Here is a 57671-nt window from a genome sequence, read left to right on the forward strand (position 1 = left end):
CTAAGTGACCATACACATAAACTTTTTTTTCATCAACAATATATGAAAGATATCCAACCGCTTCACCGTCTCGATTCACGATATTTAATACTTGTGCATCTTGTTTATTTAATTCAGGCGAAAAATAAATATCCACGACTTTCCCTCCAATCCGATGTACTTTTTAAAGTCCTATATGAAAATTAAATATTGTTAACTCAAAATAAACTTCATTGCAGTAATGTTAATAATAAAGTAATTGTTACTATACTAATTAATGTCGTCATTAATGTAATACTCGAAACAAGTTTCGGTTCAGAATCAAATTGTACGGCATACATAACGATCGTTGCCGCTGATGGCATCGCTGCTGATACGATGAGAACTTTTGTAAGTAAGGGGTCTATTGGTAAAGCTACTGTAATTCCATAAGCAATAATTGGCGAGAGGATTAAACGAACAACTGTACCATATGCTATTTTTCCCCATTCAAAGTTTCTTAATTCAATTAACGCCAACTGCATTCCTAGTATAATCATGACTGTCGGCACCGTTGCTTCTGCAATAATGTCAACTGTTGCCATCAAATTATTAGGCATCGCTACATTAAATCCCTTAGCCAGTAGAGCAATTATGACCGCATATGTTGCAGGCATTAAAAAAACCGCTTTCATTGCGATCTTTATCCCCGCATTCCCTCTTGCTGCATAATATACACCAAAGAAATTCATGATAATTGCCTGTAACACGAGAAAAGATACTGAATAATCAAACCCTGCCTCACCATAAGCAAATAAAATGATCGGTGCGCCGTAATTTCCAGTGTTCATAAACGCAGTAGCTAGAATCATTCCTCCTTCTGTTGATTGAGGGTACTGCCTAATAAATGAATAGATTTTATTAATAATAATAAGAGCAAAAAGAAGTACAATCGAAAAAATAACCATATAAAAATACTGAAGATTTAACTCTGCTGTATAAAACGTTCTGAAAACTAAACAAGGTGTCATAATATAAATTGCCACTTCAGAAACAGCAGGTATTTTTATTTTTCTCCATTTCTGTACTAGAAAGCCAATGAGAAATACGAGAAGGACAGGTAAAACAACTTCAAAAAATATTACCAACTACCATCCCTCCTTTTTTACTCAGACATTTCTCGTTTTAAAAAAGAGACGGGTTACAACCGCCTCTCTACCTATTAACTAGAATTCGTTAAATATTCAACAACTGCATTTACAGCATCCTCACTGTCCACACCAACAGCTTTTACTGTAATCGTATCACCATTTTGCAAATTCAACGTAATTAACCCTAAAAAACTCTTTAAGTTTACTTCGATAGGATTTCCACGAAAAACTTTACGCAAAAATATTTCCGACTGAAAGGGCTGTATGATTTTACTTAATTCAATAATTGTCTTATCTTCACCAATATTAATCGAAATGTCTTTTGAACTACTTTTTTTCACCAATAGTCTCCCCCATAATTACCTGAAATTTAATAACATTAATGAAAGTTGCGGAATGAAGATAATAAGCAAAAGTGCAAATAACATGACCAAGAAAAATGGAACGATCGCTTTCGAGATGGCCTCAATCGATAAACCTGATATTCCTGAACCGACAAATAAATTGACACCTAGAGGTGGGGTAATAAACCCGATAGCTAGATTAACGATCATTAAAATTCCAAAATGAATGGGATCATAACCAATATTAATTGCGATCGGTAATAAGATTGGCGTTAAAATAATGATTGCCGCTAACGTATCCATAAAACAACCAACAATTAAAAGTAAGAATGTGATTAGTAAAATAAGTACAGTTGGGTTTTCTGAAATATTTAACATCGCTTCGGCCACTTGATTTGGAATTTGTTGGACTGTTAACAATCGTCCAAATGCAGTTGCCGACCCAACAATGATTAAGACTGTTGCCGTTGTAAGTGCAGCATCAATAAAAACTTTTGGCATATCTTTAACTTTAAGCTCACGATATAAAATCATCCCTGCTACTAAACCATATACGACCGCAATAACCGCAGCCTCTGTTGGTGTAAAAATACCACCGTAAATACCACCAAGGATAATGAACGGAACGAGTAATGCCCATTTTGCTTCCCAACTCGCTTTAAGAAAAGTCGAAAAAGAGAACTTTTCTTCTGTACCTCTGTACCCTTTTTTCCTTGAATAGAAGTAAGCATAAACAATCAGTGATAACCCAACGAATAAGCCTGGTATTATCCCTGCGATAAATAGACTTCCAATTGAGACTCCACCAACTACACCATAAATAACCATTGGGATACTCGGTGGAATAATAACACCTAATGAACCTGCAGCAGCAACTACTGCTGTTGAAAACCGTTTATCATAACCTTGACGAACCATTGCTGGAATCATAATTCCACCTATTGCTGCAACAGTCGCTGGCGCAGACCCTGAAATCGCGGCAAAAAACATACACGTTATAATGGTCGCAATTGCAAATCCACCTGTTTTACTACCAACAATCGTATTAGCTACTCGGAATAAACGGTCCGATATTCCACCTTTGCCCATAATTTCTCCGGCTAAAATAAAAAATGGGACAGCCATTAAAGGAAATGAGTCGACCGAAGTGACTAATCCTTGGGCTAAAAACTCAACGGGTAGTGATCCTGTATATACAATGGTTACTAATGTAGCAAGTCCTAATGCAATTCCTATAGGAACACTCAAAAGTAAAAAAAGGGCAAAGCTTCCAAAAAGTACTCCTGCTGCCATATCAATACCCCTTTATAATTTATTCTTCCCTCTTTCAACATCTTCTTCAATATCTTGGATATCGAGGAGACGTTCTTGTTCTGTTTTTACATCAAACTCTTCTTTTCCTAATAATGCTTTCACTTGCTTAATTAGTTGTTGAATTAATCGTATGATTGTTAAGCCCATTCCAATTGGAGTCGCCATGTATACGAGCCCCATCGGTAATTGCAGGGCAGGAGAACGTTGTCCCCAAGCTAATAACCTCGAAGCAATATCATATCCATAATAAACAACAAAAATAGCAAAACCTAAAAATAATAAGTTAGAAACAATACTTAATACGATTTTTCCTTTATCTTTTAATAAAAGAAGCATAACATCGACTTTAATATGCCGTTGCTTTTTCACTCCATAACTAATGCCAAGATACACGAGCCAGATAAAGCAGTACCTAGCTAATTCTTCGGACCAAGCAAGGGAAGCTTCCATGACATATCTCATAAAAACTTGCATTGCAATGACCACAACCATAATTACAGAAAATATAACGAGAAATATTTCCTCAATATGTTCATTTAGCCACCTAACAACAAACACTCGCACCCCTCCCTTTTACAAATCATTTTTTACTACTAAGAAGATCCTCAAAACTATATACCTTGTAGTTAAGATCAACTATTATGTACATCCATTACAACATTAACTAAGATATATACTTTTATGTTTCTTCAAACAATAAATTAGAAAGAAGGGACTTGAAGTTCGAGCACCTTTCAAGCCCCCTATAAATTCTAGTCCTCTTGAGCTTCCTCAATAGCCTCATATACTTGATCTACTATGTCTTGACCGATGCGTTCAGCATACTTATCTAATATTGGTTGAACCGTATCTACCATCTCTTGTCTTGCTTCTTCTGAAATCTCTGTATAAGTCATACCAGCTTCTTGTAAATCTTCTAAATATTGTGCATTCGCTTCACGATTAATCTCACGTTGATATTGTCCCGCTTCTTGAGCTGCTGTTCTCACAATATCTTGTTCTTCCTCTGTTAAAGTATCAAAGAAAGGTCTACCCATCAAAAAGACAAACGGACTATAGATATGGTGCGTGTTAGAAATGTGATCCTGAACTTCGTAAAAACCTTGTAAATAGACCGTTGCTACTGGATTTTCTTGACCGTCAACAGCACCTTGTTGCAACGCTGTAAATAATTCAGTAAATGCCATAGGTGTTGGGTTTGCACCTAAAGCACGAAATGCTTCAAGATGAAGGTCATTTTCCATCGTACGAATCGATAACCCTTTCATATCTTCCATTGAAGCAACAGCACGTCTGTCATTTGTTAAGTCACGGAAACCATTTTCCCAATACGCTAATCCAACTAAATTTTGATCATCTAATTTTTCTAACATCATTTGTCCTACTTCACCATCTAAAACCTCGTCAGCGACCTCTTCACTTGGAAATAGAAACGGGAAATCGAAAACAGTAAACTCTTGAACAAAGCCTGCAATTGGTGCCGTTGAAGGAATCGTTACTTCCTGTGTACCTAATTGAAGAGCTTCCATCATTGAACGGTCATCACCTAACTGACCACTATGGTACGTTTCAACAACGATAGAACCGTTTGTTCTTTCTTCTACTAACTCTTTAAATCGTAGTAAACCAAGATATTGAGGATGTTGATCATTTAACCCAATCCCTGCTCGAATTGTTTTGACTTGCCCTGGTACCGCTTCACCACCAGCTCCTTCTTCTGCATCAGGTTCAGCTGGCGCTGTCCCACACGCAGCAACTACAAAAAATAAAGAAACAATGAAAAATGTTGTAAAAATGGTTTTAAAATATTTCACCGTAAGACCTCCTAATTTTTTTCTTCTATGATGAACTTAATATTCCATCCATTGTTATTTACTGACACTGAAATATTCCTAACCAAACTGCTATCTTCTTACCACTTCACTTTTCTTATTTTGAATTACAAAAGGAATATTATGCATTTTTATTAAAAGAAACTAGAAACTTGAGCGTTTCAAGAGTTTATGGATACAATGATTGATATCGTCAATATTATAAATAGAATAGCTTCTTTAAATGACAAAGCTTCTTAACTGAAAGGAAGAACGTATTGTGAATTATGCGATTGGTTTAGATATTGGCACAACTAGCGCCAAAGCAGTTCTTTTTACAAAAGAAGGACACGTTATATCCGAAAGTGAAGAAACATATCCTGTATATCACCCAGAACCTTCCTGGGTCGAACAAAATCCAATAAAAATCGAATCCTCCGCGATTAATGCATTAAAAAATATCGTAGAAAAAGCTGGAGTTTCTAGGACCGACATTCGGGTTGTTGGCATTTCTTCAGCAATGCACTCTCTCATATGCATGGATGAAGACGGTCACGCCATTTCTCCTTCCATTACGTGGGCAGATGGTAGAAGTGTACATCAAGCAGAAAAAGTTAAATCAACAAACAACGGAGTGGATATTTACTTAAAAACAGGTACACCTATTCATCCGATGTCACCGTTGATTAAATTAATTTGGATGAAAGAAACGAATTACCCGCCTTATTCTAAAACTTCTAAATTTATTTCAATAAAAGAATACTTAATTAAAAAATGGTTTAATGAATATATAGTCGACTATTCCGTAGCCTCAGCTACAGGAATGTTTAACATTCATACCTTTGAATGGGATGAACATGCGTTAGCCATTACTGGAATTCAAAAAGAACAGTTATCTACTCCTGTCGCACCGACTCACGTCTGTGAGGGCTTAGCCAAATATGTAGTAGAAGTAACAGGACTTCGGGCAGATATTCCGTTTGTGATCGGTGCAAGTGATGGCCCTCTTGCGAACCTTGGAATTGGGGCAATTTCACCTGGAGATGTGGCGATTACAGTTGGTACAAGCGGGGCTATTCGTCAAATGGCTGAAAAACCTCAAACTGATGAACTACAAGAAATTTTTTGCTATGGAGTGACAAAAAATTCTTGGATCATGGGTGGACCTACGAATAACGGTGGAATCGTCCTTCATTGGTTAAAAGAAATCGTTGGGGAGCACCATATGTATCTCGCAGAACAAGGCGGACTAAGTGCCTATGAAAGACTTACTCAACTTGCTCAAACGGTAGATCCAGGGGCAAATGGTTTACTCTTTTTACCGTACTTAAATGGCGAACGAGCTCCGTATTGGAATGCGAATGCACGAGGGAGTTTCATTGGATTAACATTAGCCCATCAAAAAGAACACTTGATCCGTGCTGGAATGGAAGGCGTCATTTTTAGTTTATTAACAGTGAGTGAAGCTTTAGAAAGATTAGCTGGTCCATCTAAGAATATCCTTGCAAGCGGTGGATTTGCACGATCAACTCTATGGCTTCAAATTCTGGCAGATATTTTTGGACAAGAAGTACAAGTCCCGAAAAGCCATCAAAGTTCTGCTTGGGGAGCAGCATGGATCGGTTTAGTCGGTATAGGAGAAGCAAAATCACTAACTGAAATTAAACATTACATCCCGATGGAAAAGTCATATATTCCAAACGATTCAAATCATCAAGTCTATCAAACCCTGTACCCTACATTTAAAAACCTTTATGTATCTCTACAACCACACTATAAAAATTTAAGTGATTTCCAAAGAAGACATTAAGCTTTTAGCTAAATGCTGATTTATGATCCTAACTCAAATTATGAGACTTACCCCAGCCACAGCTAACTTAAAAGACAATTAAACCACTAGAAAAACACTCTAGTGGTTTAATCAACCTCTTTTATACCGTTGTTCTAGCGACCTTTACTTCCTCAACAAATGCAGCTGACTTTTTCGTTAACTCCTGTAAATACTCGTCATTGATTTCTTTTTTCGTATTTACTAAAGCACTGCCAAGACCTACCGCAACAGCACCCTTTTGAATATAGTCTGCAACATTATGTAGATCTACACCCCCAGTAGGCATAAGTGGAATATGAGGTAATGGACCATGAACATCTCTTAAATAGCCTGGCCCAAAAATATTAGCTGGAAAAACCTTAATCATATCGGCGCCATTTTCATAGGCGGTCAAGATTTCAGTTGGTGTAAGTGCTCCAGGTATACTGATTACACCGTATCTTTTCGTTAAGCGGATCGTTTCCTCATTCACCGTTGGAGAGAAAATAAATTGAGAACCTGACAATATCGCTGCCCTAGCCGTTTCAGGATCAAGCACCGTACCTGCACCGACAATCAACTCTGGAAAATCATTACGAACAGCTTCAATTAACGACATAACTTTCGGTGTTTCTACTGTAATTTCTAACGTTTTAACGCCTCCTTCCTGAAGAGCATTTGCAATTTGTAAAATATTTTTAGGGTCGGCCCCACGAATAATAGCTACTACGCCATTTTCTTTTATCATTTCTAAATAACTCATTTGCGTTAACCTCCATCATCGGTATATCGATTTAATTAATTCATTCATTTAGTCAGACAGTTTGTTACCCTATTATTGAAACCCTCAGTTTATTTTTAACTTTCTTCGTATTTCCTATTAATATTTCTTGAACAAAAGCAGAAAACAATTGATTTGTGCATTCAAACAAATGTTTTGGCATATGACTATCGCTTTTTGGTATGATTGTAATTTGACCATGATAGGCTAACGTCTAATGCTCACAATAAAGTGGACAATAGCACCTCGTTTGCCAAGACAAAAAAACATAACCCTTTTGGATTATGTTTGAAAAATACTGCTATAAAATTGCTGTATTATTACCATTACATACTCTAAAACTTTGTTGAAACGAAATGATAAACGTTGTACCTTCCGAACTAGTTTCAATCTCGATGTTAGCCTGATTTCTTGCAGCAATACTATAACATATGGCTAACCCTAATCCCGTTCCCTTTTCTTTTGTTGTAAAGAAAGGAGTCCCTATATTTTCCAAAATATCTGGAGTAATACCTGGTCCATCATCACTAATTTTTAAAACCGCTTTATCACCTTCCACGTAAGTGCGTATAATAAGTTGTCCACCTAACGGCATCGCTTCAAGCCCATTTAATGCAATGTTTAATATGAGTTGTCTAATTTCTTTTTCATCAATATAGACTAGCGGACAGTCTTCTAAATCGAGATTGACATTTTTATTCCCTAACATTCCTTCTGCTTGAAGTAATGGATGTAACGCATGAATGATTTCATTTAAATTCTCAAGCCGAGGGTCTGTTGCTTTATCTTTCGCTAATGCTAGAAATTCAGTGATGATGCCATTAGCCCTCTCTAATTCACCAATCATTAAATCAATATATTCCATTGGTGTAGGAAATTCTTGCTGCCTTTTTGATAACTGTAAAAAGCCAAGTACTGTTGTCATTGGATTTCGTATTTCATGTGCGATTCCTGCAGCCATTTCTCCTACTAAATTTAATCGGTCCAACCGAGTAATTTCTTTTTGGAGTTTTAATGACTCTGTGATGTCTGTAATGACACTAATAATACACGGTTCACCGTTAATATAGACATGTTCGGTGGAGAGCAAACCATCCCGCTTAACCTTTTCTTTTGTTACATACGTTATTTGTTGATTATAGAGCCTATCGATTAAATCTAGAGGCTTATTTTCAAACTTCAGTTCTCTATCTGGTGAATTGGGTTTTATCTGTAATAAATTATCATTTGTTTCGTTCAAGTCTTCGAGCATATATCCTGTAAACTGAGACCAAATTTTATTTATTTTTAAATAATGCTTATTATGAACGGATCGAATGGCCATCAAGTTCGGACTACTCTGAAAGATTTTGCGGAAACTTTCTTGTGACACCCTTAGATCTTCATTTGCTTTAAGTAATTCTTTCGTCTTGTCTTCAATAACCGCTTCTAAATTCATCGATTGTTGTTTTAATTCACTCGTTTGTTCCTCTAATTTACGATGTTGCCTTTGAATATCTTTACGATTTTTATAAATTTCTACAAAAGCATCCACTTTGCTTCGTAAAAGACTAGGATTAAATGGTTTGAATATATAATCAACAGCCCCTGCCGAATATCCTTTTGATACATGTTCCTTCGCTTTACTTAAGGCAGTTATAAAAATAATTGGGATATGCATACTCGTTTTTCGTTGTTTAATTAATTCAGCCGTTTCAAATCCATTTAAACCTGGCATCTGTACATCTAATAAAATGACGGCAAAGTCATATTGGAGAACATATTTTAGCGCTTCTTCGCCACAGCTAGCTTTGACTAAATGATATTTAGGTGACGCAAGAACCGCTTCTAACGCAATAAAATTTTCATGACGATCATCCACTAATAATATATCTACTTTCTCCCCATGCACCATATCTTTATCCCTCTCAGTTTCCTTTAGTAGTTTTCCGCTTTAAGTATTTAAATTGTAGGTTTAGAAAAGGAAAGAGGTTACCTTAGCCTAGTTGCACCTTTAATATAAATCTTCTCCTCCCTATCAACTTCTTGATAAAAATGTGAAGTATCACCACTTGTTAGCGCTTCCTTATTTCCTAAACCTAAATATCCACCATCACTTAAACTCTGATAAAAAAGATCATAAACTCTATTCTTTAATGTAGTATTAAAATAGATTAATACATTTCTACAGATAATGACATGAAATTCGTTAAAGGAATGATCAGTGACTAAGTTATGGTGTGCAAACACAATGTTTTTCTTGAGAATCGGTCGTAATAGTACATAATCACGATGTGCTGTATAATATTCGGAAAATTCCTTGAGTCCCCCTGCTTGTTGATAATTCTTTGTATAAAGTTGCATATAACTTAAAGAAATTTTTCCTTCTCTTGCTTTATCCAAAATATCTTCATTCATATCAGTCGCATAAATTTTCGTTTTGTCGTATAGTCCTTCTTCAAGTAATAAGATTGCCATTGAATACACCTCTTCACCTGAAGAACATCCCGCATGCCAAATGCGAATAAATGGGAGATCACGTAATGTGGGTAAAACTTTTTCCCGAAACGCTTTAAAAAAACTAGGATCACGAAACATCTCTGTTACATTAATGGATAGGTCATTCAATAAACTCTTTAACACATTTGGATCATGTAGCACCTTGGATTGTAATTCAGAAATCGTGTTCAATTGCTCAGTACGGACTCGATGCAATACTCTTCGCTTAACCGAAGAGTATGCATAATTCCGAAAGTCGAATCCATAATGACGATAAATACCTTCAAGTAATAGTTCTATTTCAATTCTTACAACATCTGTTTCAACTTCATCCGAAGAAATTATCATTTTTATTTTTTCCTCACTTGTATAACCAAACTTTAATTAACGAAAGTAATTGCTCCATATTCACTGGCTTACTAATATAATCTGACGCACCTGCATTAATACATTTTTCTTTGTCGCTTTTCATCGCTTTTGCCGTTAACGCAATAATCGGAAGATCTTGGAAGTCTTTGTTTTCTCTAATATGTTGCATCGCTTCATACCCATCCATTTCTGGCATCATAATGTCCATGAGGATGATATCTATCGTCCTGTCATTATTAACAATTTCTACCGCCTCTTTACCATTTTCAGCAAACAAAACTTTCATATTTTGCATTTCAAGTGCTGTAGTTATGGCAAAGATATTTCGCATATCGTCATCGACCACTAGGACAACTTTGTTATCAAAAGGCTCTTTATTACCAATATCTTCGTTCACTTTTGACTCTTTTCGGTTTACTTCATCGTGAGTTTCCGAGTCAATGATCAGTACATTACTTTCTTGTGTTGCAGCCACTTCCGCTATTGAAGGTTGATGTACTAATGACAGTTCATAATAATCAGGTAAATGAAGACTAAAAATACTTCCTTTTCCTTCAGTACTATCGATCGTTACGTAACCTCCTAGTAATTGGGAAAGTTCGCGAGTAATCGATAATCCTAATCCTGTTCCGCCAAACTGTCTACTCGTCGTCCCGTCTCCTTGGAAAAAGGCTTCAAAAATCGTTTGCTGTTTCTCTTTTGGTATTCCTATTCCTGTATCAAAAACTGAAAAGACAATCTTAGAACGTACATCATCTCGCCCTTTACTGAAACGAAGTTCAACTGATCCGCTTTTTGTAAATTTAAATGCATTTGACAACAGATTTTTTAAAATTTGTTTAAGTCTTTGGTCATCCGTAAAAATCACTTTCGGCACATCTTCGTCCATTATTATATGAAAACTCAACCCTTTATGCCGAGCGACAGGATTAAATTGCCGCCCTACAAATGCCTTTACATCGTCCAGTAAAATTTGTTCTGGATAAATATCGATTTTTCCAGATTCGATTTTAGATAAATCAAGAATATCATTGATTAAATCGAGTAAATCACTACCAGAAGAATGGATCGTTAGCGCGTATTCAATTTGTTTTTCCGTTAAATTACCTTCGTTATTTTCCGAAAGAATTTGCGATAAGATCAACATACTATTAAGAGGTGTTCGAAGTTCATGTGACATGTTTGCTAGAAACTCTGACTTGTATTTTGAACTCAATTCGATTCCACGATTTTTTTCTTCTAAGTCAAGTTTAATTTTTTCTAACTCTTTTGTTTTTTCATCTGAATGTTTATATTGTAAATGTAGCTGTTCATTGGTCAATCTTAACTCTTCTTGTTGTTGTTGCAGTTCTTCTGACTGTGTTTGTAATTCTTCAGTCAACGTCTGAGACTCTGAAAGAAGTTTTTCAATTTGCATATGGTTAATAATTCGATTAATAATCGCCCCTGAGTATACACTTACTTGCTTAAGCAGTTTCATTTGTAAACTCGAAAACTCTTCAAACTTCGCTAATTCGATCACACCAAGTACTTCACCATCTAGTTCTATTGGAATAATGACTAACGCAGTCGGTGATGCTTCTCCTAATCCTGATGATGTAGCGATATAACCTTCAGGTAAAGCGTTGACATGGATCAACTTTTTGTCTAATACACATTGCCCAACTAAACCTTGTCCAAGATTTATTGCACTATCTCCTACGGTTTCATTTTGCCTTGGTGCATATGCAGCAAGGCGATTTAAGACATCTTCATCTTTAATATAAAAGGCACCGTACGTCGCATCTACTGATGATGCAACTTTTGAAATAAATAACTCACCAAACCGTTGCAAATTTTGCTGCCCTTGAAATTTTGTCATTAATTCTGCAAATTTTGTTTTAACCCAATTTTCATTCTCAAGATACTTTTTAAAGTCTTTTTCTTGTTTAGAATAGACTTCTAACGCATGAGCCATTTCATTATAAGCTTGTCCTATTTCACCAATTTCATCTTTTTCTATCACTTCAATACGGGGTAACTGCTCATCCACATGCCCAGGGACACGTGTAATTACATCACGAACTCTATAAATACTTTTTGTTATACTTCGAACAACTGAAATTGTAATACTAATGACGATAATTGCCGTCACCACAATCAGGCTAACTAAAAAGAGTACCGTTACTTGGAAATCTCTTTGTGCATTTAGAAGAGCTTGGTTCATCGCTTCTTCTTCTATAAAAGTTAATCGATCAAACCCTTCAACAATGTCACCTCTCATATCTCGATAATCATCAATAAATACTTTAACTCCAGCTTCATAATTACCGTCATTACTATATTGGATCACTTGGTTAACTACTTCAAAATAGACTGTGTTAATTTCCTTTAATTTAGAAACGAGTTGTTGACTTTCTTCATTTATATGTGGTACATTTTCTAATTGAGCAAATATACTCGAAGTATTAATGCGAGAGTTTTGAATGATAGTTATATGTTCCTTCATCACTGCATCCTCACTCATTAAAAGGAGTTCTCGAATTTCACGTGCTGTCGTATTAATTTCATTCCTTAGCAATTCTATCAGTTTTACCCGCTCATAGTTTTCATTAACGATCGCATTCATATGCTCCTTTTGTTGATTCATCGTGTAGAATACATTGACACAAAGAATTACGATAATGACTAGGATCGATCCAAATCCAAGATAAAGCTTTGTTTTAAGTTTCATTTCATTCATAACCTCTCATTATTATATAAATGGAACTTACTACTATATGATGGATATTTTACTATATCGGCTCGCATGATTCTACATAAAATCCAAACAATTCTAACATTTCGCTTATTTCTTTATATATCTCCTATAAAAATAGGCTGAACAATGGTGTTCAGCCTATTTTTATTTCCACCTATTTATCCACTTCTACTGTCCAACTGTATGGATCATCATCTTTTCCTGTTTGAATACGTGTTAATGTTTCATACAGTTTTTTCGAAAGATTCCCAGTTTGTTTATCATTAATGGTCATATGGCAGTCGTTCCACGTTAATTCTCCAACTGGAGACACCACTGCAGCTGTCCCCGTCCCAAACACTTCTTCTAACTCTCCTTTTTCATAAGCCTGAAAGATTTCATCCATTGAGATTCTTTTTTCTACGACTGGAATCTGCCAGTCTTTTAAGAGTTCAATGATGGATAATCTCGTTATGCCTTCTAATATACTGCCGTTTAATTGCGGTGTTACAACTTCTCCATTTATTTTAAAGAAGACATTCATACTCCCAACTTCTTCAATATACTTTTTTTCTATTCCATCTAACCACAGAACTTGAGAATAGCCTTTTTCAGTTGCTTTTTCTTGGGCAATATAGGCTGCAGAATAATTACCAGCTGTTTTAGCAGTGCCTGTTCCACCACGAACTGCTCTTGTGTATTCTTCTTCTACAAATATTTTAACTGGATGAATTCCTTCACTATAATAGGATCCAACAGGTGATAAAATAATATAAAATTGGTATGTACTAGACGGTGCTAAAGAAAGATTCGGTTCCGTCGCAATAATAAAGGGACGTATGTATAATGAATATCCTTCTGTTGCTGGTACCCAATCTTGGTCGATACGGAGTAATTCTTTTAAATAATGTAAAACTAACTTCTCATCAACTGAAGGAATGCTTAATCTTTCACTCGATCGGTTCATGCGTTCGAAATTTTTTTCTGGTCGGAATAATAAAATCCGATTGTCTTCTGTGCGATAGGCTTTTAACCCCTCAAACACGGTTTGACCATAATGAAAAATCATCGCTGCAGGGTCTAACGTAATCGTCTCATATGGAGTAATTCGTGGATCGTGCCACCCTTTATCTATAGAGTAGTCCATCACAAACATATGATCTGTAAAATGCTTTCCAAAAACGAGTTGATCGTCTGCTAGTCTGTTTTTTTTATTTGTACTTTCAATAATGGTAAGCTGTTCTTTCATTTTTGCCACTCCTTTTTTCTCATCTACCCTAATTGGCAGTTTTCTCATTTACTACTTCTATTCTATCTAATATATAACAAATATAAGGTGCAAGTCACGTTAATAACTCTTGTTAGATAAATTATGGACTACTTAGGCTTGTCCAATTCGTTGATAATGGGATTAGTTCCTCAAAAAGAAAAGCACTGAACGCAGTGCAATACATTAAATTACTCGTTTTGTTTTAACTTTAATAACTCTTTGTTAAGTTCAGTTAATTTTGATTTAATTATTTCAACCGTTCGTTCGTCACCACTTTTCATAAAATCATTTAATTCAATTAAATATTGGTCAATACGACGATAGATTTCTTGTGATCTTCTTTTTTTGTCTTCTTGTTGTTTTCTTTTTATTTCAGATGAAATAGAAACCCATTGATCTAAAGTTTGAAGCATTTTATCTGTTTTGATATCCACCTCAATGAGTTCTAGAAACTGTTTATGTTTAATCATCGTTAGTTTATGATTGGCTTCAGCAGAATAAATATTTAAGATCATTTTTCCCTTATCAAAACCCCAAAATATGCTGTAATTGACACTTAAGACACCTTTAATTAAGCGATCCAGTTGCTGTTTATCTAATTTAATCGATAAATCACTATGCTGAATTCGGTTCAATGGTTACACCTCACTACAAATATATTCCCTCCATTGTTATATCGCCTTTGTTGAAAACCCTTACATTAAGATTATTTAAGTTAGATCGCAATCATGCTTATTATTGTGAAGCTCTAATCAAAAAAGATGATTGCTCCTTCCTTTCCTATTCAAGCTTACAGTCAGCCGAAGTATCGTATTCTAATCAACAAACTTTTATTGAATATAAAAAGAGACACACTCCCAAATGAATTCCCTAAAACATACACGTGTTAATACTGTAAACACTATAGTATATGAAGGAACTTCCTACTTTGGTGAGTCCGTCTCTTAATTTACTTACTCTTTTATTCCCGCTAACCACTCTTTATAACATTCTTTACAAAGGGGTTGTTCAATATGATCACTTTCCTGAATAAAAGAAGCGTACTGAATGCTGTTCTCTTCTAGTTCACTATTACAATAAAAACATTGATGGTCCAAAGTGAACGACTCCTTTTATAAGTGATGTAAGTGATGTAGAAAAACGTACAAGGAATACTTGTACGCCATTGACTTATTAGTTGTTGTTATTACGATTGTTGTTGCGATTTCTGTTGTTACGGTTGTTTAAATCTTGAGCATCGTTTTCATTTGCAAATTCCGTGTTTGCATTTTCAATGTTTAATTCATTGTTGTTATTGTTGTTATTGTTGTTGCGGTTTTTACGATTGTTTTTCGCCATGACTAGCACCTCATTTTAGTTTTTTTATTGGGATTTGAGTACTGGAAAAGAAAAGAGTGAATCACTACTATTTTCACTTTCACCCTACCTCATTGCCCGTTGTTATTTTCCGCGAAAAATAAAAGATCATACTCCCTGTTTTCTAGTGAAATTTTACCATCTTAATCAATGATATTCTTTCATAAGCGTGTGATTGTGAGGTCTTGTCTTCTAATTGAATACAGGGTTTAACCTCAATTATATATAACAGCCCTAAAATATAAAAAGGACTTCTCAATAGAGAAATCCTCATAATTGTTATTACCTTAAGAATTCTAGAAATACACCTCTTACTTTCGGAACAACATATGAACTACCAACACCTTCAACATTTTCAACCATCATTAATACGAGCAGTTCAGAGTCGTCTGTATCCATCGCAATAAACCATCCGCTTTCTTTACCTTGCTCACCCTGGCTCGATTTATATTCTGTTGTCCCTGTTTTTCCAGCTAATTTAAACCCATTAATTTTAGCATTAGAACCCGTTCCACTTGGACTTTCAATCACTTGAGTTAAATCTGATAAAACTCGATTAGCATGCTCTTCACTTACGATATTTTCTTTCCAAATACCAAGATCTTCTTCTTTTAAAAGAAGCGGTTTCGGAATGTTTCCGCCATTTACAAATGATGTATACATTAATGCAAGATGCAAAGGATTTACTAACAACTCCGCTTGACCGTATGCTGTATCTGCTAATTGGACTTCAGATCGTATTCCATCATTTGCAATCTTGGACGTCGTTAATGGATACTGAAATGGAACACTTTCTTCAAATCCAAAAGTTTGAAATCCTTCTGTAAAAGCCTCTTCCCCTAATTCGATTGCCATTTGAGCAAAATAAATATTATCCGAATAAACGAGCGAATCAGTTAAATCAATATCATGATTCGGATATTTCACTCGCCTTACCTCATAGCTACCCCATGAGGAATCTTTTTGCCAACCTAAGTCCTTAATTTCTCGCTTATCATCTGGGTCCCATCCATTTTCGAGAGCGACTGCAGCAGTTACCGCTTTTATTGTTGAACCTGGTGCATATGCTTGCGTAAAGCGATTTAGTAGCGGTCGGTTTTGATCCTCGTTATAATTTTCCCACGTTTGTGAAGAAACTCCTAAAACAAATTCATTTGGATTATAAGCTGGTGCATTGACTAAAGCTAGAACTTCTCCAGTGATTGGATGGAGCGCAACTCCTGTTCCTGTATCACTGTCTTTTTCAAACTGATTAAAGATAGTAGTTTGTAATTGACTATCAATCGTTAATTGAAGTGTCTTCCCATCGATAGCATCTTTTTGTGCAATCACATCTTTGGGATTTCCTTGTTCATCTACGATGTCTATGACTGCACCGAGTTCACCTCTTAGCTGGTCTTCGTACAAACTTTCAAGACCAGTTCGTCCAATAAATGAATTGGCATTATAGCCTTTATCCTTATGCTCTTCTAGCAATTCAGCTGTAATCGGTGTAATATAACCAATGACATGTGCGGCCGCCGCCCCTAAAGGGTATTCTCGCGCAGGAACGACTAAATAAGTTACCCCTGCAGAAATTTCACGTAGCTCTTCTACAAAGGACATCTGATCGTACGGAACGGTTTTGATCGGTACAAATGTATCTGGTCTAACCCATGACTGGTTAAGCGCACCTTCAATGGCTTGCTCTGAAATGTCGATTGCTTTACTCAATTCAGAAATGGTGTATTCTTCCAAACCTTCCATCCTGTCAAGCACTAATCCTATTTCGATTGCACTTCCATTCTTCGCTAATTCAACACCATTTCGGTCGATAATTTCACCTCGTTCAGGGTTTAATGTTCTTACTCTCACATTATCGCCTTGTTCTAGTTGTGGGAAAATCAAAGCTGGTGTCCACTGAACTTTCCACTCCAGCCCTTCCTCATCTTCTTCTCTAGATAGTTCGACAGTAGAGTTAAAATGAAGTTCCCCAGCAACAGTGTTTATTGATTGCTCATATTCGAGAATTGCTTCGGTCAATTCTTCTTCTATTTCCTCTTCTGGATCTTTAATTGGCGTTGTTATCGATACAGCATCTGCCTGAATATTACTGTATATTTCGTTGTACTTTTCGACAAATTCATCTTTTGAAATGGTTACTTTCGAATTTACCGAAAGTAATCCATACATCATCTCGTAATTACCGTCTTCCCAATATGATGCAAACTGACTTAATGCTTCTTCGGGTGTCTGAAAATCATCTGAACATCCTATTAGCATTATGCTTATGAATAAAAATGAAATGAATATACTCTGTTTTTTTCTCTTTTTATGCATTTGCCTCTCCTCTCATTTCAATTTGTTTTGTATACTTTCTTTATTCTAGCAAATTTTACAATATTTTAGGTAATTTTTGTTGTACTTAACCTCACCCCAAAATGCACAAACTTTACTTTCATACGAAAACAACGTTTTTTATTATGCATAATTAGCATCAATAAAAAACGTTGATTTAGTCTGTATTCATTTAGTTGTTACCCGCAGTTTATCCCCCACTTATCCTTCTTTGATTCCTCAAGTTACGAAAAGGGGTATTACTTCCAGTTGATGCGGGATAGACTCACTCTTGTTTTGGAACGATATCAAAGATACCACCATTTTCAAAAAGTTCAATCACTCGTCCAAGCCATTCATAGTAACTTCTGGCTTTTTCTAATTTTGTACGATCTATTTCAATAGCTTCTTTTAACTTCTCATCCGCAGTCTGTTCATAAAGCTCCTCAAGTGCTCGGCTCATTTGGGCACCTGCCTCAAGATTATCGTCTACAGCTGAACGCCACCGGTTCACAAATAAAGACGAGAAAGATTTATACCAATCCTCTTCGGTTTGGTATAGGTCTTTTCGTACCCCTTTTTGCCAAACTCTCTCCACCATATCAGAATCAAGCAAATTTCTAATACCTGTACTCATACTTGTTTTACTCATGCCAAGCTCTTTACTCATATCATCTAAGGTTAATGGTTCGTTTGCAAAAAACACGGTTCCATATAAACGCCCTATCGAAGGATTAATTCCGTATAAGTACATATTTTTTGAAATTTCCTGTATGAACCGGGTACGATATTTTTCTAATTTATTCCACTCATCTTGTTGACTCATTAGCCTGCTCCTTTTCTTCCTCCATTTCACACTTTAAATATTAACAAAGAAAGAAAAAACATAAAAGTTATGCTTTTGTGTAGTGATAAGTCGGAAAAGAGAGGAAATTGACGAATCTTAATAATATACCTTGTACAGTTTAAACTTTACAAACTTTTTGTACTATACATACAGAATTTAAGGTTTGATTTGGTAAAAAAGGAGGCGTATAGTAATAAAGTCAGCATTCATTAGTTTCTAGAAATGATTAGAGTAAACGTAAGAAAAACAAAACATAGTGAAAAAAATGGCGTGGAAGTTTTGTTTACACTTTAATCCTCTAATAATAAATTTAAACTTTAATTAAGTACAAAGAGGTGAAACAGATGTCAAAAATTAAGGTGGAAGGGCTAACGAAAATTTTCGGCAAAAAGCCAAAACGAGCCTTAGACATGTTAAAACAACAAAAATCAAAAGATGAAATATTAAAAGAAACAAACATGACCGTTGGTGTAAACCGCGCGTCATTTGAAGTGAGTCACGGAGAAATCTTTGTCATCATGGGGCTATCTGGAAGTGGTAAATCAACACTCGTCCGCTTACTCAACCGACTTATCGAACCAACCGATGGAAGTGTTTGGATTGATGGTGAAGACTTAGCGCAAATGGATGAAAGAAAATTACGTGAAGTTCGTCGAAGCAAAATGAGTATGGTGTTCCAAAAATTCGGCCTTTTCCCTTTTCGAACAATTATTGAAAACGTCGAATACGGACTAGAAGTACAAGGTATTTTGAAACAAGAACGAAGAATACAAGCACAAACTTCTTTAGAACTTGTAGGTCTTAAAGGATATGAAGATAAATACCCAAACGAGCTTTCAGGTGGGATGCAGCAACGTGTTGGTTTGGCTCGTGCATTAGCGAATGATCCAGACGTTTTGTTAATGGACGAGGCATTCTCAGCACTAGACCCACTAATTCGTAAAGATATGCAGGATGAACTTCTCGACCTTCAAGAGCAAATGAAAAAGACGATTATTTTCATTACCCATGATTTAGATGAAGCTCTTCGTATTGGCGATCGCATAATGATTATGAAAGATGGGGCAATTATTCAAGTCGGTACACCAGAAGAAATTTTAACAAATCCAGAAAATGAATACGTTGAACGCTTTGTTGAAGATGTCGACCGTTCAAAAGTATTCACGGCCCAACACGTCATGATGCGCCCTGAAACAGTAAATCTTGAAAAAGACGGACCTCGAGTAGCACTTCAGCGTATGAAAGAAGCGGGCATATCTAGTATTTTTGTCACAAAGCGAAATAAGGAACTGCTTGGGATCGTTCATGCTGATAAAGTTTCTAAGCTAGTAAAAGAAAATAACAATAGCTTACTAGATATTATTGAAGAAAATGTCCCACAAGTGAACTCAGATACACCATTAAATGAATTAATGGATATGGCTTCAACAAGCCCTGTTCCTATTGCTGTTGTTGACGAACAAAAACTAAAAGGAATTATCATTAGAGGAGCTGTTCTAGCAGCGTTATCTGGAAGTGAGGTGAATTTCAATGGACCTATTACCGAAGCTTCCATTAGCTGATTGGATTGATTATTTCGTTGATTGGTTAAAAAATGCTGATTGGTTCTTTTCAACTGTTACGGGTGCCATAAGAATTTTAGTCGACGCCAATGAGTTTATACTCGGGTTGTTACCAAGTTGGTTATTCATTTTAGTCTTAACAGCCGTAGCTTTCTTTGTTACGAAACGAAAATGGGGTTTAGCTACCTTTGTCCTATTCGGGTTATTTTTAATTGATAATTTAGGATTTTGGAATGACATGATACTAACGCTATCCCTCGTATTAACGAGTGCAATCATCTCTGTGATCTTTGGGATCCCACTCGGTATTTGGATGGCGAAAAGTAAAGCTGTAGAGAGCATCTTCAAACCAATATTAGATTTCATGCAAACGATGCCTGCTTTCGTCTACTTAATTCCTGCTGTTGTTTTCTTCGGAATTGGAATGGTACCTGGTGTTGTCGCCTCGGTTATTTTTGCAATGCCTCCTACAGTTCGCTTAACAAACTTAGGTATCCGACAAGTATCTACTGAACTAGTAGAAGCAGCTGATGCCTTTGGGTCGACTTCTACACAAAAGTTATTTAAGGTGCAACTTCCGATGGCGAAAACAACCATTATGGCTGGAGTTAACCAAAGTATAATGCTTGCCCTATCGATGGTCGTCATCGCTTCGATGATTGGAGCAATGGGACTTGGTACAAAAGTCTATTATGCTGTTGGCCGAAACGATGCTGGCGGTGGCTTTGAGGCTGGAATTGCCATCGTTATTCTTGCCATTATTCTCGATCGTCTAACCCAAAGCTTTAACCGTCAAAAAGGGACCATCCATTAATTACACTCGTCACTCTTTTACTTAGAGTTGACATAGATAAATAAACAAAAGGAGAGGGTCAAAATGAAGAAATATTTAAAAAGATTAGGAATCACTGCTGGATTATCCCTAACATTAGTAGCTGCAGCATGTGGTTCAGAAGATGCTAACCAAGAAGCAGCGACAGGAGAGAATAACGAGGATTCACAAGCAACTGAAGTTTCTGTAGGTGAACAACTCGACTACACGATTACAGGAATTGATGCTGGAGCTGGCATTATGGCAGCAACTGAAGCTGCAATTGATGCCTACGGTTTAGATGACTATCAGTTACAACCTAGTTCTGGTGCTGCAATGACAAGTGCTTTAGACGCAGCTATTTCTAACGAAGAAGCAATTGTTGTAACTGGTTGGACTCCTCACTGGAAATTTGCTGCATACGATTTGAAATATTTGGAAGATCCTGAAGGGGTTTTCGGTGCAGCAGAAAGCATTCACACGATCGTTCGTGAAGGTTTAGATTCTGACTTACCAGAAGCTTACGAAGTGTTAGACAACTTCTATTGGAGCCCAGATCACATGGGAGAAATTATGGTTGCCGTAAACGAAGGAGCTGACCCTGCTGAAGCAGCAGCTGCTTGGGTTGAAGCTAATCAAGACATCGTGACTGAATGGACAAACGGTGTCAATACAGTGGATGGTGATGCACTTACATTAGCTTTCGTAGCTTGGGACTCTGAAATCGCTTCTACACACATGATTGGTTATGTTCTTGAGTCTATTGGGTATGATGTAACATTAATGTCAATGGAGCCTGGTCCAATGTTCACAGCTGTCGCTACAGGTAGTGCAGATGCAATGGTTGCCGCTTGGCTTCCAGGAACACATGAAGCTTACTATGAGGACTTTAAAGATGATTTTGTTGATCTAGGTGCAAACTTAGACGGGGCTAAAATCGGACTAGTTGTTCCAGCTTATATGGATATTACTTCTATTGAAGATTTAAAGAACTAACAAGTTCTTTAATAACAAATCATTTTGAGAGAAGAAAACCTATCTGGTTTTCTTCTCTCTTTTTCGTATTATATAAAATGTTTTCCATTCTTATATCTACGATTTTCATCACTATTTTCTCGAGTTTTTTCTTTCCGTTAACATAGAATTTCAACTATTACATAAAGTCTATTACATAAAGTGAAACTTCCATCATTGAGGGTTTTCCTCTTCTCCGCACTTATCCTTCTTTAATTCCTCCGAAATCTTGAAGTGGGGGTGTTACTGCCAGTTGATCCGGGATAAACATAGATAGTGTACCTAACTATCCCCCTAAAAGCTTATCTACTTAAGCTTTTAATTATGAATTGCGTTGTGATATTGGACATGCTAATAATCACTACTCACATTATTTTTAGTAACTTCTCTAGGTCATATTAACTATTTCAGCTACATCAAAGCGAATTACCTTCCACTTTTATTGATTCTATATTATTCTTTATTGAGAAATTAATTCTTTATTAAGAACAAGTTGATTTAGGAGGTTTTCTTATATGTTTACTATTCTTCATAAACACCGAAAATCTTATATGATTACAACAAGTCTTTTCCTACTCTCTACAGCTGATGCCATATTTACAGATATCGGATTACGGCAAGCAGTAATAACTGAACTAAACCCAATCATGAACTCCATCTATGACACAAGCATCTTTTTATTTTACTTCATAAAAATTGTCCTCCCACTTGCTTTAATTTTTTGTGCGCCCTACGCGTTTTCAAGTCGGATTGTAAAACGAACCTTAACTTGTGCTATCGTCATTTATTTTGGCGTATTTGTTTATCACATTGGGTGGTCAACCTATGTTTTTTTCTTGTTTTCATGAGTATTCAACTTCCTTTTTAATATCGACAGCTTTTGTTTGCTTCTGTTGACCTGTATTCTCCATTTACTTACATAGATGAAGTCATCAACTCTTTAATCACTTCTATTTAGTTAACTCCATAATGAATTGTGGCTCAGACGACCAATACTCCAATCTTTGGAATAACGTGACCCATTTCTCTCTTTTGACCAAACTCTCCATTCGTTGTAAATAAAGATACAATTATGTATGATATGAAGGTAGTACATAAAGTGAAACTTCGTATAGTTTCAACTGAAGCAAATTCTATCACCTGGAAAGTTTGGAGTTGAGAATGTGGCAAAAGTAGTTTTAAATCGAAAGCGTAAGAAACGACTAGAACAAGGACATCCTTGGGTTTATCAAAGTGAAGTAGCATCTATTGAAGGTGACTTCCAACCAGGAGATATCGTTGATGTATATAATCATCAAAACTTCTTCCTAGCTAAAGGGTTTATTAATCCCAATTCGCAAATGATTGTTCGAATATTATCTTATGAAAAAGACGAAGCGATTGATCAATCCTTCTTCGATCGAAAAGTGACTAAAGCATGGTCACATCGTGAAAGATTTATTCCTAACGTTCAATCCTGTCGCGCAATTTACGGGGAAGCTGACTTTTTACCAGGCTTAATTGTCGATAAATATGAAGATACTTTAGTCGTACAAAATATGGCACTTGGCATGGAAGTCCGAAAAGAGCTAATTTTAGAATCATTACTTAAGGTATTTCAACCAAAAGCTATTTATTTAAGAAACGATGTTTATGTCAGGGAACTTGAAGGTCTACAACAAGAAAAAGGGTTTTGGTACGGTGAAGGGCCAACAGAAATTGAAATTGAAGAGAACGGTGTTAAATACGTCGTTGATATTGAAGGCGGACAAAAAACGGGCTTCTTTTTCGACCAGCGTCAAAATCGTGCTGCAATTAAACCGTTAATTACTCCCGAAACGACTGTACTTGACTGCTTCACCCATACTGGTTCTTTCATGTTAAATGCTTGCAAATATGGCGCTCATCATGTAACAGCTGTCGATATTTCAGACCATGCCATTGCAACCGCAAAACAAAATGCCGAACTTAACGGCTTTTCAAACGTTGACTTTGTAGTTGCTAATGCATTTGATTATTTACGTGAAGAGGTACAAAAAGGGACCGAATTTGATGTTGTCATCATCGACCCACCAGCATTTGCTAAATCACGTCACGCTGTAAAAAAAGCACTCCGAGGCTATAAAGACGTCAATTTAAACGGAATTAAACTTGTTCGGAACGGTGGTTATTTTGTAACGGCTAGTTGTTCCTTCCACGTTCACGGTCATATGTTTGAAGAAATGGTTCAAGATGCTGCATTTGATGCACGTAAAGTCCTTCGCCAAATTCATTGGAGTGGCGCAGGGTACGATCACCCCAAATTGCTCAGTGCCGATGAAGGAGATTACTTAAAATTTGCAATATATGAAGTAACTGATCGAAGTTAAGGAATACCCACTTTTTCATATCCAATCTTATCTTATGCTGATGACAAATTTGTCTATATTCAGTTACTTCAATGAATATCCTTGAAAAAGAATATAAGATGTAATTATTCTGTAATACCTATGCAATGTAAAACCTATAGAATAAAGGAAATAAATACTACCCTCCTTTATTTATATATAAATTTTTTTGACACGGATATTTGTTCGTGTCCTTTTTTTTGCTTGAATTGAAAATGTAGTACGAAATTAGTAACAGTGCTTATTTTAAATAAACGAATCTAATTATATGAACAAATTTAAAAATTCTATTAAAATATCCTATGTACAAACACAAACGAAGTGTGATCTACACATGAAAATCAACTTAAAATCGATCTTTAAACTCAGTAAAAAAACTCCCTTCTGTATAAGTTCATATACAAAAGAGAGCCTTTAATTAGTCACTTATTCCCCTAAATCAACGTTATGATACACTTGCCCGACATCTTCTAAATCTTCTAATGCGTCTATTAATTTTTCAAACTGTTCTTGTGCATCTTCTGGAAGAGAAATATCGTTTTGTGCTAACATCGTTAGCTCTGCAACAGTAAAATCTGTAATCCCATCATTTTTGAATGCTTCCTGCACCTCGTGGAACTGATCAGGCTCTGCATATACGATGACTGTTTCATCTTCTTCTAGGATATCTCTTGCATCCACATCGGCTTCCATTAGTAGTTCAAGAACTTCATCAGCTGTTCGTCCTTCAACACCGATCACTGTCGTAGCATCAAACATATAGGAAACCGAGCCACTTACGCCCATATTCCCACCATTTTTTTTGAATGCAGCTCGCACTTCTGCTGCTGTCCTGTTAACGTTATTGGTCAATGCGTCCACAATAACCATTGACCCATTTGGGCCAAAACCTTCATAGCGAAGTTCATCGTAACTTTCTTCAGAACCACCCTTTGCTTTTTCAATCGCACGATCAATAATCGTTTTCGGTACACTATACGTTTTTGCACGTTCAAGAACGACTTTTAATGTTTGGTTAGACTCTGGATCTGGTTCTCCTTGCTTAGCAGCTACATAAATTTCACGACCAAATTTTGCGTAAACTCGACTTGTGTTTTTATCTTTTGCCGCTTTTTTTTCTTTAATATTATTCCACTTACGCCCCATCATGAACACTCACTTTCAGTTTTAAATCTACAAGTTCTATTATACCTTATATTTATTATTTGTTAACAGATCAGGTATATTGCCTTTACCCAAATACAGTGAAGTAAAACATAATCAATTTCCGCAAAATGGTCATTTCATTGTTATTGGCAGTTTATCCCCCACTTATCCTTCTTTGATTCCTCGAAGTCTTGAATTAGGGGGATTACTGCCAGTTTGTGCGGGATAAACTGTTTCGGGTCCAAAAAGCTTCTACTCTATTAAATTAATTCTGATTTATACTATAATAATCTTTATGGAAGGTGGCTCAAAAATGAATCCTTATAAAATATTATGGTTACTTTCACTCTCACAATTTCTAGCAATGCAAGTATGGTTTAATTTCTCTGCAGTACTTCCTGTTGTTGAATCAGGATGGGGACTCTCTTCCACACAGTCAGGAATCATTATTGCTTTTTTCCACCTTGGGTATGTTATTGCCATTCTTTTCTATAGCTTTATGAGTGATAAATTTGATCCGAAACAAGCTTTTGTTTACGGGTCACTCATTGCTGGGATTGCTGGGATATTATTAAGTTTTTTTGCGGAAGGTTTTTGGTCGACCTTGATTTTAAGAACGATTAGTGGGATTGGAATTGCTGGCATATATGTACCTGGTATGCGAATCCTCTCGCAGTTATTTCCTCCTCACGAAAGAGGAAAAGCACTTGGAGTTTATGTTGGATCTTTAGTCGTCGGTTCAGGATTTTCATTACTCGTTTCGGGACTTTTTATTGAAATTATCGGTTGGCAAGGTGTAGTATTCATTACTTCTGCTTTTTGTCTACTCGCAAGCCTCATTGTATATATTGTTAAAATACCTCCGATGCCAATTGGTAACGGAAACGTTTTTGCCCTTAAAAAATTGAAACGAGTGTTTCGAAAACCCAACTTACTAGTTAATGGAGGCTATGCAGGACATTGCTGGGAGTTATATGCGATGTGGGCTTGGATCGGTCCGTTTCTCGTCTATTACTTTCTCCATCAAGGGTTTGATCAAGAAACAGCAATCCGCTTCGGAAATATTGCAGGTGCCTTAGTCATCATGATCGGTGGTCTAGCTACATATATAGGTGGTAGAGTGTCTGATGCGATAGGTCGAGTGAAAGCAGCTACTTTTTTTCTCGTGATTAGTATCGTCTGTTCGATCACAATCGGTTGGTCTATCCAACTCCCGATCATCGTTATGCTCTTACTAGCGATGATTTATGGGTTTACAATTGTCGCTGATTCACCTATATATAACGTAGCTATTACTGAAGTATCAGACCCAGATGTAATTGCTCTTGCTCTTGGCGTTCAATCAGTTCTCGGTTTCACAGTAACGATCTTTTCTCCCATCGTGTTTGGGTATATGCTAGACAATTTCAATTGGGGAATGGCCTTTATGATTATCGGGCTCGTCACCATCATTGCCCCTGTTTGTATGCTCTTACTCGGAAAAATCCAACACACAACAAAATTACACCAAGGACACTAGAAAAGCGGAAGGCCCCCGCTTAGCACCGACAAGCAAATGTTCCGGTAGCTAAAAGTCCGCTTTTTGACTTTTAACTGCCAGGTTATTTGACCTCGAGGCGCTGGGGACTGGAGCTAGACACTAGAAAAGCGGAAGGCCCCCGCTTAGCTCCGAAAAGCACAAATTAAGCCCTACTCCTAGTAGGGCTTAATTGATGTTGAACTTCATTTGTAACAATCTCCTTTGTTTAAGCAAACTGTGATAGTATTTTTGAAAAGTCGACACGGTCCCCTAAGGTCGGTTGTTGTGAAGGCTTCATATAGGACTTGTCTTTTTCAATTGCTTTGAAAACTTCATATGTTGTCAATGCATCATCTAAAGCACGGTGATGCTTACCAATCCCTTTTCTACCATATTCTTCGAGAACTCTCCACAGTCCGCTTTGATTTTTATGTCCAAAAAATCTTTGATATTCTTTTGATAGATCACGTTCACGGTCTTTTACTGGACATTGAATATTAGAGTAACGACAATTATTCCGTAATACTTTCATATCTTGATTTCCCCAAGTCACAATTTTCGTTGGACCAAACGACAAATACGTACCGAGTAAGTCCACAAGATGAGAAAGGGATATTCCTCGATCCACCTGTTTTTGATGTATTCCTAGAAAATCAATACAACGTTTGGTTAATTGCGGAAATAATACAGGCTTTACATATGAGGAATATGTATCATATATTTCATCTTCAATAACAGATACGATACCCACTTCAATGATTTCAGGACGAAACATATTTGGATTTCCTTTACTTTGATTCATCGTAAATTCAAAATCAATAAATAAATGTTGTTTTGTCACCTTTATCCCTCCTGTTATTTCTTACAATCATTCTATCAATTTAGTTGGACAGCTTTTGTCCTTTTAAAATCAAATTACAATTCGAATTCACTAAAAGTAAAATTTTCGTTCTATCTTTTTATACGTTGCCGTAGTACAATTGGTTTCGTATTTTTAGTGTTTGGAGTGAAAAGAATGATAGAGTATGATAAAACAAATTGTCAAATCTTAAGCGAAGCTTGTTTCAATTGTAATGACCCATACTTTAAACCTGGGCATTCAAATTTACCTTCAGTCGGATGTTGCAGTTACAGTCCAGTTATTAGTTTGTTTGAAATATATAAGATGGTTAAACAAAAAGATTATCGATTTTTTATGAATGAGATATATAACAACCCGAACTGTACAATTTATGATGACTACATTATTATTCATGCCGAAGTTCATCCTAGTTTTCATCAAAAAAAGACCGACCATTTATCAGACATTGAAAAAGACGATCTGAAATTAAGCTTTTCCACTTGCCAATTTTTCCAAATGTATAAAGGCTGTACACTTTATCCTTCCTATAAAAATGCAACTTGTCGTTCATTCATTTGTTCTACCATCGAAAGTCAGCTAGACGACCACACTCAAAAGAAAATGATAGAGTGGACCCGCACCATCCAAGTAGAAGCACAAACATTTAATTCGTATCACCGAAGAGTATTAGTTAAAAATAAATTATCGTTTAAAAAAAATGTAGCTGCAGTTCTGACTTACCTCGAAGGGTTATAGATATTAAAGTATAATGAATTTTCTGCCAATTCATATAAAACTTTATTGACCTTCCGTCACATCTGTTATAGTATAGAGTAAATAACAACATCTGTTATAAAACAGCGTGTTCGAGGAGGCGTTAATCAATGTGTCAAACTGAAAAATATCGTCATGTATGGTTTTTATATTTGGAGAATTGCGAGAAATATGGTGTTGAAAGTAAATTGGACTTTTACCAATTTATTAATTCCATGACACTTGATCAAATGGAACAATGGTTTGAACAATCTCAGCAAGTCGTTTAATGGAGGTAAACAAATGAACGATGATTTAAGTAGTGTAATTATCAAAGTATAAAAACGTCTGTTTCAATCTTATCGAAACAGACGTTTTTTTATGTTCTAGATCAATATTATGATAAGATTGAAATGAAATAAAAAGATGAGGTAATCAAAGATGAAATGGTTATTAATGAGCATCATCCACATTTATCAAAAAGTAATTTCACCTCTTAAACCACCAACATGTCGTTTCCATCCCACTTGCTCTCATTACGGGTTAGAATCCATCAAACGGTTTGGTGCTTTAAAGGGAGGCTTGCTTACGATTATACGTATTCTAAAATGTCATCCATTTCACCCTGGGGGTTTTGATCCTGTACCCGAGAAAGATGACCGAGAAAAAAACAATTAGATTAACCGTAATCCCTTCCTTTTCCAGAGTCACTAATTTCAACAAGTGCTTCTGGATAAGGTTCAAAAAATGTTTGGTCTAGCATATATTCATTTTCAAAACGATACGCCCATGCCTTTAAAATACAAACGACACTACTTAAGGGAATTTTTTTCTCCTGGTATTTTTCTAACATTTCTAAAAAGTACTCTTTTTCTTTTCCCGATAAATGAGGTGAAAAATATCCAAAAATATGGTGACATACATTAATATTCGAAGTAAAGCGAGGAACTCGGCCAAAAAGCTTAAATAATTCCTCTTCATAATAATGAAATAATTCTTCAAGTGGTCGTTTTTCTTTATTACTTAAAATACGACCTAGGATTTTTAATCTTTTTTGATTGTAAGCCATAAATAAATATTTATTCTTTTTATGAAATCGATTGAGCTGGTCTATTTGCTGAGTCGCTTTTATTTTTTTGAATTCAGTAGTTGTAAATAATTTCGTTAGATAGTGTTCACGGATTTTAAAATTTTTAAGTCTACCCTCATCTTCAATAGCTGTATGTGGAAAAGCCAATAATACATTAGAAGTAAAGGCTCCACTTCCTGTCCGAATGGTTGGAGACTTTTCCAAGCCTGAATACACTTTTACATCTGTAATTCCACAACTGGGTGAACGATTTTTTAGGATAAACCCATCAACATCTGGTAATTCTTCTAAAAATGCGTGAGCAAACTCCTCCATCATTTTTGTTAAATCTTGGCCTGTTTTTGGTTGGACAAGACGATTCTTTTCTCCATCAGCAATAAGTCTAATAACCTCCCGCGGCGTCCCCAAACCTATTTCAACTTCTGGACAAATAGGAATAAACTCAACAAACGGTTTTAAATTATGAACGGTTTGATCGGATAGCTTGTCGCCATTATAGCGACAAGGCGAAAATTCAATACATTTACTAACAACCACTATTGGCTTAATAAATTCCCTCATTGCATCCTCCATCCACTTTCATAAAAAATTATTTTGTGTAATCCATTTTTATTGCGCTAAAGTTTGTAAAACGTCGGATTCCTATTCTACAACTACATTTATTAATGAGCTTGAAATCTTCTAGTGCTAAAATCTTTTTTCAGTATGTATAAAATTGTACTGGAATTAGGATAATAATCGAAGAAGAAAATAACAATTAAATGGAAATATTATTCATCTGTTGAGTGATGAACTCATTCACTTTAGAAGGACATGTAACTAACCTTGTAATTGTCTTTAATGTTTTTAACAAAGGAGGGGTGTTATTTATCATGAACAAACATTTTTTTATTTGCGTCTTGCTCATTAGTCTACTTACAGCTGTTGGCTGTCAAGATCGACCTGAAGAGATTACGCAAAGCATTGAAAAACAACAAATGCAAACATCTGATGGTATCGAACCTATCCATCCATCTAACAAAGACCAAAATAAGACGAGACGTGATGTGCAACAAACGACTGTTTCATATGCGGAGGAATTTGGGTTCTATTTAAACCAGCTTTATATTCATTTAGAGAATTTAAATGATTTATTTTACACAGATAATCCAACTGAAAACGATGCTAATGAAGCAAGAGAGCATGTTCGTAAAGCACAGGATTGGAGTGAATACATCCTCAATCTAAACTATCCAGACGAATTTGAGGCTCTTCGTAAAGTACATATAAGTACCCTTATTGAATTAGAGTCGCTTATGACAAGCTTAGAGAATATGGATGTTAATAACGATACTCATTTCAGAAGAGCTCGATTATATTATGAAAACAGTATCATAGCCTTAAAATCAATGGAACGCGAATATAAAGGTGTACTTGAAGAATACGGAATTAAATAATTATGGTGGACAAGGCACCTTCACTATTTATTAGTGAAGGTGCTACACCCATTAATTGTCATAAAAATTATGTCTAATTTCACTTAATTGTCCACCTATTCCTTGAAACGGTTCTCCAGTGTCGCCGCCCTCAACAATTGCCCTAATTCGGTTTACATTTCTACGGTCTGTAGCGATGCGTACATTCTCAAGCTCTACTTCTTCAGCAATCACCTCTTCAACTTCACGTATAAGCTTAGGACGATTTTGTTCTGCCGATTCAATACCAATGACTAACATACCGTCGTGTGTAAAAATATATACATCCTCAATATTTTCAATTGCCATCAATTGTTGGCGTACTTGTTCTTCTTTACTGATGTTTTGATGATTTAGATCTATTTTTTTTCTTTTTAAATGTGGCTGGTCACTTAGAATGTATTTATCATCTAGTGTACCAGGAGCATTATTATAAATTCTTGCCCCACTCCGATTGGTCCCTTGACTTTTAAAGCCTAAATTACGTTCACTCGTATAGTACATATTATCTTCTGCAATAAGGTGAGCTCGATCCGTTCTGCCTTTTGGTGTGCCATCGGGTACCATCATATCACTAACAGGGCCTTCTAAATGTCTTACTCGATGTGTACCGAAACCACTAAACCCCTCATCTCGAAAATGATTTGCCCCCATAGGATGCTTTTGTTCAACTACACCACATCCAGAAACAATTGTTAAAATCAAAAGAAGCATGACAATAACCAAGGTTCTTTTTTTCATCCTCATTCTCCTTTCTACTTACTGATAAGTTGTGTAATTCTTATGGATTTCATGAAGAGCAGTTAACGGAAATTGTTTCAAAAATATACGAGATTTGTAATTGCAAACAACCATAGTTCTTGTCGATTCATTTCTTATTTTTAGTGTTCATGACTACTTTTAGGGAATGTGTTTCATTTCTAATAAAAATACGTATAATTGTCGTTGTGTGAAAAATAAAATTTAGACTGTCCCCAATCGGAGGCAAACAATAGATCATTTACACAATTAATATAAAAAATGGAGTGGAAGAAAATGTTATCTTATGCGATTGAACGAAAAAGAAACCAGATGGTTATATTAGCTGAAAAGTATGGTTATACTTCAGAAGCCACTGTAAAATGTAGTCAAGAGTTGGACAAGCTTTTAAATTTAGCTCAACAAACATCATCTATTGAAATAAAAATCGCAAAGTAACTTACCAATTTTTGTTTGTCTAATCTGATCACTATTAATGGTTATAAAAAAAGGAATAATCACACTGTGTTGATAAAGTTAAACCAACATGGTCAACTTGAAAAAAAGAGACTTATTTGAAAAGAGCCTGATAAAAAAGTGCCAGGTGTGCTCAAACACATCGTAGTTTTTACCGTACTCTAATGTGATTGAGGTGTCTGGACACTTATTAAATCAGACTTTTAATTTATTACTTTACCTCTCTCAAATGGCCGTTGAAGAATCCTTCCAAAATCTTGTAAATAGTTTCGAGCATCAATTCCTTCCTCATACGGCGCTCCATTTCTTAAAGTTTCAAGTTGTCTTTGAAATTCTGTAAATGCTTCATCATCATTGATTACACGAACTTCTGCATCATTAGCAACTTGTTCATAAACAGTTTCTTTTACTTTATTTTCAATATCCTCGTTCCAATCTTTTGTCGTATACACCCCAACTAAAATAATTCTACTTTGAATATATACATGAGCATCTTCCACTTCTTCTAATTGCAAAATTTGTCGAGTGAGAGGTCGATTACCTGTCGTCAACTCAATGTAGTCGACATTGTCTGTTCTCGTATTTGTTCCATGCCCTGTATTACTTCTAGAAGTAATTAATTGTCTACTTTCCAATGGGGTTCTCCCATTAATCGCCATTTTGGGGTCCAACTCAGGAACTTGTTGCTCTTCCTGTATTAATTGTTGATCTTGTGCGCCCATCCCAGGTGTACAACCTGTAATAACGACTATAACAAACATACATGTCAAAAAGCAGAAACATACTTTTTTCACGGTACACTCCCCTTTCTTTTATTATCCTGTAATTTTTATCTTAATATTAATCCTGTAAACTAAAGGAAAATAATAAAACTAAAAGAATTTTAACGATAACCATTGCAATCAATTCTACAATTTGTTAATGTAGACACAACAAATGAATATTCTTTACTTCTTAACACGAAGTGAGGATAGAGGTGCAAAGACCATAAGTAAGCAATGGGAGGAGGATGAGCTCTTTTGATCATTGTTGAAAGGGGGATTTGCCGAAGCCTAAAGTGCTCATATCGCTAAAGGCTGGTTCTGTATTGAATAAATGCAGGACTGTCATATAGTACCTAGTACCACACTATATGGAGAGCTATCTTACGCAGGAACAAGATCTAATTGTCATTCCTAGCAACAATGAGCAGCTCTCATTGTTGCTTTTTATTGTAATCAGAAATGCACTAAGGGGGAAAATATAATGAATTTTGGAAAAGTTTTAACCGCGATGGTAACACCGTTTGATGTATATGGCAATATCGACGTTCAAGCTACAGAACAATTAGTAAATCACTTAATTTCTAATGGAACGGATGGACTTGTTGTAGCGGGCACGACAGGGGAATCACCAACATTATCAACCGAGGAAAAGCTAACCTTATTTAAGCAAGTTGTTGAAATTACAAATGGTCGAGTACCAGTCATTGCTGGTACAGGATCTAATAACACTGCAGAATCGATTGAATTAACAAAACAAGCAGAAGAAATTGGTGTCGATGGTATCATGCTCGTTGCCCCTTATTATAATAAACCTTCTCAAGAAGGGTTATTTCAACATTTTAAAGCGATTGCGGAACAAACAAAGCTACCTGTAATGATCTACAATATTCCTGGACGTAGCGCAGTCAATATTTCAGCAGACACTACAATTCGATTATCACAAGTTCCAAATATCGTTGCTACAAAAGAAGCTAGCGGTAATTTAGAAGCGATGGCAAAAATTATCTCTGAAACAGACACTAATTTTAGCTTGTACAGCGGAGATGATAGCTTAACATTACCAATTTTATCAATTGGTGGAACTGGAATCGTTTCAGTATCATCTCATATTATTGGAAATGAAATGCAAAGTATGGTCACTAGTTTCTTAAAGGGTAATATATATGAAGCTGCTGAACAGCATCGCCAATTATTACCGATTATGAAAGCTTTATTTACAGCACCAAATCCAACACCTGTTAAAACAGCGTTAAATATGAAAGGAATTACTGTCGGCTCAGTTCGTCTTCCTCTTGTACCATTAACAGAAGAAGAACAACAGCAACTGCAAGCAACTATATTCCCAGAAGTATCCTACAACGTAGGGTAAAAAAGAAAAGCGGAAAAACCATTGTAGGTCTCCGCTTAACATCTTCATCTTATGAAAAACCGATGAGCGACATTGTAAAATGTCGTTCATCGGTTTTTTAACCCGCCTTTTGAACGGCTTGCTTTTTGTTATTAATTTTTTTCCTGATGTACTCATCAATGAAACCAGTTCCTAATAAAACACCTAGCACAATAAAAATAAAGCCTGTCAATTGCAATAATGTAATTTTTTCGCCTAACCATAGCGCTGAAAAAACTAATCCAAAAAAAGGCACAAAATTATTGAAGACAGCTGTCTGACCTGCCCCAAGTTGATGAATTGCCGCATTAAATAGAAAATGACCAAGAGCTGTCGCTACAATCGATGAAACTAAAAATATTCCCCAAATCCACCCCGTTAGTTCGAACATCTCCTTCGTCCCTGTTGGTTCAATAAAAAGACTAATAATAAACATGAAACTAGAACCGACTACAAGCATAACAGCAGTCATCACTCTCGAATCAAGCGTATTCGTTCCTTTCTTAATATAAATAAAAGAAACTGCCTGAACGAACATCGCCATAAAGATAGCAACATCACCAGAATTCACCGCTGTAAAACTTTCCCCGCTTTGCAAAATAATCGAACACACCCCAAAAAATGCGAGCACGATTCCAACAACTCTTAGTCGTGTTAACGAATCCTTTAGCATAAATGACGCCAAAATGGACGTTGTCAGCGGCAATAAGGCTAAGATTAATGCTCCATTCGAAGCGGTCGTTGTTGTTAATCCCCATGCTAAGAGAATATGGTGTGAACTCACTCCAAAGATCGTTGCTATGAGAATATACTTCCATTCTTGTTTCGATATCTTTCTTAGTCTTTTTATTAAAATACAAACAGAAAGCGCTACGACGCCAGCTAGTAATACACGTAAAGATGTCATCGTAATAGGGGGAAAGACTTCAACGAGCATCTTAATAAAGACGACATTCATCCCCCAGGTAACCATTACCATCATAAGTAGTATATATGTAAGGATATTTGATTTTTCATGTTTCAAGATTCTCTCCCCTTTTTAGATAAATTGTAGCAAATGAAACAAATAGAGAACTAGCGCCAATACAATCACACAAACGAGCACGAATCGACTGTTTTTCTTCGCAATATCAAAAGAAGAATCGTTCATTAATCCTGATGCCATTAAGACCGAACCCGAAAATGGTGAAACTTGTGTCGCTAACGTCCACGCAATGATTAAGAGGAGCGCCATGAACTCAGAACTAACGGAAAAAAGCTGTGGAGATAATGCACTTCCTATGCCGATGACAATAACAACAGGATGAATTCCAAAAATTGATAGGAAAATGGCAAAACAAATTACAATTAATGCCATTGCATAAATGTACCCTTGCGAGAAAGTTAAAATCATTTGTGATACAAAATCGCCAATATCCGTATATGAAAGAGCTGCACCAAAAAAACCAGCACTAATAAATATAACAATTTCATTTTTTAAACGCGAAAAGCATTCCTTAACATAATTGAAAAACTGTTGGATATACTCTTTTAAATAATTAGAAAAAACAGCCCACAAAAGTGGATAAACGAAACCTAATATCGACACAACCGCTAGCATATTAACCGGCAAGAAAAATTCTAAAATGAATGAACACAAAAATAAACCTACACCAAATAAAATTAAAACTCGGAGTGCAGGACGTTTGTTTTGTACCTCGTTTTTTGGTTCCTTTGGTTGAATACAATTTGTGTCCTCTGAAAATGACAACTTCGGAAAAAATATTAACGAGACTAAAACATAAGTTAAGCCAATCACAAAGCCATACAATCCAATCGACAACCACGAAACATTAAATAAAACTAACACGAGTCCTACATTTACAAAATACGGGGACCAGAACATACAAAAACCAAAAGCACGCAGTAATATCATGACCATTTTTCTTCGAAAAAAGTTTGATATACTTCCTTCAATAATTCGATGAACGAGCACCATAGAACCTAAATTAAGTACCGCTCCCATCGTTGCTGTAAGGAGGAAACCGAGTCGATAAGGATGGGCTTCCTTTTCCCCCTCTTTTTCCATTTGTTCGATATGAACTTTTAAAGTTGTTAAAAGTCCAGCTAAAGAAATAAAAACACCGATCAGAGGTACGAATAAAAATAATGCGATAAGGTTAATGTTATTACCGAACGCTAATAAAAAAGATACTCCATCTGATTCTGTTAAAAGAAAAATTACAATTCCAATCAATAGTAAAGGAATTGTAATGATGATACTCGACCTTCTTACAGTGGGTAATGCTACAAATAACAATACAGCAGATAATAGGCTATATGTTACATTTAATAGCAGACTAGAATAAAAGACAGATATTAAATACAACGTCACCGTTAAAAAACAAACGGAACCTACTATTGTACTCCACTTCGCGCTCATAATTAACTCCTAATTCGTTCTAACATCAAACGAAAGTTGTTTTGTGATAAACCACACTATTAAGCAAACAGGATTGATTGCACAGGTTACAATAAGTATTGATGTCTTATCTAATCCTTAAAGATTTGAAGAAATATTTAAGGTTCATAAAATAAAACTGAAAAAAGCTGCAAAACGCAGCTCCTAATTTCATACAACTATAGAAATATAAACAAAGTAATAATAAAAATAGCTATACACGAAAAGCCAATCGCAAAAAACGTGGTGGCTAATCGCTTATTTGCTTTCATAATAAAATAAAATCCTAAACCACCAAATACACCTGTTAATAGGAAAAAACCGATTCCTAATAGTACAATAATGATTGCTGGATCCATCTAACAAACTCCTAACTTTCTTTTTCTATTTTATCAGAAAATCCACCATTTGTAACGAACTAACTCCTATTCAATTTCTAGCCGTTTTAAAATGATATCTATTGGTACACCATCGATAGAGTCCACATCACTAAAGTCCACTTTCCGAAGATCTACTTTAGCCATTTGTAATGATGGATTTTCTCTAATATTTGAATTTTCCATTGGAGTGTTCCTATCCTTGAGCCAAACTACTTGATCTAGCTTTTGCTTTTCATGGAAATTTCGCTCAACAATAGACAATGCTCTCCCCTTTACTACTGGTTCCTCTGTTGTTATTAATTGAAAAAGAACAACAGTCCAAACGGCTACAAACGAGGTTGCCGCAATAATAACTAAGAACCATTGTTTCATTCTTAAAATTCCCCCACCCTTTAGCCCGCAAGAGACCTTTTAACAACATAATAACACAGGCAATATGATCTAAATGTACTGTTTTAGACGGATTATTGACAGTTCCTTTAGTATTAACTCATAATCTTCCAAACTTTTTTCTATCAGCAGTTATAATAAAGTGAAACTTCCATCAGTGAAAGGTTTCCTCTTCCCCTACTTACCTTTTTTGATTCCTCGAATTCTTGAAATCGGGGTATTATTTTCAGTTGTTGCGGGATAAATCTTAGAGGAAACGTTTCATTGTTAACAGTTACTTATTTGATCGTGAAAGCAAAAGAACGGTCATCATATGTATCTTGCCCTTCTACATACGTTCGCTCACAAAAAGTAACTTGTTTCGATTTACTAATTGTAACGACAGTAGAACATCTTGTTCCATAGCCACCCATATTAATGAAAACAGATGAAAGTTGCTTTTCTAACTCTAGACCAACCCCTGTGTTAGGTAAATATTGTTCTTCTGCTTTTTCATCATTTGTAAGACTTGCTAATAAACGAGCGACAAGATCTCCTTGCTCTTCTTTAATCGCTTGCTCTATTAGAGTTTTACCACGTTCTACTTTGGGCCATGACGTATTTAAAAGCGCATTACTTACACTATGAATACCAGGTTCTAGTTTTCTAATGACATTTTCACGATTTGAAAAATAATACAAATCCTCTACAGTCCCACTTAATAAATTAAATCCTAAATAATTGTCTTTGAATTCCTTCACTATCTTTAAATATTCCACTGGATCAATCTCGCTTTTTAAATAATCTAGAACCAATCCCCCTCTTGATTTTTCATTTGACTTTTCCCTAACTTCTCGATAATTCGTCAGTGCAGCAATTTTTCCATTGGTCGTAATTCCTAACCATGTTCCTCCTTGCTCCAAGTCTTTTCCAGCTATTAATCCAGGGAATTCTGTCCAATACCCCGCCTGTTCTGTTGGTCTAATGAAAAACTCATCCCGATTAGCCGCTAAAATGAGATCAAACTGTGGATGACATTTATAAGCAAAATTTATTAAACACATAGTAGCCCCTCCTTGTAGAAAAAGGTAAATGATTGTTATAATTTTTACACATAGTATACTGTGAAACTTTATTTCGCTCCAAACGTAATTATAATACACAATGGAAGAGGAGGCATAATGATGACTGAAAAAGAAAACTATTCAAAAGAACTTCTTGCTATGTTTAAAGAAGAACAAGATGTAGATAAAGTATTACATAAAATTGGTGGTCTCGGCGAATCTGCTCAAAAAGAAGCAGGTGAATCCCTTGAAGCTTTAAAACGCCCCGTGAAGGAAATGTTGTCACAACCAAATAACGACCTTCCAACTCAACTACACCAGTTAAAGGAAGTAGTAGGTGAACTTGAACCTGATTATTTAAAAGAAGGCCAAGTGAAAAAATTCGTAAATAAGTTGTTTCGTAGGAGCCCTATTGAACAATACGCAAAAAAATATCAAACCGTTGAATCACAAATCGAGAATATAATTGAAGGCTTGCTTCATGGTAAAGATAAACTCCAAGAAGACTCCCTCATGCTCCAAGAATTAAAAATTGTTGCAAGAGAGCGAATTTCTAACTTAAATGATCAAATTGAAATAGGTAAACAATTAAACGAAATGCTTGAAACCGAGATGATAACCGAGGAATGGAAGGATAACCCAACCGCTCTGCAAAAAGGACAACAAAAAGTCATTTCACGTATTAAAAATATGTCCCAGGCGATTATGGTGTTGCAACAATCAGTCGCTTCCATCGATTTAATTATTGAAAACAACGATAAACTTGAAGAAGCGATTTTTAACGCAATTACGATGACGAAAAATATTATTACGGTCACGGCTTCAATCCAACTTGCTTTAGGAAACCAGCAAAAAGTAATCAAAGCAGTTCAAAATGTCAATCAAGCAACAGAATCGATGCTACTAACGAATGCGCAAATGCTTAAAGATAATACTGAACAAACATTAAAAACGTTAGAAGAACCTGCTATTGCTCTCGAGTCATTTAAAAAAGCGTATGAAGATGTATTTTCTGCTATTCAACTAACCGAACAATCAAATGAACGGATCATTAATAGCGGCAAACGATTTATCGCAGAAATGGATGAGTTAAACGATCGAATGAAGACAAAATTACTTCAGTAAATTCCATTTTTGCTTAACCATTGATAAGGAGCGAAAGCGATGCTAAATCGTTTACTTGAAATTCCTTGGATAGAAAGTATCTTACCTGATCGTCTACGTCCCGTCCAAGATGAAATTCTATTAGAAGAAGCAACCTTGCATACCTTACATGAGGCTGAACGAATATTAGAACATGTTATCCAACAATCTAGCAAATATAGCAAGAATCGAACTATTAAAAAGAAGCACCATGAATATGTTATTACAGTTAAAATTAAAAAGAAACTGATTAGCTTAAACATTATCGATACGTATTACTCTAAATCTAAATATAAAAAACGGATTTATATTCAATGTTTCCGAAAGTATTTTAAAGCGGATCATGGCGTTGGTAAGTGTAAAGAAGCTTCCATTCATTATACAAAAGATAAGAAAACGTACGTGCGAAGTGTAAAAAAATCTCCTTATACCCAAAACCTGTTTTATAAAATTGATAAATTAGATGACGCCTTGCTTGGACAACTTATTCAAAATGAACCAGAGGACGTTCACTATCCTCGATCGACAAATCAGTTAAAAAGTAATGACCAAGTGAAAAGTTTAGTCATTGAAACGAACCGATTAATTAGTCATACGAAAAAGCTTCAGATCGATCCATTAATTGAAAAACGTTTAGAGCAAATCATAGAACATACAGAAGTACTTTTACCTGATTTTTCATTACTTGAAATTGAAGAAAGACACATGATGAAACGAATGTTAAATGAAGATATACCGAACTTAATGCATGCTTACCTTTCTCTATCTCCAGAAAACAAAAAAGAACAGCGTGAAAATGTATTTGTCTCCTTATCGAAAATGGAGTTAACCCTTATTCGACTAAAAGAAGACCTTGAAAAAGCACGCCTTCAAAGAATGGAGCATCTGCTTAAACTAAACCACTTAAGGTATACCAATAATCAAGATGAATAAGTGAGGATGACAAACACGCGTCATCTTCTCTTCTTTATCGTTCGAATTTTATAAATATTACGTATAAAGATAACTAAACTCCTTTACATCGCTCGTTCGTTCTTATAAACTCAATTGTAAAGGCTTTCACTTGGCGAAGGTGGAAAAAGGAGGATACTATCATGACAAAAAAAATATTTGATTTAGGAAATCGAATTCATCTCATTGACGGGTTAGATCTTGGCTTACCTTATCGAACAGGTACATACGTTATTCGAGATGAGAAACTTGCAATTGTTGAAACGGGTCCGAGCTCATCTATACCTCAAATTTTAAATGGTTTGAAAGAACTTGAAATCGACCCTAATGACATTGATTACATAATTGTTACTCACATTCATTTAGATCATTCTGGTGGGGCAGGATTACTGATAAAGGATTGTCCAAATGCAAAGGTGATCGTCCATCCGAAAGGAGCTCGCCACTTAATTGATCCATCAAGACTAATTCTCGGGGCCAAAGCGGTTTATGGTGATGACTTTAACCGATTATTTGATCCGATTTTACCTGTACCTGAAGACAAGGTCATCATTAAAGAAGACGGTGAAACGTTAGCTTTAAGTTCAACATGCGATCTTACTTTTTATAATACACCTGGTCATAGTGATCATCATTTTAGCATACACGATCCTGTAAGTAATGGAATTTTTACAGGGGATACGATTGGAATTAGTTATAATGACATACTTGCTGATATTGGCATTCAACTTTACCTTCCTACCACATCCCCAAACCAATTTAAACCTGATGCGATGTTAAATTCTTTAGAAAGAATTAAGTCGCTTAATGTAGACGCTATCTATTTCGGACACTTCAATGTAGCTCATGATATTGAAGAGGTGTACAAGCAAATCAAATCATGGTTGCCACTATTTGTTGAAGCAGGTGAAAAGGCCGAACAATTAGGAAAAGACTATCATTGGATCGCAGAACAACTTTTCAATGCTGTAAGAGAAGATTTAAGAAAACAAAAGGTCCCTGACACCCATCCTTTCTATGAAATTTTCAAGTTGGATACTTCCGTTTGTGCAATGGGTATTGCAGATTATCTTGCGAAGAAAAATCGCTAAACTGAGAGGCTGACCGATTGTCGGCCTCTTTTTGTTTGATTTTTTAAAGAGAAAATGGCAATTTCCTCCTTTTTGAACTAAGTGAGAGCATGCACTCTATCTACCTTCAAAAAAACAGGAATAAAACGCCAACCGATGAATTATAGAAACAAAATTTACAGAAGCTCATTTATCAGATAAAATGATATGTAATCATTTAAGTTATTTTTCTATGAATATATTATTTTCATAAAGCGAGGTTAACCATGGACCGAAAACAAGCAGAAGCACTAGTAGGAAATCTAGTTATTATAAATGAGAACGACGAAGGTCAGTACATTGGAGAGCTCAAACAAGTAATTACAGCTCCAAGAAAACCATGGCGAGGGTTAATTAAAATTATCTCTGTTCATTCTTTACCGAAACCTACTTTTACTAACCGTGTAGAACTCGGTGTACCTATCTATTCGGCTGAGGAGGTTGTTGAAATTGCAGGATCAAAAATTATAGCCTCGCCTTCTATAGACGTCATAACGTATGAGGAAGGACTTACTTCAGCAATTACTAACGAAATCGAACTGATAATTAAAAGAAAACAACAAAACGCTCTAATTTACGAAGCTTTAACCGATTACCTACGGGAAGTTAACCCAGCGCAAGCAAGTTCCCTTATTGATAAATTATTAATTGAAGAAACAGTCGTACCTGAAGATGAGTACTTGTACTATACGCTAGAAAATAGAAATAATAGTCCGATTTTAGTAGAAGACCTTCATAGAAAAGAAGTTCCATTGGAAGGGTGTCCTTTTGAATTCGAGCTGAAAACTAGTCGCGGATGGACTAAAGGTACCTACTATTCCGATTGGACCTTTGAAGCCTTATCAGGGAAAAAGTATAAACTGAAGGAAGAAAAAAAACTTAGGTTAAACAAAAAGCACCTTGAACCATATCAACTATTTCTAAATGAATTAGACAAACCCGCTCTTCATTCATTTGAACATTTCTTAAAAACAAATGCCTTGTCCCATAATCAAGTTCTTACATGTCACAATTCTTTAATTCGACAATTATTATTTACGTCCGAACAAAAAGAATTTAGTGGAACGAATTTTATTACGTATCAAGCTCAACACGACATTTTCGTCATTCAACACCACTATGAACGAAAACTAAATGATGGAATTGATACAGTATATGATCGCTTCGAATTAACATCTTCAACCGGTAAACGATCGATTGTAACTTACACTAATTCATTTACTTCAGGAAAATAAGAAAAAAGAGCTTTTTAAGTAACTCGTAAGCTCTAATCGGACAAATAATTATTTTTGATGGTTTTAACAAAAAAGACGAACAACAAAAGTCGCATTGAATTTCATTTTCCAATGCGACTTTTTAATGGTTATTTATAATCAATTAGACGTTAATTTAGCTTTTTCTCACTCTTTTTTCTTATGAGATAACCACGTTAATAACGATTGACCTGTTTTTAGATCCAAATCTCTAACAGAAAAAGTTTTACCAAATATACTTGAAAGTACAGATAAGCGAACCGTCGTTAATGAACGAATCCGTTGCATCGGCGAGGAAGCTAACTCACCACTTTGAACTTTATTTTTTCGAATTAAAACGATTGATTTCGATAGTATTCGGTAGGTTAACATCACTTGACTTGGCTTAATTGCAACAGCGGAATCTCTATATTGTAAGTACCCGAGCAAAGAAAGAAACAACAAGACACCTGCAAAGTAGATCATGGCTGGGTAATAATACGTGAGTGTTAAAAATAATGCAACTGGCCAAAATAACATTCGTAATTGAAACCGTAATAACGAGCGTTTCGGTGCACGAATGACATCTTCACTCATTATATATTGGGGTAAATAAATAGCTAGTTCATTATTGATCTCACGTTGCCTTATTAACGGAAACAACACAGTCGACCGCTGTTCTTCATTTGTCCCTCCACCTTTACTTTCCACATATACCGCACTGTAACCAAACGGTTGCCGGAAAATATTACGAACAATTCGCACGGCTGTTACTCGATCGGTTTGTATAGTGAGCTGTCTTTTCTCAAGCAAACCTCTTGTAATTGTTAATTCGTTCCCTACTTTTTCAACGGAAAAATTTCCATACTTAATTATTGTAATTAATATAGAAATGAGCCAAGCTAATGCAAGAATAAAAAAACTATAGAGTAAAACTTGCAGATAAGAAGCGTCTAAAAAAAAGTCAATAAACTCTTTAACTAGCGTAATTGAAAACAGTTGTTCAATTTGCGGAAAAAATGCAATCACTGCAGTCAACACAATCCCTACTCCACTCGAAGTCATGGAAGCAATTGCTAAATCTTGTTTCGAAAGGACCCAACGATTCGATTTTACTCGTTCAGATTCACTTTGATCGGTCATTTCACTGACTGTACTTGTTGCTTTTTGCAGTAGAAAGTTTCGAGTCCTAATTCCCTCTTCTTCACTTATTGCAATTAAATAAACTTCCGGTTCGTTTCCACCGCCTGCTGTTTCTATCTTCACGCTTACCAATCCGAACATTCGTTGAATAATTCCTGAAGAAAGGTCTACACTTTGCACGCGTTCTACCCGAATATATCTTCGTTTTTTTACAAAGACTCCCTCTATTACACGTAATTCACCGTCAACCCATTCATAACGGAACGTCAACCAATACAAGGCACTATGTAGTAAAGATAGTAATAAAACGAAGAGAATAATATAAAAATAATACGTTCCAAACAGCGTCGTATCACTCGTCGTACCAAAAATAAGACCAAATAGGATCGGGACAATTAAATGTTTTAATGACGAAAAAAAGGAAATAAAAATGGCTGACCAATGAAGTCGATAACTATTCTTATTCATCATCATCCGCCACTGCTGCCAATTTTACGATACGATTTCTAAGTTCGTCTGCGACATCGAGTGTTAATGCGGGTATCCGATGTGTAGTAGCTGCGGTAGAAACGGTCACAGCTGCCAACTGAAATTTACGTAGGAGCGGTCCTTGTTCTGTGTCGACATGTTGAACTCTAATCATCGGGATTAATGTACGCTTCACAATTATGACTCCGTATTGTAGTTCAATTTCTTCATCGTATACATCGTATTTAAATCTTTTCCAACGCAGAAAAGGAGCCACGATCACATGAATGATTACAAAAATAACGAATGCCCCGATTAGTACATATAACATCCAAGATGGAAATGGAACATACAGCATCATAATCCCATATCCAATCGGAAGTATTGCAACGAAGAGAGCTTCAATACTTGTCCGAATTCTCCAAACGGTCAGGGCTTGTATGGCAATCGCTTGACTTGGGGCAGGGCGTATTCCCAAATACTCTTGATTACTCATCGTCTGTGACATAAATAATTTTCACACCTAGTGTAGTCAGCAACTCAATCACTTTAGTATTTAATTCACTATCATGGACCAAACCTAATGATTCCACGAGTTCAAGTTCCTCTAAATATCCCTCGGTTGCATCTTCAATTAATTCAATGATATCTTCTAATTTCTTGTCTTTTAACACATGTAGGATCTCTTCTTTATCCAATCTGAAAACCTCCTATTTACTGTTTACCTTCATTTTCTCGTGAAAATTAATGATATTGAAGTTAACTTATTGTTGTTTTTTAGAAACAGCATCCGTCATCTGTTTCCATACAGAGCCTTTCGCTTCTTCACCTTTTTCGATTCTTTCGATCGCCATATTCACTTGCATGCTCACTTCGAATTCATTATCGTCTTTGGCTTCATGTAATGCAGGTAAGGCCTGTTCATCGCCTACTTCGTATAGAAACATCGCTGCACGCCAACGAACTAGTTTACTTTCATCTTTTAACGCTTCCATCATCACTGGTATAGCAGCTTCATTTCCAATGTCGGATAAGCAATCCCCTGCCGTTCTTCTAACTGTCACAGATTTATCTTTTAAAGCTTGGTATAAGTAGGGAAGCCCCTTCTCTTCAAGCATTCCTAGATAAACCGTTGCCTGTCTACGAATAGACGCCTTTTCATCTTCTAAGGCTTTGACTAGAACTGGTAAATCTTCTTCAGTTGGATCCATGCGGTCCAGCGCCTCATAACGCTTTTTCCAGTCTGGATTATCTAACATTTCTATTGTGACTTGCTTGTAGAGATTTTGTTTATTGATTTGGTTTGGTGAATTTTCTGCGTTTAGTAGCTGATTGATTCGGTCTTCTGAAAAAGCGGCTTCAATTTCTTCGGCAACCGTATTAGCAACTTCCTCTAATTCACCATATCGAACATCTTGCTCTATCCATTTCCGTTCAAGTACGACATTATCTTGTTCTGATTGTACTTTCTGTAAAGCTGACAAAAATCGCTCAGGTAAGCCTACTCTAACCTCTCTTTCACCATCAGTTACTTTCACTTGCATCGGAATTTGTTTAAACATTTGTAATTGGACACGAACTTCACCAAACGATTGTTCACTCTCTTTCATGGCTTGAGCACTATTTGTCGTTTCAGATGTTTCACCGAAGACTTCACGGACTTTTGGAAGAATTTCCTTCCAATCAAACTTTGCATTTCTCTCTAATGCAATAAAATCGGCAACATGATAAACTCCTTTAATTCCTTCAATTGTAAACATTTTTTGTACAAAGTCAGGTGCATCAACTGCATTTTCTTTCGTATAGTTATTACGCTTTCCTTCTGTTAGTGTGTCTGATAGTATTAACTTCATTGTATTTGGACTTGGTGTTGGTTCAATGGTTTTTATATACATGTCGTTTCATCCTTCCACTTGCTTTATTGAACGATTTCGTTACGTATTATGCTACCATATTGCTTTAATCAGTTCTAAACATATGTTTACATGATTTAATTGATATTATTATTTTATTTCTATTCCATAGAGGTAAACTTTTTGGTATAAATAGAGGCTGTGTCAATAGAGCCTCTCTATCAACACAGCCTTACATTACATTTGAAAGTCCATTCATGATATCGATAAAAGATGACCGATCATCGAACACTTTTTTAATGGTCATTTCCTTATCAAGCAATACTGTAGTAGGGACACCTTTACATTGAAAATAATCGTAGACTTTCGTGCCTTCGTCTAGCAACACAGGAAATCTAAATTGATTTTGTTTTACATACAAAATTCCATCTTGGTCATTTCCTTCACGACCAACAACATTGACCGTAATAAAACTCAGTTTATTTGTATCTATTGTTTCAAACAATTGATTTTTTTTCACGAGATCTCGCTGCGAATCAGGACACCACGAAGTCCAAAACGTAATCATACAAGGCTTCCCCATATACTGAGATAAACTCACTTCACGATTTTCTTGAATGTCGAATAACTTTATATTTGAAATATCCATCCTAATCTTATATTAACAATGCGTGTTAAATGCTCCTGTTAAGTTAGCAACAATGCTTTCAACAGATTGATCTTCAATCTGTTCTCTCGGAATGAAATGAACGATTTCTTTGCCTTTAAATAAAGCCATCGATGGTGAAGAAGGCTCATAACCTTTAATATATTCACGCATTTTTGCTGTTGCATCACGGTCTTGCCCAGCAAATACAGTAACAATATGATCTGGTTTCTTTTCATTGTTTTGCGAAACGACAGCAGCAGGTCGTGCTAACCCAGCCGCACAACCACAGACTGAATTAATGACTACAAGTGTTGTTCCTTCTACTGTTTCCAAAAAATTTTCCACTTCTTCAACAGTTGTTAACTCATTAAATCCTGCATTAGTTAATTCAGCCCTCATTGGTTGGACTACTTGACGCATATATTCCTCATAAGACATTGACATTTACTTTTTCCCCTTCCTCAATCGATTGTCCCAAAAACGATCGTTTTTGAAACAACTCCTTCTTTACATACAAACTCATCATACTATAGTGAAAACATTGAAATCAAATCATTCCTTTTAAATCGTTCCAAAAACGTAGATATACATTTATTAATAGTGCTCAAGTACACCGATCAAGTAATCAATCGAGCGAAAAGCATAAATTTCTTCTACGATTTGGCCGTTTTTAATGATTAATAACAATGGAACACTTTTGACCTTTAATGACTGAGCTACATCGGGAACTGCATTAATATTGCATTTATTAATTTGTATTGTCGGGCGTACTTCAGTCGATATCACCTCTAACATTTTCGTAGCTAACCTACATGTGCCACAAAAAGGGGAATAAAAATAAATGAACGAAACACCTACTTGACTTCCTAACATACGCATTAATTGTTGTTTTGACATTTCTTCCATACAACCACCTCTACTAAAATGGGAAGAAAAACGGAATTGAAAATAACATCACGATAAATAAAATCAATTGCAAAGGGACACCTATTCTTACAAAGTCACTAAACTTATATCCACCAGCTGTCATGACTAGTGCATTCGTCGGAGAAGCTACAGGTGTCGCAAAAGCCATACTTGCCGCAATACTTACAGCTAATAATAACGGATACGGGCTCACTCCCATGTTGACTGCAGCTGTAACCGCGATTGGTGCAAATAATACAGCAGTCGCTGTATTAGATATAAATTGACTAAAGAACATCGTCGCTAAATAAAAACCAGCCATAACCGCGAGTGGACCATATCCCCCTAATAATGAAATGAGTCCATCTGCTAGGAACTGAACTCCTCCTGTGTTTTCAAGCGCTGTTGCCATTGGGAGCATAGCCGCAATCAAAATAACACTCTCCCAATTAATTCTACCGTATGCATCATCCATGTTTCTCAAACATCCCGTAATCACCATTAAAACGGCTGCAATAATGACGGCGGTCACCGCTGGCACAATTTCAAAAGTCATTAAAATTAGCATCATAAGCATAATCGCTCCAGCAATTGGTGCTTTTCCACTTGCCGCTGCCATGCTTGCCTGTTCTTGAGGTTGACCAACGACGACAACATCTTGAGTTTCTTTTGCTAAAAGTTCTATATCTGACCAAGCGCCTTGTACAAGAAGAGCATCTCCAAATCTAAGTTTTACATTAGACATATTTTTTAGGAAATAATTTCCTTTCCGATTGATACCAATGATATTTAAATTGTATTTTTCTCGAAAGGCTACTTTTTCAATCGTTGCATTGATTAGGCTCGATTGCGGAGTTAATAAGACTTCAGCAATACCTAACTCTCTTGAGACCAATTTTTCTGCATCTGTCCATTGACGTTCGGTTAGCTTCAAACCATATTTTTTACATATTTTATCAATATTATCTTGATCTCCTTGTAAATACAATACATCTTGTTCATGAATGATACTATTCGGACCTGCCATCTCTTGAAATGTAACAGGCAAAAACTTTGTTCCTTCTTTTGACTTTCGTTCTATTTTTAAAACACATAGTTGAAATTCAGCAGGTATCCGTAAGTCTGCTAAATTTCGTTCCGCCATTGAAGATCCTTGTAACACTCTAACCGTATATAACTTATCACTAATTTGATAGTTTCTTGCCATTTCAGAAGGAGAAACTGTCCCCTCTCGTCGTTCACGTTTGTTCGCATTTTCTTTAGGTAATAAGATAGGTCCAAAGACAACGAGAAAAATAATACCCGTGACAAAGGCCACAAGACCTATTGGTGTAAAATCAAAAAAAGAAAGCCGCTCATAACCATAATCAGCTAATGTTTGGCTTACGATTAAATTCGGTGGAGTTCCGATTAATGTAAGAACACCTCCAAGACTGCTAGCAAATGCCAACGGAATTAAAAATTTGGCTGGACTTGTTTTCATACTCATAGCTAAACTAACTACAACAGGTAATAATAGCGCCACCGTTCCCGTATTACTCATAAATCCACTTAACACTCCGACAATAATCATCAGCATAATGAGGAGCCTGAGTTCACTATTTCGAGAAGCTTTCATTAATAGTTGTCCTGCTTGATTCGCTAACCCTGTCCGGAAGATCCCACCGCCCACAATAAAGAGACCAGCAATCATTATAACTACAGAATTTGAAAAGCCATTTAATGCATCCTGCGTTGAAATAATTCCCGTCAGAACAAGTGTTAAAAGAGACAACAACGCAACAAGGTCTGACCGAATGTTACCTATCATAAAAAACACTGTTGTCACAGCGAGGATGGTAAACGTTAAAATTAGTTCAGGCTCCACTACGCCACCTCGAATAAAATAGAGCCCAACTCAAAGGATTTTTCTTAAGTGTATTCACCTATTGGAATATACAATAACAACATCAATGTACATTTCCATCCTTTTGAGTCAGACTCAAATTTTTTACTTAAATTAAATCATTACACGAGTAATTGTTCCTTTAATACCTCATTTGCTTTTAGAAGAGCTGCTCCTTTTTCAATCGCAACACCTTCTTCTTGTAAGATATCTTCCAAAGCGCTAAGCATGAGAGTAACGTTCGCTTGTTTTGCATTATAACCCATTAACCCTATTCTCCATACTTTACCTTTCAACTCTCCTAACCCACCACCAACTTCAAGATCATACTTTTCAAGTAACCGTTTGCGAACCTTAGCATCATCGACACCTTGTGGAATGCACACAGAAGTTAATTGATGAAGACGATGTTCTTTCTTAACAAGCAATTTAAGCCCCATTGCTTCTAATCCTTGTTGTAGAGCTTCCCCATAAAGAGCATGGCGGGCGAAAACATTTTCAACACCTTCATTCACAATCAAGCGTAAAGACTCTCGTAATGAATAGGCCATCGTTATTGGAGCGGTATGATGATATGAACGTTCTTCTCCCCAGTAACTGACAATCATTGATAAATCTAGATACCAACTTTGTACTTTAGACTTTCTGTTATTCATTACTTCAACCGCACGATTACTCATCGTAACCGGTGCTAATCCAGGAGGTGCACTTAAACATTTTTGTGTACCACTGTAAGCGGCATCGACTTTAAGTTTGTCAATTTCAGTTGGACACCCACCAAGGGATGTAACCATATCACAAACGAACAACGCATTGGTTGTATGAACAATTTCACTGATTTCTTCAAGTGGTTGTCTTACACCCGTTGAAGTTTCAGCATGAACGACGGCAACAAGCTTAGCATCTGGATGAGTTTCTAACGTTTCTTTTACATCTTGTGGTTTGATAATTTCTCCCCATGCAGCTTTTATTTGTATCACTGTAGCACCGCAACGTTCAGCAACGTCGACCATACGTGTACCAAATAAACCATTTACCCCAACGATCACTTTGTCACCTGGCTCGACTAAATTTACAAATACGGTTTCCATTCCCGCACTACCAGTGCCGCTCATTGCAATCGTTAGTTTATTTTCGGTTTGATATACTTTTCTTAATAATTCCATTGTCTCATTCATAATCGTTAAAAACGCAGGATCAAGATGACCTAACAATGGAGTTGACATAGCTCGTAAAACGTGAGGATGAACATTACTTGGACCTGGTCCCATCAATACGCGTTCTGGTGGTAATAATTCTGCTACCATTCGTTTCACTCTCCTATACAGTTATTTACTTATACAATACCATATTTTGAGTGAATTTCCTCTATTTCTCTACGTTCATTATAAATTTAAATATGTGCACTATAATAATTATAGTCTTATATTTTTTAACACTAGAAAAAATAATAATTTCTAGGGGAATGCCTATACAGGATGAGCAACACCTTCATAGCCTATAAATGTAAGATGATTATTTTAAGGAGGTGCTTAGAATGGGACACACTTATAGCGGTGGTTTCACTCTAATTGTTGTATTGTTCATCTTGTTAATTATCGTTGGTGCTTCATACACTTGGTAATAAGAAAAACGAAAGGCCCTTGGGAAGCCACGACATGCAAATGTTCTGGCTGACTAAAGTCCGCTCTTTGACTTTTGGCTGACAGGTTATCTGTCCTCGAGGGGCTAGGGCCTGCAGTTAGACATTAAGAAAAACGAAAGGCCCTTGGGAAGCCACGACATGCAAATGTTCTGGCTGACTAAAGTCCGCTCTTTGACTTTTGGCTGACAGGTTATTTGTCCTCGAGGGGCTAGGGCCTGCAGTTAGACATTAAGAAAAACGAAAGGCCCTTGGGAAGCCACGACATGCAAATGTTCTGGCTTCCAGATTGTTGTCCTTAGGAGAAGATATTGGCCCTCTAAATATTCAATTAGTAAGGCTTATGACATTCTTCGGAATGTCTTAAGCTTTTTTTATATTAACAGCGAAAAGAGACTGATGGATATATCAGTCTCTCGCCTCATTAAAAATCTGAACGTTGTAAAATCATTTGATTTTGCATTTGTCGGATACGTTGCTGTGCCCTACCTAACTGATCTCTCTGTTCAGCAGTTGCACTTCTTGAAATTGCATCAATTTCTTGAAGAATATCCTCTAATTGTTGTTGTGCGTTTGAATAGTCAGCAGCGTCACCTTCTTGGACTTGCATACCTAAATTCAACTGTTCCTGTGCTTGTTCAATCACTTCATTTGCTTTTAATAAATAAAAATCAACCTGTTGATGAATAGCCACACCATTCTCCTCCTCTAAATGCTGTCAAAGTAGAATGGTATTAATTTGTCTTTTCTTATGCGGTTTTATTCTAGGGTTACAAATATTTCTCTTCACTTTCATAATTTTTCTATGTAGCGTCAAATTTAGTGTCTTTAAAACCTATTCATTTTCACGAAGGAATGTATGTACAAAAAAATCACAAGCAATCATGCTATTTGGAAATATTTCTCGAGCTTCCTCTTCTAAAATGTGAACCTTACCTTCATACCTAGCACTAATATGATTTAATATTAGTAACTCTACTTTGGCTGCCCTTGCAATTTGGGCCGCATCACTAGCTGTTGAATGTCCATATTGATGGGCCAGCGCTTCATTTATTTTACTAAACGTCGCTTCATGAATGAGTATGTTTGCAGATTTCGCTAAATGCACAACCTTCTCACATGGTTTCGTATCCCCTACAATCGTAACCACTCTTCCTTTAATATCAGGACCTACATAATCAGCACCGCTAATCCATTCCCCTGAAGGTAATTGAACTTTTTCTTTCGCTTTTATATTTTTATAAATGGGTCCAGCTTCAATTCCTTTTTCTTTTAATCGGTGTACTAATAATTCTCCACTTTGCGATTTTTCTTCTATCCGAAATCCAAACGATGGCATAACGTGATCTAATAATAAGCAATGAACAATAAACATTTCATCTTCAAAGATAAGCCCTTCTTTTATCTCATGAATGTGTAAAGGATATAATAAAGTGGTTTTGGAAATCGAAAGACATTGTTCTATAAAAGTCTTAATCCCTTTTGGACCATATATGGTAAGCGGTGTTTTGCCTCCTTGAAAAGACCTGCTTCCAAGTAAACCTGGTAAGCCAAAAATATGATCTCCATGAAGATGCGTGATAAAAATTTTTTCAAGCTTACTTAGTTTTAATGACGATCGTAATATTTGCTGTTGCGTTCCTTCACCACAATCCACCATCCACACGCTTCCATTCTTTTGTAAAAAACGAATTGCGAGCGAGCTAACATTTCGCTTCGTTGAAGGAACTCCTGCTCCTGTTCCTAAAAAATGAAATTCCAATTAAGATCCCCCCTTTTTAACATGCATACTTTTTATCATTATATATTTTGTCGAACTCTAAACAAGTTAAACTGTTAATCATACTAAAATACGGAAGATTGACATTATGTCAGCCTTCCGCTTTTTGAGTTTGTGCTGATACGGATGAAAAGTTGCTTTTATCTTCTTCAACAGTACTTTCATTAATAGGACTCTTTTTGTAACGTCCAATTATCGAACTCGCAATAAAAATAGCCCCTACAGAAAGTAGAGCATTCGACCAGCCAACTAATATACCTGCTAAAAAGATAATTAAGAAGTCACTTGCAAAGATCGTTACACCACGATTCACTTTGAATTTTTGATCTAAATATAAAGCTAAAATATGAATTCCTCCAAGTGATGAGCCGTTGTTTAATACGAAGGTTACACCAATTCCGATAAATAAACCTCCGACAATTGTAGCGATCCAATCTGGAAAAGGGGTGACCTGAAATATCTGAAACCATTCACTGATAAACGAAATGGCTGTGATAGAAACGAGGCTAGATATTGTAAATTTCATCCCAAGCTTTTTTATGGATATAATAAAGAAGGGTAAATTGACGAGAAAAAATAAGATGCCCCACGACCAGTTCGTTAGAAAGTCTAATACTGTAGCTACTCCTGCTGTACCACCAAAGGTAAAATCATGAATAGCTAAGATCCTTAAGCCTAAAGAAGTTATAAATAACCCGACTATAATGAATAGCCAACGTGTAAATATATTGTTCAAAGAATTCCTCTCCTCCTATGTATCTCCTATTTACAATACGCAAAACTACTATACATTTCAATGCATATGAGTGAATATTTATAAATCAAAAAACTATAAATTTTCTAATAACTAACAGTTCTTTAAGTGCATCCCCAACTTGTCCCTTTTTTAATTTCTCGAAGGCTTGAAGTGGGGGTATTACTGCCAGTTGATGCGGGATAAATAATGACGCCCCAAACTAAAGAAGGATGAAATCAAATGATTTCATCCTCTAACCCTAATATTTTAAATAGCTTCATAGCATAATGAAGCTCGCTTCTCAGTATTCATCTTCTTTTCCTTACCACTGTTTAGTAGTATGAAGAAGGTCATCAGATGCGGAAGCAATTTTCGAGGAAGCTTGGGCAATTTCTCCAATGACTCTCGTAAATTCATCTAAGTCATTTTGAATTTCTTTATTTCTATCTTTAGTTTCTTTCATTTGACTAATAATTTCCAAAAAGGAAGCTTCAGTTACTGACATGTTTTGATTACTTTGATCAACTAATGTTTCTACTTTTTTCATACTTGCATTATTTTTATAGATTTGTTCATTCGTTTTCTCAATTAATTTTTTTACACCTTCAACAGATTGATTCGTTTGTTCTGATAACTTTCGTACTTCTTCTGCTACAACAGCAAATCCTTTTCCGTGTTCCCCTGCACGAGCCGCTTCAATGGCAGCATTTAAAGCAAGCAAATTCGTTTCATTAGCAATAGATTGAACAATGGTTACGATTTCATTAATTTGTTTCGCCGTTTGTTCAAGTTCAGTAATATCTTTCGTAATGATATTTGTTGTGTCTTGGATATCTTTAATATTTCCACTTAATAAATCAATTTGTTTTTTTCCATCAATGGCTTTTTCTTCAGCAAGGCTAGCAATCTCTAATCCTTTGGTTGATTTAAGTGCAATCTCATCAGTTTGTGCTGTTACTTCTTCGACAGCTCCGTTCGTATCTTGAGCTAAAGAGGCCAAGCTTGCTGATGTTTCATCCATCAGTGCTTTCACTTCGTTTTTCGTTTCTTCTTCTTTTTGTTTCAATCGGAAAATTTCATCATCATAAGCTTCAACTACTAATTGCTGTTCTAAATTAATTAATTTAGTTACTGCTTTCATCGCCACTAAGACGTCCTCTGGATGCTCGTACTCAAATTCAATGAAGTCGATAAAGTGGTTTAATAAACCTTGGTAAGCACAGATATACCATTTCTGTTCTAAGCCGATCCGAACATGTGCTTTAGCAATACGAATCCTTTTTTCAATAAACTCCTCATCAATTTTCCCACTAAACATTTCAATTAAATGGGTTTGAAGTGTTCCTTTTAATCTATCAATTGTAGAATGATTATTAATAATTGCTGTTAAATCAGAAGATTGACCAATGGTCGTATAAAATTTATCCGTAAGTACACTAACATTTCTTTCAACAAATGGCTTTAATTCTCGAATCACTTGCAACTCTTCATTCGTTAACTTTATAATCTCAACTTGTATATGTAATTCTGATTTATCTCCTGGTATTGAAAGAAGCGTATCATGTATCTTGCTTTTTTCTAATAAACGTTCATGTTCCTCATGTTTTAAGCGAAAAAATCGTGTAATTCCCACTACCTAACTCCCCCTACATTTTCACTATTTTTACGTTTATTATAACAGTGCTGTTACAACTAAACTACATTTTCCGACAATTATAGGTAGCTAAGAGGAGACTTCTTCGTAACCTCCACAAGTATACTAACGTATCGTGGACTTAACGAGTTTTCCTGTCAGCCTTATTTTTTATAATATAAATTTATCAATTATATGAACAAGCTCTACAATCTCAGGTTTACTTACTTGAGCGTTAGCACCTACTCTAACACCTTTATGGAATAAATCACCTGTGATAAGAGACGAGAAAATAATAACTGGTATTACTTTCAATCTTTCATCATCTTTTATCCTTTTGGTTAAATGGTGTCCATCCATCATTGGCATTTCTAAGTCGGTAATGACTAATTGTACTTCTTCTTCAACTGAAACGGTCGACTGTTTAAGTTGCTCAAGATAGGTCCATGCTTCTTTCCCGTCGTTGAAAAATTGAACATTTACATAACCTGCTTCTGACAGAGTATCTTCTAATAATTTCCGAAGGATCGGTGAATCTTCAACTACAACGATTTTTTTCATACTTCGCTCACGTTTTCCTAGCGTTTTTAATTGACCCACATTAATTCCTGCATCTGGGTTTATATCCATGACAATTTTTTCATAGTCAAGCAATAAAATCATTTGATCTTCCATCTTTACAACCCCAATGGTAGATGCTTCTAATCCTTGTGATAATTCAGTAGGTTTCTCTATTTGTTCCCAAGAAATACGATGAATTCTAGACACCGTATGAACATGGAATGCAACTTTCATTTGGTTTAATTCAGCTACAATGAACTTATCTTTTTCACTATCTTGCGATAACGGAAAGCCTAAAACTCCCGCTAAATCTACAACTGTTATGACCTCATCTCGTAGACGAATAATTCCTTCAACATGAGGATGACTGTTTGGTACTTTAACAACAGGTAATGGATTAATTATTTCTCGAACTTTTAATACATTTATGCCAAATGTACCATCATCAATGGAGAATACAATAATTTCTAATTCGTTTGTACCACTTTCAAGCAAAATCCCTTTATGTTCCGACATTATACTTCCTCCCCTATCATAGCTCTATCTAGTACAATATTACCATCAAATTATTTACATATCACTACTTTTATCCTTTGTATTCTAAACTGAACTAAAAAACCATGAAAAATCACCGAGAGGCGATCTATCATGGTTTTTTATATACTTTAACTTATTAAGAAGTACCTAAAGTCTAGCGAGTAAATCATCTTTTAGATGAGTAGATTAAACAAACTTTCATTTTTATTAATTTCATCGTATTCAAAGCCTTTTTTAGATAAACGGTCAATTAATAGATGATAATCATCATCCCTTTTTAGTTCAATACCGACTAATGCAGGACCGTTTGCCTTATTATTCTTTTTCGTATATTCAAATCGAGTAATATCATCCTCAGGCCCTAAAACATCTTCAATAAATTCTCGCAAGGCTCCTGCTCGTTGTGGAAACTGAATGATAAAGTAATGTTGTAAACCTTCATAAATCAATGAACGTTCCCTCATTTCCTGCATTCTACCTATATCGTTATTTCCACCACTTACTACACAAACGACAGTTTTACCTTTAATTTCATTTTTATAAAGATCAAGTGCAGAAATTGGCATAGCTCCAGCAGGCTCGGCAACTATCGCATTTTGATTATATAATTCGAGAATCGTGGTACAAATTTTCCCTTCAGGTACAAGAACAATATCATCTAACATATGTTGGCATATTTCAAATGGAAGCTGTCCCACTTTTTTTACAGCTGCGCCATCTACAAATTTATCAATTTTTTCGAGT

At 35.8% G+C, this 57671-nt stretch carries 59 protein-coding genes and 1 riboswitch (2 of these 60 cut by a window edge); of the genes, 18 read left to right on the forward strand and 41 right to left on the reverse strand.

Annotated elements, in window-relative coordinates; genetic code table 11:
* The 6 genes from BK574_RS09375 to BK574_RS09400 all read right to left on the reverse strand — a co-directional run.
* A protein-coding gene (locus BK574_RS09375; protein WP_078428424.1) for a hypothetical protein crosses the window boundary here: on the reverse strand, nt 1-136 show its 5' end (the start). Its footprint begins 146 nt before the window's first position; the window shows 136 of its 282 coding nt (coding positions 1-136); it begins with the start codon at nt 134-136; the stop codon falls past the left edge of the window.
* Between the two features lie 73 nt (nt 137-209).
* On the reverse strand, nt 210-1106 hold the full coding sequence (locus BK574_RS09380; protein WP_078428425.1) for an AEC family transporter: 897 nt from the start codon (nt 1104-1106) through the stop codon (nt 210-212).
* Between the two features lie 74 nt (nt 1107-1180).
* The gene (locus BK574_RS09385) at nt 1181-1450 is read right to left on the reverse strand and encodes an HPr family phosphocarrier protein (RefSeq protein ID WP_075384671.1); all 270 of its coding nucleotides are present in this window, start codon (nt 1448-1450) and stop codon (nt 1181-1183) included.
* 18 nt (nt 1451-1468) lie between these two features.
* A complete protein-coding gene (locus BK574_RS09390; RefSeq protein WP_078428426.1) occupies nt 1469-2746 on the reverse strand; it encodes a TRAP transporter large permease in 1278 nt (425 codons plus the stop codon).
* A 12-nt stretch (nt 2747-2758) separates the two neighbouring features.
* The gene (locus BK574_RS09395) at nt 2759-3325 is read right to left on the reverse strand and encodes a TRAP transporter small permease (protein ID WP_075384673.1); all 567 of its coding nucleotides are present in this window, start codon (nt 3323-3325) and stop codon (nt 2759-2761) included.
* Nucleotides 3326-3519: 194 nt separating this feature from the next.
* Nucleotides 3520-4581 (reverse strand): TRAP transporter substrate-binding protein, encoded by a 1062-nt coding sequence (locus BK574_RS09400; RefSeq protein ID WP_078428427.1) that lies wholly within the window; start codon nt 4579-4581, stop codon nt 3520-3522.
* A 277-nt stretch (nt 4582-4858) separates the two neighbouring features.
* Between BK574_RS09400 and BK574_RS09405 the strand changes: the two genes are divergently transcribed.
* On the forward strand, nt 4859-6388 hold the full coding sequence (locus tag BK574_RS09405) for a gluconokinase (protein ID WP_078428428.1): 1530 nt from the start codon (nt 4859-4861) through the stop codon (nt 6386-6388).
* Nucleotides 6389-6509: 121 nt separating this feature from the next.
* Here the strand turns inward: BK574_RS09405 and BK574_RS09410 are convergent, their stop codons facing one another.
* From BK574_RS09410 to BK574_RS09445, 10 genes are all read right to left on the reverse strand, one after another.
* Nucleotides 6510-7151 carry a bifunctional 4-hydroxy-2-oxoglutarate aldolase/2-dehydro-3-deoxy-phosphogluconate aldolase gene (locus BK574_RS09410; protein ID WP_075384676.1) on the reverse strand — a complete coding sequence of 214 codons (642 nt, stop codon included), beginning with the start codon at nt 7149-7151 and terminating at the stop codon, nt 6510-6512.
* Nucleotides 7152-7470: 319 nt separating this feature from the next.
* A complete protein-coding gene (locus BK574_RS09415; protein WP_078428429.1) occupies nt 7471-9063 on the reverse strand; it encodes an ATP-binding response regulator in 1593 nt (530 codons plus the stop codon).
* Between the two features lie 77 nt (nt 9064-9140).
* A complete protein-coding gene (locus BK574_RS09420) occupies nt 9141-9995 on the reverse strand; it encodes a CheR family methyltransferase (protein ID WP_078428430.1) in 855 nt (284 codons plus the stop codon).
* Nucleotides 9996-10008: 13 nt separating this feature from the next.
* Nucleotides 10009-12729 carry a response regulator gene (locus BK574_RS09425; protein WP_158211607.1) on the reverse strand — a complete coding sequence of 907 codons (2721 nt, stop codon included), beginning with the start codon at nt 12727-12729 and terminating at the stop codon, nt 10009-10011.
* Between the two features lie 181 nt (nt 12730-12910).
* On the reverse strand, nt 12911-13984 hold the full coding sequence (locus tag BK574_RS09430) for a branched-chain amino acid aminotransferase (RefSeq protein WP_078428432.1): 1074 nt from the start codon (nt 13982-13984) through the stop codon (nt 12911-12913).
* Nucleotides 13985-14193: 209 nt separating this feature from the next.
* On the reverse strand, nt 14194-14640 hold the full coding sequence (locus BK574_RS09435; protein WP_075384681.1) for a hypothetical protein: 447 nt from the start codon (nt 14638-14640) through the stop codon (nt 14194-14196).
* A 318-nt stretch (nt 14641-14958) separates the two neighbouring features.
* Nucleotides 14959-15102 carry a hypothetical protein gene (locus BK574_RS27850; RefSeq protein ID WP_169917340.1) on the reverse strand — a complete coding sequence of 48 codons (144 nt, stop codon included), beginning with the start codon at nt 15100-15102 and terminating at the stop codon, nt 14959-14961.
* Between the two features lie 76 nt (nt 15103-15178).
* Entirely contained in the window at nt 15179-15343 is a 165-nt protein-coding gene (locus tag BK574_RS27855) for a hypothetical protein (RefSeq protein ID WP_169917341.1), read from the reverse strand.
* 300 nt (nt 15344-15643) lie between these two features.
* Nucleotides 15644-17623 carry a penicillin-binding transpeptidase domain-containing protein gene (locus tag BK574_RS09440; RefSeq protein WP_218970566.1) on the reverse strand — a complete coding sequence of 660 codons (1980 nt, stop codon included), beginning with the start codon at nt 17621-17623 and terminating at the stop codon, nt 15644-15646.
* Between the two features lie 340 nt (nt 17624-17963).
* The gene (locus tag BK574_RS09445; RefSeq protein ID WP_078428434.1) at nt 17964-18503 is read right to left on the reverse strand and encodes a GbsR/MarR family transcriptional regulator; all 540 of its coding nucleotides are present in this window, start codon (nt 18501-18503) and stop codon (nt 17964-17966) included.
* A gap of 365 nt (nt 18504-18868) precedes the next feature.
* Here BK574_RS09445 and BK574_RS09450 point away from each other — a divergent pair, with 365 nt between their 5' ends.
* The 5 genes from BK574_RS09450 (at nt 18869) to BK574_RS09470 (ending at nt 24259) form a co-directional block, all read left to right on the forward strand.
* Nucleotides 18869-20086 carry a quaternary amine ABC transporter ATP-binding protein gene (locus tag BK574_RS09450; protein WP_075384684.1) on the forward strand — a complete coding sequence of 406 codons (1218 nt, stop codon included), beginning with the start codon at nt 18869-18871 and terminating at the stop codon, nt 20084-20086.
* A complete protein-coding gene (locus tag BK574_RS09455) occupies nt 20055-20900 on the forward strand; it encodes an ABC transporter permease (RefSeq protein WP_078428435.1) in 846 nt (281 codons plus the stop codon). Before BK574_RS09450 ends, BK574_RS09455 begins: the two co-directional genes overlap by 32 nt.
* 63 nt (nt 20901-20963) lie before the next feature.
* Nucleotides 20964-21893, forward strand: coding sequence for a glycine betaine ABC transporter substrate-binding protein (locus tag BK574_RS09460; protein ID WP_078428436.1), 930 nt, complete (start codon nt 20964-20966; stop codon nt 21891-21893).
* 533 nt (nt 21894-22426) lie between these two features.
* Nucleotides 22427-22759 (forward strand): DUF5658 family protein, encoded by a 333-nt coding sequence (locus BK574_RS09465; protein ID WP_075384687.1) that lies wholly within the window; start codon nt 22427-22429, stop codon nt 22757-22759.
* A gap of 315 nt (nt 22760-23074) precedes the next feature.
* Nucleotides 23075-24259 (forward strand): class I SAM-dependent rRNA methyltransferase, encoded by a 1185-nt coding sequence (locus tag BK574_RS09470; protein WP_075384688.1) that lies wholly within the window; start codon nt 23075-23077, stop codon nt 24257-24259.
* Between the two features lie 444 nt (nt 24260-24703).
* Here the strand turns inward: BK574_RS09470 and BK574_RS09475 are convergent, their stop codons facing one another.
* A complete protein-coding gene (locus tag BK574_RS09475; RefSeq protein WP_075385085.1) occupies nt 24704-25423 on the reverse strand; it encodes a YebC/PmpR family DNA-binding transcriptional regulator in 720 nt (239 codons plus the stop codon).
* A 313-nt stretch (nt 25424-25736) separates the two neighbouring features.
* On the opposite strand from BK574_RS09475, the gene BK574_RS09480 reads away from it, so the two are divergent.
* Complete coding sequence (locus tag BK574_RS09480) at nt 25737-26942, forward strand: MFS transporter (RefSeq protein WP_078428437.1); 1206 nt, start codon at nt 25737-25739, stop codon at nt 26940-26942.
* Between the two features lie 226 nt (nt 26943-27168).
* Here the strand turns inward: BK574_RS09480 and kapD are convergent, their stop codons facing one another.
* The gene (gene kapD / locus BK574_RS09485; protein ID WP_142247936.1) at nt 27169-27789 is read right to left on the reverse strand and encodes a 3'-5' exonuclease KapD; all 621 of its coding nucleotides are present in this window, start codon (nt 27787-27789) and stop codon (nt 27169-27171) included.
* A gap of 168 nt (nt 27790-27957) precedes the next feature.
* On the opposite strand from kapD, the gene BK574_RS09490 reads away from it, so the two are divergent.
* The 3 genes from BK574_RS09490 to yidD all read left to right on the forward strand — a co-directional run bounded on the left by BK574_RS09490 (nt 27958) and on the right by yidD (nt 29214).
* Nucleotides 27958-28539: a hypothetical protein gene (locus BK574_RS09490; protein ID WP_078428439.1), complete on the forward strand. Its 582-nt coding sequence runs from the start codon at nt 27958-27960 to the stop codon at nt 28537-28539.
* Nucleotides 28540-28667: 128 nt separating this feature from the next.
* A complete protein-coding gene (locus BK574_RS27445) occupies nt 28668-28826 on the forward strand; it encodes a hypothetical protein (protein WP_158211608.1) in 159 nt (52 codons plus the stop codon).
* 151 nt (nt 28827-28977) lie between these two features.
* Complete coding sequence (gene yidD / locus BK574_RS09495; RefSeq protein WP_075384692.1) at nt 28978-29214, forward strand: membrane protein insertion efficiency factor YidD; 237 nt, start codon at nt 28978-28980, stop codon at nt 29212-29214.
* A 1-nt stretch (nt 29215) separates the two neighbouring features.
* On the opposite strand, the gene BK574_RS09500 is transcribed toward yidD, so the two are convergent.
* Complete coding sequence (locus tag BK574_RS09500; RefSeq protein ID WP_078428440.1) at nt 29216-30187, reverse strand: YbgA family protein; 972 nt, start codon at nt 30185-30187, stop codon at nt 29216-29218.
* A gap of 311 nt (nt 30188-30498) precedes the next feature.
* Here BK574_RS09500 and BK574_RS09505 point away from each other — a divergent pair, with 311 nt between their 5' ends.
* Nucleotides 30499-31062 carry a hypothetical protein gene (locus BK574_RS09505; protein WP_078428441.1) on the forward strand — a complete coding sequence of 188 codons (564 nt, stop codon included), beginning with the start codon at nt 30499-30501 and terminating at the stop codon, nt 31060-31062.
* A 51-nt stretch (nt 31063-31113) separates the two neighbouring features.
* Here the strand turns inward: BK574_RS09505 and BK574_RS09510 are convergent, their stop codons facing one another.
* On the reverse strand, nt 31114-31821 hold the full coding sequence (locus tag BK574_RS09510; protein WP_158211609.1) for a YhcN/YlaJ family sporulation lipoprotein: 708 nt from the start codon (nt 31819-31821) through the stop codon (nt 31114-31116).
* Between the two features lie 279 nt (nt 31822-32100).
* On the opposite strand from BK574_RS09510, the gene BK574_RS09515 reads away from it, so the two are divergent.
* On the forward strand, nt 32101-32277 hold the full coding sequence (locus BK574_RS09515) for an aspartyl-phosphate phosphatase Spo0E family protein (protein ID WP_075384696.1): 177 nt from the start codon (nt 32101-32103) through the stop codon (nt 32275-32277).
* A 221-nt stretch (nt 32278-32498) separates the two neighbouring features.
* On the opposite strand, the gene BK574_RS09520 is transcribed toward BK574_RS09515, so the two are convergent.
* Nucleotides 32499-33089, reverse strand: a complete 591-nt coding sequence (locus tag BK574_RS09520) for a YhcN/YlaJ family sporulation lipoprotein (protein WP_078428443.1) — start codon at nt 33087-33089, stop codon at nt 32499-32501.
* A 169-nt stretch (nt 33090-33258) separates the two neighbouring features.
* Nucleotides 33259-33446: riboswitch (Lysine riboswitch) on the forward strand.
* Nucleotides 33447-33540: 94 nt separating this feature from the next.
* Here BK574_RS09520 and dapA point away from each other — a divergent pair.
* Nucleotides 33541-34428, forward strand: a complete 888-nt coding sequence (dapA, locus tag BK574_RS09525) for a 4-hydroxy-tetrahydrodipicolinate synthase (RefSeq protein ID WP_180320587.1) — start codon at nt 33541-33543, stop codon at nt 34426-34428.
* Nucleotides 34429-34525: 97 nt separating this feature from the next.
* Here dapA and BK574_RS09530 read toward each other — a convergent pair whose 3' ends face one another.
* The 5 genes from BK574_RS09530 to BK574_RS09550 all read right to left on the reverse strand — a co-directional run bounded on the left by BK574_RS09530 (nt 34526) and on the right by BK574_RS09550 (nt 38699).
* The gene (locus BK574_RS09530; RefSeq protein ID WP_238457994.1) at nt 34526-35470 is read right to left on the reverse strand and encodes a DMT family transporter; all 945 of its coding nucleotides are present in this window, start codon (nt 35468-35470) and stop codon (nt 34526-34528) included.
* 15 nt (nt 35471-35485) lie between these two features.
* Nucleotides 35486-36868, reverse strand: coding sequence for a hypothetical protein (locus tag BK574_RS09535; protein WP_078428445.1), 1383 nt, complete (start codon nt 36866-36868; stop codon nt 35486-35488).
* Between the two features lie 197 nt (nt 36869-37065).
* On the reverse strand, nt 37066-37245 hold the full coding sequence (locus BK574_RS09540) for a hypothetical protein (RefSeq protein ID WP_078428446.1): 180 nt from the start codon (nt 37243-37245) through the stop codon (nt 37066-37068).
* Between the two features lie 66 nt (nt 37246-37311).
* Entirely contained in the window at nt 37312-37638 is a 327-nt protein-coding gene (locus BK574_RS09545) for a hypothetical protein (protein ID WP_078428447.1), read from the reverse strand.
* 296 nt (nt 37639-37934) lie between these two features.
* The gene (locus tag BK574_RS09550; RefSeq protein ID WP_078428448.1) at nt 37935-38699 is read right to left on the reverse strand and encodes an NRDE family protein; all 765 of its coding nucleotides are present in this window, start codon (nt 38697-38699) and stop codon (nt 37935-37937) included.
* A gap of 120 nt (nt 38700-38819) precedes the next feature.
* Between BK574_RS09550 and BK574_RS09555 the strand changes: the two genes are divergently transcribed.
* The 4 genes from BK574_RS09555 (at nt 38820) to BK574_RS09570 (ending at nt 43137) form a co-directional block, all read left to right on the forward strand.
* Nucleotides 38820-39824, forward strand: coding sequence for a toxic anion resistance protein (locus BK574_RS09555; protein WP_078428449.1), 1005 nt, complete (start codon nt 38820-38822; stop codon nt 39822-39824).
* A gap of 39 nt (nt 39825-39863) precedes the next feature.
* Nucleotides 39864-40775, forward strand: coding sequence for a hypothetical protein (locus BK574_RS09560; RefSeq protein ID WP_078428450.1), 912 nt, complete (start codon nt 39864-39866; stop codon nt 40773-40775).
* Between the two features lie 161 nt (nt 40776-40936).
* Entirely contained in the window at nt 40937-41884 is a 948-nt protein-coding gene (locus BK574_RS09565) for an MBL fold metallo-hydrolase (protein WP_078428451.1), read from the forward strand.
* 245 nt (nt 41885-42129) lie between these two features.
* Nucleotides 42130-43137, forward strand: a complete 1008-nt coding sequence (locus BK574_RS09570) for a DUF2777 family protein (RefSeq protein ID WP_078428452.1) — start codon at nt 42130-42132, stop codon at nt 43135-43137.
* Nucleotides 43138-43302: 165 nt separating this feature from the next.
* On the opposite strand, the gene BK574_RS09575 is transcribed toward BK574_RS09570, so the two are convergent.
* From BK574_RS09575 to BK574_RS09615, 9 genes are all read right to left on the reverse strand, one after another.
* Nucleotides 43303-44745, reverse strand: a complete 1443-nt coding sequence (locus BK574_RS09575) for a PH domain-containing protein (protein WP_218970567.1) — start codon at nt 44743-44745, stop codon at nt 43303-43305.
* Nucleotides 44738-45253: a PH domain-containing protein gene (locus BK574_RS09580; RefSeq protein ID WP_238457995.1), complete on the reverse strand. Its 516-nt coding sequence runs from the start codon at nt 45251-45253 to the stop codon at nt 44738-44740. The genes BK574_RS09575 and BK574_RS09580 overlap by 8 nt, the downstream gene beginning before the upstream one ends.
* On the reverse strand, nt 45234-45443 hold the full coding sequence (locus tag BK574_RS09585; RefSeq protein WP_078428454.1) for a hypothetical protein: 210 nt from the start codon (nt 45441-45443) through the stop codon (nt 45234-45236). Before BK574_RS09585 ends, BK574_RS09580 begins: the two co-directional genes overlap by 20 nt.
* A 66-nt stretch (nt 45444-45509) precedes the next feature.
* On the reverse strand, nt 45510-46640 hold the full coding sequence (locus BK574_RS09590; protein WP_078428455.1) for a conserved virulence factor C family protein: 1131 nt from the start codon (nt 46638-46640) through the stop codon (nt 45510-45512).
* 190 nt (nt 46641-46830) lie between these two features.
* Entirely contained in the window at nt 46831-47247 is a 417-nt protein-coding gene (locus BK574_RS09595; protein ID WP_078428456.1) for a TlpA disulfide reductase family protein, read from the reverse strand.
* A gap of 12 nt (nt 47248-47259) precedes the next feature.
* Complete coding sequence (locus tag BK574_RS09600; RefSeq protein ID WP_075384711.1) at nt 47260-47691, reverse strand: BrxA/BrxB family bacilliredoxin; 432 nt, start codon at nt 47689-47691, stop codon at nt 47260-47262.
* Between the two features lie 150 nt (nt 47692-47841).
* Nucleotides 47842-48144 (reverse strand): thioredoxin family protein, encoded by a 303-nt coding sequence (locus BK574_RS09605; protein WP_078430823.1) that lies wholly within the window; start codon nt 48142-48144, stop codon nt 47842-47844.
* A gap of 22 nt (nt 48145-48166) precedes the next feature.
* Complete coding sequence (locus BK574_RS09610) at nt 48167-50020, reverse strand: SLC13 family permease (RefSeq protein WP_169917342.1); 1854 nt, start codon at nt 50018-50020, stop codon at nt 48167-48169.
* Nucleotides 50021-50160: 140 nt separating this feature from the next.
* A complete protein-coding gene (locus tag BK574_RS09615) occupies nt 50161-51345 on the reverse strand; it encodes a pyridoxal-phosphate-dependent aminotransferase family protein (RefSeq protein ID WP_075384713.1) in 1185 nt (394 codons plus the stop codon).
* A 230-nt stretch (nt 51346-51575) separates the two neighbouring features.
* Between BK574_RS09615 and BK574_RS09620 the strand changes: the two genes are divergently transcribed.
* Nucleotides 51576-51662 (forward strand): YjcZ family sporulation protein, encoded by an 87-nt coding sequence (locus tag BK574_RS09620; RefSeq protein WP_075384714.1) that lies wholly within the window; start codon nt 51576-51578, stop codon nt 51660-51662.
* A gap of 442 nt (nt 51663-52104) precedes the next feature.
* On the opposite strand, the gene BK574_RS09625 is transcribed toward BK574_RS09620, so the two are convergent.
* From BK574_RS09625 to ilvA, 6 genes are all read right to left on the reverse strand, one after another.
* A complete protein-coding gene (locus tag BK574_RS09625) occupies nt 52105-52374 on the reverse strand; it encodes a DUF2524 family protein (RefSeq protein ID WP_075384715.1) in 270 nt (89 codons plus the stop codon).
* A 141-nt stretch (nt 52375-52515) separates the two neighbouring features.
* Nucleotides 52516-53442, reverse strand: a complete 927-nt coding sequence (gene rnz, locus BK574_RS09630; protein WP_078428457.1) for a ribonuclease Z — start codon at nt 53440-53442, stop codon at nt 52516-52518.
* Nucleotides 53443-53551: 109 nt separating this feature from the next.
* Nucleotides 53552-54196 carry a YitT family protein gene (locus BK574_RS09635; RefSeq protein ID WP_078428458.1) on the reverse strand — a complete coding sequence of 215 codons (645 nt, stop codon included), beginning with the start codon at nt 54194-54196 and terminating at the stop codon, nt 53552-53554.
* A gap of 322 nt (nt 54197-54518) precedes the next feature.
* Nucleotides 54519-55829, reverse strand: coding sequence for a protoglobin domain-containing protein (locus BK574_RS27450; protein ID WP_078428459.1), 1311 nt, complete (start codon nt 55827-55829; stop codon nt 54519-54521).
* A 171-nt stretch (nt 55830-56000) separates the two neighbouring features.
* Complete coding sequence (locus tag BK574_RS09645; RefSeq protein WP_078428460.1) at nt 56001-56906, reverse strand: chemotaxis protein; 906 nt, start codon at nt 56904-56906, stop codon at nt 56001-56003.
* A gap of 194 nt (nt 56907-57100) precedes the next feature.
* On the reverse strand, nt 57101-57671 hold the final stretch of the coding sequence (ilvA, locus tag BK574_RS09650) for a threonine ammonia-lyase IlvA (protein WP_075384719.1). 677 nt of this gene lie beyond the right edge of the window; the window shows 571 of its 1248 coding nt (coding positions 678-1248); its start codon lies off the right edge, out of view — the gene reads right to left on this strand; it ends in the stop codon at nt 57101-57103.

The sequence above is a fragment of the Alkalihalobacterium alkalinitrilicum genome, assembly GCF_002019605.1.
GTDB classification, from domain to species: Bacteria; Bacillota; Bacilli; order Bacillales; family Bacillaceae_F; genus Alkalihalobacterium; species Alkalihalobacterium alkalinitrilicum.

Excerpts from the sequence above, each read along its gene's own strand:
- BK574_RS09390 (WP_078428426.1), bottom strand. The coding sequence starts at position 2,746 with ATGGCAGCAGGAGTACTTTTTGGAAGCTTTGCCCTTTTTTTACTTTTG.
- BK574_RS09410 (WP_075384676.1), bottom strand. The coding sequence starts at position 7,151 with ATGAGTTATTTAGAAATGATAAAAGAAAATGGCGTAGTAGCTATTATT.
- BK574_RS09415 (WP_078428429.1), bottom strand. The coding sequence starts at position 9,063 with ATGGTGCATGGGGAGAAAGTAGATATATTATTAGTGGATGATCGTCAT.
- BK574_RS09420 (WP_078428430.1), bottom strand. The coding sequence starts at position 9,995 with ATGATAATTTCTTCGGATGAAGTTGAAACAGATGTTGTAAGAATTGAA.
- BK574_RS09425 (WP_158211607.1), bottom strand. The coding sequence starts at position 12,729 with ATGAAACTTAAAACAAAGCTTTATCTTGGATTTGGATCGATCCTAGTC.
- BK574_RS09430 (WP_078428432.1), bottom strand. The coding sequence starts at position 13,984 with ATGAAAGAACAGCTTACCATTATTGAAAGTACAAATAAAAAAAACAGA.
- BK574_RS27855 (WP_169917341.1), bottom strand. The coding sequence starts at position 15,343 with ATGGCGAAAAACAATCGTAAAAACCGCAACAACAATAACAACAATAAC.
- BK574_RS09440 (WP_218970566.1), bottom strand. The coding sequence starts at position 17,623 with ATGCTAATAGGATGTTCAGATGATTTTCAGACACCCGAAGAAGCATTA.
- BK574_RS09445 (WP_078428434.1), bottom strand. The coding sequence starts at position 18,503 with ATGAGTCAACAAGATGAGTGGAATAAATTAGAAAAATATCGTACCCGG.
- BK574_RS09450 (WP_075384684.1), top strand. The coding sequence starts at position 18,869 with ATGTCAAAAATTAAGGTGGAAGGGCTAACGAAAATTTTCGGCAAAAAG.
- BK574_RS09455 (WP_078428435.1), top strand. The coding sequence starts at position 20,055 with ATGGACCTATTACCGAAGCTTCCATTAGCTGATTGGATTGATTATTTC.
- BK574_RS09460 (WP_078428436.1), top strand. The coding sequence starts at position 20,964 with ATGAAGAAATATTTAAAAAGATTAGGAATCACTGCTGGATTATCCCTA.
- BK574_RS09465 (WP_075384687.1), top strand. The coding sequence starts at position 22,427 with ATGTTTACTATTCTTCATAAACACCGAAAATCTTATATGATTACAACA.
- BK574_RS09475 (WP_075385085.1), bottom strand. The coding sequence starts at position 25,423 with ATGGGGCGTAAGTGGAATAATATTAAAGAAAAAAAAGCGGCAAAAGAT.
- BK574_RS09480 (WP_078428437.1), top strand. The coding sequence starts at position 25,737 with ATGAATCCTTATAAAATATTATGGTTACTTTCACTCTCACAATTTCTA.
- BK574_RS09490 (WP_078428439.1), top strand. The coding sequence starts at position 27,958 with ATGATAGAGTATGATAAAACAAATTGTCAAATCTTAAGCGAAGCTTGT.
- BK574_RS27445 (WP_158211608.1), top strand. The coding sequence starts at position 28,668 with ATGTGTCAAACTGAAAAATATCGTCATGTATGGTTTTTATATTTGGAG.
- yidD (WP_075384692.1), top strand. The coding sequence starts at position 28,978 with ATGAAATGGTTATTAATGAGCATCATCCACATTTATCAAAAAGTAATT.
- BK574_RS09500 (WP_078428440.1), bottom strand. The coding sequence starts at position 30,187 with ATGAGGGAATTTATTAAGCCAATAGTGGTTGTTAGTAAATGTATTGAA.
- BK574_RS09505 (WP_078428441.1), top strand. The coding sequence starts at position 30,499 with ATGAACAAACATTTTTTTATTTGCGTCTTGCTCATTAGTCTACTTACA.
- BK574_RS09510 (WP_158211609.1), bottom strand. The coding sequence starts at position 31,821 with ATGAAAAAAAGAACCTTGGTTATTGTCATGCTTCTTTTGATTTTAACA.
- BK574_RS09515 (WP_075384696.1), top strand. The coding sequence starts at position 32,101 with ATGGAGTGGAAGAAAATGTTATCTTATGCGATTGAACGAAAAAGAAAC.
- dapA (WP_180320587.1), top strand. The coding sequence starts at position 33,541 with ATGAATTTTGGAAAAGTTTTAACCGCGATGGTAACACCGTTTGATGTA.
- BK574_RS09535 (WP_078428445.1), bottom strand. The coding sequence starts at position 36,868 with ATGAGCGCGAAGTGGAGTACAATAGTAGGTTCCGTTTGTTTTTTAACG.
- BK574_RS09540 (WP_078428446.1), bottom strand. The coding sequence starts at position 37,245 with ATGGATCCAGCAATCATTATTGTACTATTAGGAATCGGTTTTTTCCTA.
- BK574_RS09545 (WP_078428447.1), bottom strand. The coding sequence starts at position 37,638 with ATGAAACAATGGTTCTTAGTTATTATTGCGGCAACCTCGTTTGTAGCC.
- BK574_RS09550 (WP_078428448.1), bottom strand. The coding sequence starts at position 38,699 with ATGTGTTTAATAAATTTTGCTTATAAATGTCATCCACAGTTTGATCTC.
- BK574_RS09555 (WP_078428449.1), top strand. The coding sequence starts at position 38,820 with ATGACTGAAAAAGAAAACTATTCAAAAGAACTTCTTGCTATGTTTAAA.
- BK574_RS09560 (WP_078428450.1), top strand. The coding sequence starts at position 39,864 with ATGCTAAATCGTTTACTTGAAATTCCTTGGATAGAAAGTATCTTACCT.
- BK574_RS09565 (WP_078428451.1), top strand. The coding sequence starts at position 40,937 with ATGACAAAAAAAATATTTGATTTAGGAAATCGAATTCATCTCATTGAC.
- BK574_RS09570 (WP_078428452.1), top strand. The coding sequence starts at position 42,130 with ATGGACCGAAAACAAGCAGAAGCACTAGTAGGAAATCTAGTTATTATA.
- BK574_RS09575 (WP_218970567.1), bottom strand. The coding sequence starts at position 44,745 with ATGAATAAGAATAGTTATCGACTTCATTGGTCAGCCATTTTTATTTCC.
- BK574_RS09580 (WP_238457995.1), bottom strand. The coding sequence starts at position 45,253 with ATGTCACAGACGATGAGTAATCAAGAGTATTTGGGAATACGCCCTGCC.
- BK574_RS09590 (WP_078428455.1), bottom strand. The coding sequence starts at position 46,640 with ATGTATATAAAAACCATTGAACCAACACCAAGTCCAAATACAATGAAG.
- BK574_RS09595 (WP_078428456.1), bottom strand. The coding sequence starts at position 47,247 with ATGGATATTTCAAATATAAAGTTATTCGACATTCAAGAAAATCGTGAA.
- BK574_RS09600 (WP_075384711.1), bottom strand. The coding sequence starts at position 47,691 with ATGTCAATGTCTTATGAGGAATATATGCGTCAAGTAGTCCAACCAATG.
- BK574_RS09605 (WP_078430823.1), bottom strand. The coding sequence starts at position 48,144 with ATGTCAAAACAACAATTAATGCGTATGTTAGGAAGTCAAGTAGGTGTT.
- BK574_RS09615 (WP_075384713.1), bottom strand. The coding sequence starts at position 51,345 with ATGGTAGCAGAATTATTACCACCAGAACGCGTATTGATGGGACCAGGT.
- BK574_RS09620 (WP_075384714.1), top strand. The coding sequence starts at position 51,576 with ATGGGACACACTTATAGCGGTGGTTTCACTCTAATTGTTGTATTGTTC.
- BK574_RS09645 (WP_078428460.1), bottom strand. The coding sequence starts at position 56,906 with ATGTCGGAACATAAAGGGATTTTGCTTGAAAGTGGTACAAACGAATTA.